General features: G+C 62.6%; 44 protein-coding genes (1 of these 44 running past the window's edge). 26 read left to right on the forward strand and 18 right to left on the reverse strand.

Translation table 11 applies throughout. The features are described from left to right. Positions 1-49 precede the first annotated feature (49 nt). From PQR67_RS13170 to PQR67_RS13180, 3 genes are all read right to left on the reverse strand, one after another. Positions 50-1,213 (reverse strand): MFS transporter, encoded by a 1,164-nt coding sequence (locus tag PQR67_RS13170; protein ID WP_408459357.1) that lies wholly within the window; start codon positions 1,211-1,213, stop codon positions 50-52. 205 nt (positions 1,214-1,418) lie between these two features. Continuing rightward, positions 1,419-2,585 carry an MFS transporter gene (locus PQR67_RS13175; protein WP_408459360.1) on the reverse strand — a complete coding sequence of 389 codons (1,167 nt, stop codon included), beginning with the start codon at positions 2,583-2,585 and terminating at the stop codon, positions 1,419-1,421. 242 nt (positions 2,586-2,827) lie between these two features. Beyond that, positions 2,828-3,652, reverse strand: coding sequence for a crotonase/enoyl-CoA hydratase family protein (locus tag PQR67_RS13180; RefSeq protein WP_408459363.1), 825 nt, complete (start codon positions 3,650-3,652; stop codon positions 2,828-2,830). Positions 3,653-3,728: 76 nt separating this feature from the next. Between PQR67_RS13180 and PQR67_RS13185 the strand changes: the two genes are divergently transcribed. Further along, the gene (locus PQR67_RS13185) at positions 3,729-4,343 is read left to right on the forward strand and encodes a plasmid fertility inhibition factor family protein (RefSeq protein WP_408459366.1); all 615 of its coding nucleotides are present in this window, start codon (positions 3,729-3,731) and stop codon (positions 4,341-4,343) included. Here the strand turns inward: PQR67_RS13185 and PQR67_RS13190 are convergent. Beyond that, positions 4,340-5,338 (reverse strand): 2-hydroxyacid dehydrogenase, encoded by a 999-nt coding sequence (locus tag PQR67_RS13190; RefSeq protein ID WP_408459369.1) that lies wholly within the window; start codon positions 5,336-5,338, stop codon positions 4,340-4,342. The genes PQR67_RS13185 and PQR67_RS13190 overlap by 4 nt on opposite strands. 77 nt (positions 5,339-5,415) lie before the next feature. Beyond that, a complete protein-coding gene (locus tag PQR67_RS13195; protein ID WP_408459372.1) occupies positions 5,416-5,754 on the reverse strand; it encodes a hypothetical protein in 339 nt (112 codons plus the stop codon). Positions 5,755-5,880: 126 nt separating this feature from the next. Between PQR67_RS13195 and aspT (PQR67_RS13200) the strand changes: the two genes are divergently transcribed. The 3 genes from aspT (PQR67_RS13200) (at position 5,881) to PQR67_RS13210 (ending at position 11,127) form a co-directional block, all read left to right on the forward strand. Next, positions 5,881-7,566 carry an aspartate-alanine antiporter gene (aspT, locus tag PQR67_RS13200; protein ID WP_408459375.1) on the forward strand — a complete coding sequence of 562 codons (1,686 nt, stop codon included), beginning with the start codon at positions 5,881-5,883 and terminating at the stop codon, positions 7,564-7,566. Positions 7,567-7,684: 118 nt separating this feature from the next. Beyond that, positions 7,685-9,367: an aspartate-alanine antiporter gene (aspT, locus tag PQR67_RS13205; RefSeq protein WP_408459378.1), complete on the forward strand. Its 1,683-nt coding sequence runs from the start codon at positions 7,685-7,687 to the stop codon at positions 9,365-9,367. A 95-nt stretch (positions 9,368-9,462) separates the two neighbouring features. Continuing rightward, entirely contained in the window at positions 9,463-11,127 is a 1,665-nt protein-coding gene (locus PQR67_RS13210) for a bifunctional aspartate transaminase/aspartate 4-decarboxylase (protein ID WP_408459381.1), read from the forward strand. Positions 11,128-11,253: 126 nt separating this feature from the next. Here PQR67_RS13210 and PQR67_RS13215 read toward each other — a convergent pair whose 3' ends face one another. Further along, positions 11,254-11,409, reverse strand: a complete 156-nt coding sequence (locus PQR67_RS13215; RefSeq protein WP_408459384.1) for a hypothetical protein — start codon at positions 11,407-11,409, stop codon at positions 11,254-11,256. Between PQR67_RS13215 and PQR67_RS13220 the strand changes: the two genes are divergently transcribed. After that, positions 11,408-12,619 (forward strand): pyridoxal-phosphate-dependent aminotransferase family protein, encoded by a 1,212-nt coding sequence (locus PQR67_RS13220; protein ID WP_408459387.1) that lies wholly within the window; start codon positions 11,408-11,410, stop codon positions 12,617-12,619. The two genes, PQR67_RS13215 and PQR67_RS13220, sit on opposite strands and share 2 nt — an antisense overlap. Before the next feature lie 764 nt (positions 12,620-13,383). Here the strand turns inward: PQR67_RS13220 and PQR67_RS13225 are convergent. Next, complete coding sequence (locus PQR67_RS13225) at positions 13,384-14,595, reverse strand: MFS transporter (protein ID WP_408459390.1); 1,212 nt, start codon at positions 14,593-14,595, stop codon at positions 13,384-13,386. Positions 14,596-14,984: 389 nt separating this feature from the next. Between PQR67_RS13225 and xdhA the strand changes: the two genes are divergently transcribed. The 3 genes from xdhA to xdhC all read left to right on the forward strand — a co-directional run bounded on the left by xdhA (position 14,985) and on the right by xdhC (position 19,651). Beyond that, the gene (gene xdhA, locus PQR67_RS13230; protein WP_408459393.1) at positions 14,985-16,514 is read left to right on the forward strand and encodes a xanthine dehydrogenase small subunit; all 1,530 of its coding nucleotides are present in this window, start codon (positions 14,985-14,987) and stop codon (positions 16,512-16,514) included. A gap of 27 nt (positions 16,515-16,541) precedes the next feature. After that, a complete protein-coding gene (gene xdhB / locus PQR67_RS13235) occupies positions 16,542-18,908 on the forward strand; it encodes a xanthine dehydrogenase molybdopterin binding subunit (protein WP_408459396.1) in 2,367 nt (788 codons plus the stop codon). Between the two features lie 176 nt (positions 18,909-19,084). Continuing rightward, the gene (gene xdhC, locus PQR67_RS13240; protein WP_408459399.1) at positions 19,085-19,651 is read left to right on the forward strand and encodes a xanthine dehydrogenase accessory protein XdhC; all 567 of its coding nucleotides are present in this window, start codon (positions 19,085-19,087) and stop codon (positions 19,649-19,651) included. Between the two features lie 34 nt (positions 19,652-19,685). On the opposite strand, the gene PQR67_RS13245 is transcribed toward xdhC, so the two are convergent. The 3 genes from PQR67_RS13245 to PQR67_RS13255 all read right to left on the reverse strand — a co-directional run bounded on the left by PQR67_RS13245 (position 19,686) and on the right by PQR67_RS13255 (position 23,111). Then, positions 19,686-20,669 (reverse strand): LysR substrate-binding domain-containing protein, encoded by a 984-nt coding sequence (locus PQR67_RS13245; protein ID WP_408459402.1) that lies wholly within the window; start codon positions 20,667-20,669, stop codon positions 19,686-19,688. Between the two features lie 239 nt (positions 20,670-20,908). Beyond that, entirely contained in the window at positions 20,909-21,553 is a 645-nt protein-coding gene (locus tag PQR67_RS13250) for a 2-hydroxychromene-2-carboxylate isomerase (RefSeq protein WP_408459405.1), read from the reverse strand. Between the two features lie 94 nt (positions 21,554-21,647). Beyond that, on the reverse strand, positions 21,648-23,111 hold the full coding sequence (locus PQR67_RS13255; RefSeq protein WP_408459408.1) for a TAXI family TRAP transporter solute-binding subunit: 1,464 nt from the start codon (positions 23,109-23,111) through the stop codon (positions 21,648-21,650). 704 nt (positions 23,112-23,815) lie between these two features. Between PQR67_RS13255 and PQR67_RS13260 the strand changes: the two genes are divergently transcribed. Next, on the forward strand, positions 23,816-24,169 hold the full coding sequence (locus PQR67_RS13260; RefSeq protein WP_408459411.1) for a BON domain-containing protein: 354 nt from the start codon (positions 23,816-23,818) through the stop codon (positions 24,167-24,169). 339 nt (positions 24,170-24,508) lie between these two features. After that, on the forward strand, positions 24,509-24,757 hold the full coding sequence (locus PQR67_RS13265) for a hypothetical protein (protein WP_408459414.1): 249 nt from the start codon (positions 24,509-24,511) through the stop codon (positions 24,755-24,757). Positions 24,758-24,834: 77 nt separating this feature from the next. Here the strand turns inward: PQR67_RS13265 and PQR67_RS13270 are convergent, their stop codons facing one another. Beyond that, a complete protein-coding gene (locus PQR67_RS13270) occupies positions 24,835-25,623 on the reverse strand; it encodes a sulfite exporter TauE/SafE family protein (RefSeq protein ID WP_408459417.1) in 789 nt (262 codons plus the stop codon). A gap of 166 nt (positions 25,624-25,789) precedes the next feature. Continuing rightward, a complete protein-coding gene (locus PQR67_RS13275; protein WP_408459419.1) occupies positions 25,790-26,449 on the reverse strand; it encodes a LysE family translocator in 660 nt (219 codons plus the stop codon). A gap of 196 nt (positions 26,450-26,645) precedes the next feature. On the opposite strand from PQR67_RS13275, the gene PQR67_RS13280 reads away from it, so the two are divergent. From PQR67_RS13280 to PQR67_RS13295, 4 genes are all read left to right on the forward strand, one after another. Beyond that, entirely contained in the window at positions 26,646-27,539 is an 894-nt protein-coding gene (locus PQR67_RS13280; RefSeq protein ID WP_408459422.1) for a LysR family transcriptional regulator, read from the forward strand. 212 nt (positions 27,540-27,751) lie between these two features. Then, on the forward strand, positions 27,752-28,702 hold the full coding sequence (locus PQR67_RS13285; RefSeq protein ID WP_408459425.1) for a hydroxymethylglutaryl-CoA lyase: 951 nt from the start codon (positions 27,752-27,754) through the stop codon (positions 28,700-28,702). A 27-nt stretch (positions 28,703-28,729) separates the two neighbouring features. After that, positions 28,730-29,986, forward strand: a complete 1,257-nt coding sequence (locus PQR67_RS13290; RefSeq protein WP_408459427.1) for a CaiB/BaiF CoA transferase family protein — start codon at positions 28,730-28,732, stop codon at positions 29,984-29,986. Positions 29,987-30,190: 204 nt separating this feature from the next. Then, a complete protein-coding gene (locus tag PQR67_RS13295; protein ID WP_408459430.1) occupies positions 30,191-31,675 on the forward strand; it encodes an MFS transporter in 1,485 nt (494 codons plus the stop codon). Positions 31,676-32,759: 1,084 nt separating this feature from the next. Here PQR67_RS13295 and PQR67_RS13300 read toward each other — a convergent pair. Further along, complete coding sequence (locus tag PQR67_RS13300) at positions 32,760-33,674, reverse strand: helix-turn-helix domain-containing protein (protein WP_408459433.1); 915 nt, start codon at positions 33,672-33,674, stop codon at positions 32,760-32,762. 390 nt (positions 33,675-34,064) lie between these two features. Between PQR67_RS13300 and PQR67_RS13305 the strand changes: the two genes are divergently transcribed. Further along, a complete protein-coding gene (locus PQR67_RS13305; RefSeq protein WP_408459436.1) occupies positions 34,065-34,841 on the forward strand; it encodes an SDR family NAD(P)-dependent oxidoreductase in 777 nt (258 codons plus the stop codon). 76 nt (positions 34,842-34,917) lie between these two features. Next, a complete protein-coding gene (locus tag PQR67_RS13310; protein ID WP_408459438.1) occupies positions 34,918-36,456 on the forward strand; it encodes an amino acid permease in 1,539 nt (512 codons plus the stop codon). Between the two features lie 122 nt (positions 36,457-36,578). On the opposite strand, the gene PQR67_RS13315 is transcribed toward PQR67_RS13310, so the two are convergent. Further along, positions 36,579-38,120: a hypothetical protein gene (locus tag PQR67_RS13315; protein WP_408459441.1), complete on the reverse strand. Its 1,542-nt coding sequence runs from the start codon at positions 38,118-38,120 to the stop codon at positions 36,579-36,581. Here PQR67_RS13315 and PQR67_RS13320 point away from each other — a divergent pair. After that, on the forward strand, positions 38,095-38,541 hold the full coding sequence (locus PQR67_RS13320; protein WP_408459444.1) for a hypothetical protein: 447 nt from the start codon (positions 38,095-38,097) through the stop codon (positions 38,539-38,541). The two genes, PQR67_RS13315 and PQR67_RS13320, sit on opposite strands and share 26 nt — an antisense overlap. A gap of 713 nt (positions 38,542-39,254) precedes the next feature. Continuing rightward, positions 39,255-40,340 (forward strand): glycosyltransferase family 4 protein, encoded by a 1,086-nt coding sequence (locus PQR67_RS13325; protein ID WP_408459447.1) that lies wholly within the window; start codon positions 39,255-39,257, stop codon positions 40,338-40,340. Positions 40,341-40,400: 60 nt separating this feature from the next. Here PQR67_RS13325 and PQR67_RS13330 read toward each other — a convergent pair whose 3' ends face one another. The 4 genes from PQR67_RS13330 to PQR67_RS13345 form a co-directional block, all read right to left on the reverse strand. Further along, complete coding sequence (locus tag PQR67_RS13330) at positions 40,401-42,782, reverse strand: PIG-L family deacetylase (protein WP_408459450.1); 2,382 nt, start codon at positions 42,780-42,782, stop codon at positions 40,401-40,403. Between the two features lie 146 nt (positions 42,783-42,928). After that, on the reverse strand, positions 42,929-43,381 hold the full coding sequence (locus PQR67_RS13335; RefSeq protein WP_408459453.1) for a GDP-mannose mannosyl hydrolase: 453 nt from the start codon (positions 43,379-43,381) through the stop codon (positions 42,929-42,931). Positions 43,382-43,475: 94 nt separating this feature from the next. Next, positions 43,476-43,625: a hypothetical protein gene (locus PQR67_RS13340; RefSeq protein ID WP_408459456.1), complete on the reverse strand. Its 150-nt coding sequence runs from the start codon at positions 43,623-43,625 to the stop codon at positions 43,476-43,478. 174 nt (positions 43,626-43,799) lie between these two features. Then, positions 43,800-46,100 (reverse strand): hypothetical protein, encoded by a 2,301-nt coding sequence (locus PQR67_RS13345; RefSeq protein ID WP_408459459.1) that lies wholly within the window; start codon positions 46,098-46,100, stop codon positions 43,800-43,802. 819 nt (positions 46,101-46,919) lie between these two features. Here PQR67_RS13345 and PQR67_RS13350 point away from each other — a divergent pair. The 8 genes from PQR67_RS13350 to PQR67_RS13385 all read left to right on the forward strand — a co-directional run. Further along, entirely contained in the window at positions 46,920-47,906 is a 987-nt protein-coding gene (locus PQR67_RS13350; RefSeq protein WP_408459814.1) for a GlxA family transcriptional regulator, read from the forward strand. Positions 47,907-48,018: 112 nt separating this feature from the next. Further along, entirely contained in the window at positions 48,019-49,581 is a 1,563-nt protein-coding gene (locus PQR67_RS13355; RefSeq protein ID WP_408459462.1) for a mannose-1-phosphate guanylyltransferase/mannose-6-phosphate isomerase, read from the forward strand. A gap of 57 nt (positions 49,582-49,638) precedes the next feature. Beyond that, complete coding sequence (locus PQR67_RS13360) at positions 49,639-51,024, forward strand: undecaprenyl-phosphate glucose phosphotransferase (protein WP_120346189.1); 1,386 nt, start codon at positions 49,639-49,641, stop codon at positions 51,022-51,024. Between the two features lie 67 nt (positions 51,025-51,091). Next, entirely contained in the window at positions 51,092-52,234 is a 1,143-nt protein-coding gene (locus PQR67_RS13365; protein ID WP_408459466.1) for a polysaccharide biosynthesis/export family protein, read from the forward strand. A gap of 50 nt (positions 52,235-52,284) precedes the next feature. Continuing rightward, positions 52,285-54,519 carry a polysaccharide biosynthesis tyrosine autokinase gene (locus PQR67_RS13370; protein WP_408459469.1) on the forward strand — a complete coding sequence of 745 codons (2,235 nt, stop codon included), beginning with the start codon at positions 52,285-52,287 and terminating at the stop codon, positions 54,517-54,519. A gap of 98 nt (positions 54,520-54,617) precedes the next feature. Further along, positions 54,618-55,736 (forward strand): GDP-mannose 4,6-dehydratase, encoded by a 1,119-nt coding sequence (gmd, locus tag PQR67_RS13375; protein WP_408459472.1) that lies wholly within the window; start codon positions 54,618-54,620, stop codon positions 55,734-55,736. 5 nt (positions 55,737-55,741) lie between these two features. Further along, entirely contained in the window at positions 55,742-56,701 is a 960-nt protein-coding gene (locus tag PQR67_RS13380; RefSeq protein ID WP_408459475.1) for a GDP-L-fucose synthase family protein, read from the forward strand. A 114-nt stretch (positions 56,702-56,815) separates the two neighbouring features. Continuing rightward, a protein-coding gene (locus tag PQR67_RS13385; protein ID WP_408459478.1) for a glycosyltransferase family 4 protein crosses the window boundary here: on the forward strand, positions 56,816-57,671 show its 5' portion. Its footprint extends 287 nt past the window's final position; only the first 856 of its 1,143 coding nucleotides appear in the window; it begins with the start codon at positions 56,816-56,818; its stop codon lies beyond the right edge, outside the window.

Genomic DNA, 57,671 nt, shown 5'->3' on the forward strand with positions numbered 1-57,671 from the left:
AAACAAATCAAGGAAAGGCCAAAAAAGTCAGAACAAGAAAAACAAAGACTCACGAGTCAACAACCCGCACCGGCGCACGCCGCCTTTCCCACCAAGCAGCAACAAGAAACGCAAGCGCGGCAACCAGCAGCACGCCGACCATCGCATCGTTGCCAACCCCTTTCATCAACGCGCCGGCCACCAGCGGTCCGCCGAAACTGGCAGCGCTCCACGACGCACCCACCAGCGAACTCGCCGATACCAGCGCGACACCGCGAAACCGCTGACCGCAGGCGACAAGCGACAACGTATAGATCGCCCCGGCAGTCGCGCCGAGCACATAAAGCAGCGGCCAGCACAACCACGGCGATGTCACCGCCCAAGGCAGAAACGGCAGCAGTACCACGACGATCACGCCGCAGCCGATATGCACGCGTTCGCGGCCGGGCCGGTCGGCGAGCCAGCCGATCGGAAATTGCATGGTCGTGTCGCCGAGCAGCAGAGCCGACGCGAACAGCACGGCCACCTCGCTCGTGATGCCGTGGGCCATCGCGAAGAGCGGCAGCAGCGACAGCGCGATCGTGTCGAACAGCGCAAAAAAGCCCGTGCCGATCACGAGTGCCGGCATTTGCGGCAACACGTGGCGCCAACTGCCGTGTGCCGCGTGTTCATCCTCCGACGCTTGCGGCGTCTTGCGGATGCTGGCGAGCGCCGGCAATGCCAGCAGGAAAATCGCGCCGCAAATCAGGAAGCGCCAGTGCGGATGGTCGGCGATCTGGCTCACCAGCACCGGACCCGACATCTGGAACAGCGTGAAGTTGGTCGCATAGATCGCGATTACGCGGCCGCGCGTGGCGTCGTCGGCGAGCTGGTTGACCCATGCTTCGCTGATGGTGAACAGCAGCATCAGCGCCGCGCCGCAGAGCACGCGCAACACCGCCCATAGCCACAGGTTCGAGGTGAGTTGCATCAGTGCGGTGGCGAGCGCAACCACCAGCACCGCGCCGACGATCACCTGGCGGCCGCCGAAACGCGCCGCGATCCAGGCTGCCACCGGCACGACCATCAGGCCACCGCCTGCTTGCGCGGCGGTCAGCAGGCCGACCACGTCGGTACCGTAGCCAGCTTGTGTGAGTGCAAGGGCCGTGAGCGGAAGCGTGGCGCCGCTGCCGAGTCCGACCACGGCAACACTCAGGATCAGAGCGAGGAAATCGCGAGTGAAGATGACTTTCATCGGCCGAGATGCTACTACGGCAGCGGGTCATTCGCAGCCGTATGCGGTTTGGATGAACGTTGTCGAGGACCGCGTTCGCTTGCTATCGAGGCGCTGCCCGCTGCCCGGTCCGTAACGGCACGGTGGCCAGCGCCGTTGGCCGGCGACGATGCGAAATCTGTCCCGGCTGAAGCCGCCCGCAGCAGGATGCGCGCTCGTGCCGCGCTTACCCGGCTACCGCCATCCGTTGCGTGCGCCGGTCGATCGATACCGACCACAGCGTCAGCGCGAGCGCGCCAATCGAGGTCGCCACGCCGACCCACGGCAGCGTGGTGAGCGGAGCGCCCGCGCCGATCGCCATGCCGCCGAGCCACGCGCCGGTTGCATTGCCGAGGTTGAACGCGCCTTGATTGAGCGTCGACGCCAGATTCGGCGCGTGGCTCGCGCGGTCGACGATCAGCATTTGCAGCGGCGGCACGATCGCGAAGGCCAGAATGCCCCACACGAAGATCGTGATCATGGCCGGTATCTGCGCGTGCATCGTGCCGGCAAAAATAGTCAGGATCACGACGATGGCCAGCAGAAACGCGACCAGCGAGGGCATCAGCCGCCAGTCCGCGAGCTTGCCGCCGAGCGTGCTGCCCACCGTCAAGCCGAGGCCGAACAGCAATAGAACGAAGGTGACCGCGTGCGGCGTGAAACCGCTCACGTCTTCGAGAATCGGCGTGATGTAGGTGAACGTGGAGAACAGGCTGGCCGACGCGAGTACGCTGATGCCGAGCACCATCAGTACTTGCGGGTTTTTCAGCACGCTGAATTCGTGCACGAGGCTTGCCTTGGACATCTCGATCCTGGCCGGCAGGCAAACCGCGAGCGCGAGCGCGGCGAGAATGCCGATGCCGGTGACCGCCCAGAAGGTCGCGCGCCAGCCCACCGCCTGACCGAGCGCGGTGCCAAGCGGCACGCCGAGCACGTTGGCGAGCGTCAAGCCGGTGAACATCAGCGCAATGGCTTGCGCGCGGCGATTCGGCGCGACGAGACCCGCCGCGACCACCGAACCGATGCCGAAGAACGCGCCGTGGCAAAACGCCGTGACGATGCGCGCGGCCATCAGCACCGCGTAGCCCGGCGCGATCGCGCACAGCAGATTGCCGACGATAAACACGCCAATCAGGCTCATCAACGCCTTCTTGCGCGGCATATTGGCCACCGCGATCGCGACGATCGGCGCGCCGATGGTGACGCCCAGCGCATACGCCGACACCAGCATGCCGGCTGCGGGAATCGACACGGACAGGTCGCGCGCGACATCGGGCAGCAGCCCCATGATCACAAATTCAGTGGTACCGATTCCAAAAGCGGCAACGGCAAGGGCGAGAAGGGGTAAAGGCATGGTGACGGAGCGTGAATCGGCGCGACGGGAAGCGTCGCGCGGCAGGCGCGCATTTTTCGGGGCGAGAACGCATGCGCCAAGCAAGGGGAAAACAGTAGGGGATTCTACCTAAGTCAAAACCGCCTTGCTCAGCGTCAAGCCGGCTGTTGTTTTTTTCTGAAAGGCGCCGTCGAGCGTGCGTTTGAAATGCGCCCAGTGTGCGTTCGAGTTGCCCCAGCGGCGCGACGTTGTTGATGGGTTGTTTATGACGTGCTTTCGTCTGACTTGAAGGTGTTGCCGTGACGGCCGGCGCCTTCGGCGAAACGTGCGGCGCCTGCAACACCCTCGTCGAAGATCGCCTGATAGCCGCCGGCGCCTTCGCGCCGCAGCGCGAGGGCGAGATCCTCGAGCGTGCTGTTTTCCATCGCGGAGCGGCGGTCCGCGAGCAGAGCGGCTTGCGGAAAAGCCGCCAGTTCAGCGGCTAGCTGCTCCGCCGCCGCGCGGGCCTCGCCCTTGCGCACGACGCGGTTGGCAAGCTCGAAGGCGAGCGCTTCCTGCGCCTCTACCGCGCGGCCCGTCAGAATCAGGTCGAGCGCTCGCGATAGCCCGATCAGACGCGGCAAGCGGATCGTGCCGCCATCGATCAGCGGAATCCCGACGCGCCGGCAGAACACGCCGAGCACAGCATCTTCTTCGACCACCCGCAGATCGCACATCGCAGCCAGTTCGAGGCCGCCCGCGACCGCGTAGCCGGCAATCGCAGCGATCACCGGTTTGCTGAATCTCATGCGCGTCGGCCCCATTGGGCCGGGTCCGCTGCCGTCGGCGTGCAGTTCATTGCGGCGGGTCTCGTCGGCGAGCGCGGTGAGATCCGCGCCGGCGCAGAACACGCCGCCCGCACCGAACAGCACGCCCGCGCGCCATGCCGGTTCCGCTTCGAAGCGCAGGAAGGCGGCGCTGAGCGCTTCTGCCGTCGGTCGATCGACGGCATTGCGCCGCGCGGGTCGTTGGAGCACGATGGTGGCGATGCCGGTGTCCTCGTTGGCTTCGATGCGCACGTGTTCATTCAAATGTTGCGTCGTTATCATCGTTGTCTCCGTAGAACTTCGCGTCCGGCCTCTCATGCAGTGTGCTCATGCGCGGCGACTAATACCGGCGGTTGTCATGCATCTTTCACAATCGGCTCGTAGCGTTAGCGCTCTTTTAACGCGCTGGCGGTTTTTAGCCAGCTTATCGAGCCCGCCTTTGCCCTTGTCCAATTCATCGCCCGCAACCTCGCCGCCCTGTGCCGAGACGATCTGGACCGTGCCCCTGCATGAGCATCCATGGTACGACCATGTGCGGCTGAAACGTGTCTTCGTGACTGACGGCACGCGCCATCAGGTAGTCATGGTCGATGCGCGCAAGCTGCTGGAATGCGCGGATCGCGACGACACCGATTACGTGCTGAAGCCGGTCGCCGAATGGCATGCGGGCAAGGTGCGTGGCATTCGCGAGTTTCTCGATCCGGACAATCCGCGCATTCCGCAGATGCCGTACGTGACGATCTCGACGCGTCGCGCGCCGGGTGTGCTGGGCTGGTTCGGTCTCGAGCGCGAAGGCGTGGTGGCGTTTCGTAACGGGCAGCATCGCGCGCGCTATCTGCTCGATGCGGGCGCGCGCTGGTTTCCGGTGGAAGTGCATGAGCGCGAAGCGGTCCTGCTGCGCGAGATCTGCGGCGCGGCGGACGACGCCCGCACGGCGATTCGCCCGACCACCGTGGATGGCGGCAGCGCCTAACCGCGCGCCTGCACGGCATTGCGCGGCGTGCCGGCCTGCCATGCCGCGACGTTGCCGAGCGTGGTCTGCGCGATCTCGTTCATCGCCTCGCGCGTGAAGAACGCCTGGTGCGAGGTGACGATCACGTTCGGGAACATCAGGAGACGTGCCAGCACGTCGTCCTGCAGCGGCAGGTTCGAATGGTCCTCGAAAAAGAGGCCGCCTTCTTCCTCGTACACGTCGAGCCCGAGATGGCCGAGCTGGCCATCTTTCAGCGCGCCGATCAGCGCATTGCTTTCGACAAGTCCACCGCGACCGGTATTGATCAGCATCGCGCCACGCTTCATTTTCGCGAGCGCCGGCCCGTCGATCAGATGGTACGTGTCAGGCACCAGCGGACAATGCAGGCTGACGACGTCGCTCTCGGCCAGCAGCGTGTCGAGCGGCACGTAGCGCGCGCCGAGTGCGAGCAGATCCTCGGCGGGCGTGCCGGGATCGTGGGCCAGCACTTGCATGCCGAAGCCCGCCATGATGCGGCCGAACACGCGGCCGATCATGCCGGTGCCGATCACGCCCGCAGTCTTGCCGTGCAGATCGAAGCCGAGCAGCCCATGCAGCGAGAAATCGCCTTCTCGGGTCCGCGCGACCGCGCGCGGCAAGCGCCGGTTCAACGCGAGAATCAGGCCAACCGCATGTTCGGCGACCGCGTGCGGCGAGTAGGCCGGCACCCGGGCAACCGTGATGCCGAGACGCTCGGCTGCGGCCAGATCGACGTGATTGAAGCCCGCCGAGCGTAGCGCGATCATGCGCGTGCCGCCGGCATGGAGATGTTCCAGGACGTTGGCGTCGACGTTGTCGTTGACGAATGGGCAGACCACTTCATAGCCCTGCGCGAGGATCGCGGTTTCGACATCGAGGTGCGATTCCTGGAAGTGCAGTTCATAGCGATGCGTGCCGTTGGCCTCGGCGAACGTGTCGCTGTCGTATTGGCGGCTGCTGAACAGGATCATGCGCATGAATGGCTCCGAAGGAAGCATACCGGCGTGGCAAATAGACTCATTGCGCGGCATGCGGGCAGGTCAGTATATCGGCCCTATAGCGTAATGGGCGCCGCTTGCGAAGTACGTTCTGAAATCATTTCATCTTTACCAAAGATCATCTTTTGCGAAGCGAAATCGACCGCAATTGGAAAATCATATTGACAGCGATGCCGAACTACAATATTTATTAAAAAAGCAATCCCAAAAAAGCATGAACATATCGTGCTGAAAATCGGCCACCAGTAGACTATGTTTCTTTCTGGGCATTGAGCAAACTTCGCGAGGAAAGCGTGACTGTCGAGTTCACCGTAAAGCGTTTCGCTATCGTCGCTGCATTGCGACATATCTTTTTTGACGCCAAGAGCGTCATGCCATTGCCATAAAATTTCCATTCAATGGAATCCGGTTATGCCGGATGCGTCATTTCCGGGTCATGGCAGACCGGATCGAATTCGCTTCAAATCCCAGAGAGAGATTCTTCAACTTTCTGCTAATAAACCGTAAATCGGCGAGCCAACATGATCGGTGAATTGCTGAGATCTCAACCGGAGATCGCGCTGTTCGCAAGTCTTGCAATCGGGTACTTCATCGGGTCGTTTCGCGTGGGGCCAATTCAGCTCGGGGGCGTCTGCGGCACCTTGATCGTGGCCTTGCTGTTGGGTCAGACGGGCGCGCGGCTGGCCCCCGATCTGAAGAACATCGCCTTCGCGCTGTTCATCTTCGCGCTGGGTTTCACCGGCGGGCCGCAGTTCTTTGCCAACATCGGCCGGGGTTGGCGCTATGGCTTGCTCTCGGTGGTCGAGATCGTGTCGGTGCTGGTGCTGATCATGATCGCGGTCTTCGCGATGCGGCTCGATGCCGGCACGGCGGCCGGCTTGCTGGCCGGCGCCGCGACCGAGTCGGCCGTGATCGGCACGGCTTCGGAGGCGATTGCCAAGCTCGGTTTCAGCGATGCGGAAACATTGCGCTTGCAGGCCAACATCGTGACCGCGTACAGCGTGAGTTACCTGTTCGGTCTGATCACCATCGTTCTGTTCACCAGCCAGTTCGCGCCGCTGCTGCTGCGCGTCAATCTGCGCGAAGAAGCCGAGCGCGTGTGGCACAAGCTCGGCGGCGACGGCGCTTTTGGCGAGGGGCAGCGGGCCGCGGCGCCGGCGCTGGTCGGCCGCGCGTTCCGGGTCGGCACGGCGGTAGCTGGCGGCACGGTCTATGCGTTCGAACAGACGTACGGCTTCAACCTCACCGTCGAGCGGGTTCGGCGCAATGGCGCCGAGGTGCCGGCCGAGCCGCAACGGGTGTTGGCAGCCGATGACGTGATTCTCGTGGCTGGGCGGCGCGAGGCGATCGTGGCCGCGGCCGCCAGCCTCGGCGAAGAAGTGGCGGACGCCGGGTTCGGCCAGCTCGTCGCGGAGAAACTCGACGTCGTGCTGACGCGCCGCGAAGCAGAGGGTCTGACGGTCGCGCAGATACGCGAACGGGCGAAGCCGGAAGAGGGCCGCGGCGTGTATATCGCCGCCGTCACGCGGCTCGAAACCACGGTGCCCGCGCTGCCTGGCACCGAGCTCAATCGCGGCGACGTGCTGACGCTGGTTGGCGCGAAGGCCGACGTCGAGCGCGGCGCACGGCATCTAGGCTACGCGCTCGCCGCGACCCAGAAAACCGACTTCATCTATCTGGGCCTGGGCGTGCTGGCCGGCATGGCGATCGGCCATCTTGGCGGACGTATCGGCGGGGTGTCGATCGCGCTCGGCACGGGCGGCGGCTGCCTGCTCTCCGGGCTGCTGTTCGGCTGGATCCGTTCGCGCTACCCGCTGGTCGGATCGTTGCCTTCGGCTGCCGCGCAAATTCTCAAGGACTTCGGCCTTGCCACCTTCATTGCCGCCGTCGGGCTGTCGGCCGGCCCCGACGCCATCAAGCTGGTGCGCGAATACGGTCTGGCGCTGCCGGTCGCGGGCATTCTGATGGTGCTCGTGCCCGGTTTGCTGTCGCTCTGGATCGGCCGCGTGTTTCTCAAGCTCGAAGCGCCCATGCTGCTCGGCGCCATTGCCGGTCAGCAATGCAGTACGCCGGCTATCAGCGCGCTGGTCGGCGTGACCGGCAATTCGACGCCTGTGATCGGCTACACGATCACCTATGCACTCTCGAACATTCTGTTGCCGTTAATGGGGCCGGTCGTTGTCGGCCTTGCCGGGAAGTTCGGCTAAGCGGGCAGATGGGCTGCGCGCGGCGTGGCGCGTAGTCGACCGCATGCGGATGCCGTGATGTCCGTCTGCACATGCAGGACCCAGTACTCAGTATCTCAAACTATCTAGCGAGGGCACGATGGACTGGCTACATCACATTTTTCAGAAATCACCCGAGATCGCGCTGTTTTTGTCGCTGGCAGCCGGTTACTTCATCGGGCAGATCAACTTCGGCAAGTTCCAGTTAGGCGGCGTGGGCGGTTCATTGCTGGCTGCGGTCGTGATCAGTCAGGCGGGCGTGACGATCGACAACGGGGTGAAATCGGTGATGTTCGCCGTATTCATCTACGCGGTCGGCTACGACTCCGGGCCGGGTTTCTTCAACTCCCTGAACCGCAAGACGCTGCGCGAAATCGCGATGGCGGTGTTTCTCGCCGTCTCCGCGCTGGTCACCGTGGTGGTGTGCGCGAAGCTGTTCCATCTGAACAAGGGCCTGGCTGCCGGGCTCGCGGGCGGCGCGCTGACGCAGTCGGCAATTATCGGCACGGCGGGCGACGCGATCGCCCGTCTCGGTCTGCCTGCCGACCAGGTCAAGTCGCTGCAATCGGACGTGGCCATCGCGTATGCCGTGACCTATGTGTTCGGCTCGCTCGGGGCGATCATCGTCTGCGTGAACATCTTGCCGAAGTTCATGGGGCAAGGCTTACGCGAGGCCTCGATCGAAGCGGAGCGTGACCTGTCTTCAGGTGCGCCGTCACTCGGCGCAGGGCAGATCAGTGCGTTGCCCGAACTGGTGGGGCGTGCGTACAGGATCGACGTCAGCGCGGGGAAAACGATCAAGGCAATCGAGACCCTGCATCAGGACTTGTTGACGGTCGAGCGGATCAAGCGTGACGGCAAGAACCTGGATCCGACGCCCGACCTGACCTTGCAACTCAACGACGAAGTGCTGGTGGTCGGCCGCCGCGAGGCGGTGGTCGCCTTCGGTGCGAACGGCAACGAGATCGCCAACGTCGACGACATTGGCGTCGTGATGCAGACGCGCCAAGGCGTGTTCACGCGCAAAGGCATGAATCACACGACGATCGCTGCCGCGCGCGAAGTGGTCGATCGCGATTTGCGCCACGGTGTCTTTATTCAGAGCGCCTCGCGTGCCGGCCAGCCGCTGCCGATTCTGCCTGAAACGAAGCTCGAACACGGCGACGTGATCACCTTCTACGGTTCGCCGAAAGACACCAGGCGCGCCGTCGATGCAGCCGGTTATGAGCTGCCGTACAGCAACAAGACCGACTTCATCTATATGGGCGTCGGCCTCGTGCTCGGTCTGCTGATCGGGCTGATCGTCGTCAACGTGGCCGGCATTCCCCTCACGCTGGGCTCCGGTGGCGGCTGTCTGCTGGCGGGTCTGCTATTCGGCTGGATGCGCGGCAAGCACCCGATGTACGGCGCGATGCCGACGGCGGCTTCGCAGTTGCTGAAGGACTTCGGTCTCGCGGCCTTCGTTGCGGTGGTGGGTTTGAACTCGGGCTTGCAGGCGGTCGTGACGGTCAAGCAGAGCGGCATGACGATCTTCCTGCTCGGCGTGTTCGTCACCTTGTTCCCGCTGCTCCTGACGATGCTGTTCGGCCGCTACGTGCTCGGCTACAAGAATGCGGCGATTCTGGCCGGCGCGCTGTCGGGTTCACGCAGTGCCAATCCCGCGTTCGGCGGCGTGCTCGACAAGGCGGAAAGCGCCGTGCCGACCGTGCCGTTCGCGATCACCTATGCAATTGCGAACGTCGCGCTGACGTTGCTCGGACCGCTCGTGGTCGGGCTGGTTTAGCGCACCCATTCATCGATCTCTCTGACGCCGGCAGTCAACTGAACGATCAGTCACGCGACACCGGCGTTATTCACTTGCACACTGGAGAACGCATCATGGCAAAAGAGAAAAACGGCAAGAAGCAAGGCGATACGGCTCAAGCAGGACTCGCGGCGCTCAGCCCGTTCGAACTCAAGGACGAACTGATCAAGGCCGCCGGTGGCGGCGCGGTGGAGCGTGCGGCCAACGCATCGATGCTCAATGCCGGCCGCGGCAATCCGAATTTCCTCGCGACGATTCCGCGCCACGGCTTCTGGCAACTGGGTCTCTTCGCGATGCGCGAGTCGGAGCGTTCGTTTGCGTACATGCCCGAAGGCGTGGGCGGTTTCCCGCGCCGCGAAGGGCTCACTGAGCGCTTCGATCTGTTCCTGCGCGAGAACAAGGGTGTGCCCGGCATCGACTTTCTGCGCGGCGCGGTGTCGTATGTGCGCGATCAGTTGGGACTCTCCGCAGGCGACTTTCTCTATGAAATGTGCGAGGGCATTCTCGCGTCGAACTATCCGGTACCGGACCGGATGCTCAAGTTGTCCGAATTGATCGTCGGGCAGTATCTGCGCCGCGAGATGATCGGCCACCATCCGTTTGTGGGCGAATTCGACGTGTTCGCGGTGGAAGGCGGCACGGCGGCGATGACGTACATCTTCAACACGATGCGCGAGAATCACCTGATCAAACCGGGTGACACGATTGCACTTGGATTGCCGATTTTCACGCCGTACATCGAAATTCCGCGACTGAACGACTATCAGCTGAACGTCGTGAATCTCGAGGCCGACGTTGCCAATGGCTGGCAGTACTCGAAGAAGGAACTCGACAAGCTGCGCGATCCGAAGGTGAAGGCGTTCTTCCTCGTGAACCCGAGCAACCCGCCTTCGGTGAAGATGGACGACGCGAGCCTTCAATATATCGCCGACATCGTCAAGGAACGCCCCGATCTGATTCTGTTGACCGACGACGTGTACGGCACCTTCGCCGACGATTTCGTCTCGCTGTTCGCGCTCGCGCCGAAGAACACCATCCTGGTGTACTCGTACTCGAAGTATTTCGGTGCGACCGGCTGGCGTCTGGGCGTTATCGCGACACATCGCGACAACGTGCTCGACAAGCTGATCGGCGAGTTGCCGAAAGACGCGAAGAAGCAGTTGCACGAGCGCTATGAATCGATCACGACCGAACCGGAAAATCTCAAGTTCATCGACCGCCTCGTGGCTGACAGCCGCACTGTCGCGCTGAATCACACGGCGGGCTTGTCGACGCCGCAGCAGGTGCAGATGGTGTTGTTCTCGCTGTTCTCGCTGATGGACACGCCCGACGCGTACAAGAACGCGTTGAAGCGCCTGATCCGCAAGCGCAAGCAGGCGCTGTACGAGGAGGTCGGCATCTCGTTCGAGGACGACGATCCGAACCAGGTCGATTACTACACGATTCTCGACATTGAGTTTCTCGGCGAGCGGATGTTCGGGCGTGAGTTCGTTGAGTGGCTGCTGAAGAACACCGAGCCGACCGAATTGCTGTTCCGCCTCGCACGTGAAGCGCGCGTCGTGCTGTTGCCTGGGCGCGGCTTCGGGACGCAGCATCCGTCCGGACGGGTGTCGCTCGCGAATCTGAACGAGTCGGACTATCGGCAGATTGGACGCGCGATGCGCAAGCTGATCGAGGAATATGTCGAGCGGTATAACGCGGCAACCGGCAAGAAGCTCGATAAGTCCAAGGTGAAGTAACGGGCGACAGGTGACGGGCGGGCTGTGAAGCTCGCCCCGCTTTTTTCATTAGCGTTGGCAGTTCGTTGGGCATGGAGTGCCGATCTGACAACGCGATCTCACATCGGATAAAGCGTTATCCCGCTGTCATTTCTGCGGATGAACACGCCGCACGAAACGACTCGCGGCGCGTGCTGTTAAAAAACTTGCGTAATTCCGCTGATCGGTGAATGATCCAAAACCCGGCTTCGCCAGCGTCATTGTTGGCGAGGCCGTTGCACCTTGAATTCCTCTATCGATCATGGCGACCATTACTCCTCTCGCAGTGCCTTGTCCGGTTGTCGAATCACTCGACGCCATCCTTCCCGAAGAACCGTTGCTGATGATGGGTGCCGGCCCCGTGCCGATTCCCGCCGCCGTCGCGAAGGCCAACACCGTGGTGATCAATCACCTGGGCGCCACGATGGTGAAGGTGATCGGCCAGGTGAAGACCATGGCACGTTACGTATTCCAGACGAATTCGAAGTGGGTGCTCGGCGTAGCGGGGCCGGGATCTGCCGCGATGGAAATGGCGATCTCGAATCTCGCGTGGGAAGGCACACGCGTGCTGAGCATCAAGAACGGTTTTTTCAGCGGGCGGATGGCGGAGATGGGGCGGCGCGTCGGCGCACGCGTTGCCACGTTGGACGTCGAGGATGGCACGGTGGCGAGCCTCGACACGGTCGCGGAGGCGATCCGCCGAGAGCGGCCGGAGATTGTCACGGTGGTGCAGGGCGAGACGTCCAATACCGTGTGGAACCATCAGTTGAAGGACATTGCGGCGCTCGCGAAAGCAGCCGGCGCCCTGGTCATTGTCGATGCGGTGTGTACGCTGAGCACGATGCCGCTGGAGATGGACGCGTGGGGTATCGACGCGGTGATTACGGGCGGGCAGAAGGGTTTGTCTTCGATCCCGGGTGTCTCGCTGATCGCGTTTTCGGATGAAGCGTGGGCACGGGTGAAAGGCCGCACGGCGCCGAATGCGCATTGGTGTCTTGATGCGTCGCTGGCGGAGAACTTCTGGCATAACGCGGGCTATCACTATACGGCGCCGGTTTCGGGTGTGCTGGCGTTGCACGAGGCGCTGCGTCTCGTGTGCGCTGAGACGCTTGAGAAGCGCTTTGCTCGTCACTTGAAGTGTTCGGTGGCGCTTCAGGCGGGGATCACCGCGTTGGGTTTGCAACTGTATGCGCCGGCGCCTTGCCGTTTGAATTCGGTGGTCGGCATCGTTGTGCCGGAGGGTTTGAGTCCTGCCGATATCTGTGGGCATATTTCGCGGCATCATCAGGTGGAAATCGCGGGGTCGTTTGGTTTGCCGATTGTTCGGATTGGACAGATGGGGGAGCAGTGCCGGGAGCACAACCTGTTCAGAACCGTGCATGCGCTTGGGCGGACGATGGTGGATCTGGGCGTTAAGGTTGAGTTGCCGGCTGGGGTGGCGGCGCTTGAGCGTGGGTTGTCGGAAGGGAAGTGATGGGGTTTTTGCCTGCTCGGCGCTTTTGGTCTGTGTGCTTTTGGTTTTGGCCTTTTCTTTCTTGAGGTGTTGGCCTTCGCGGCGCTTAGTTGTATGCCTACGGTGTTGGCCTTTCCTTGATTTGTTAGTGGTTTATTAGCGTTGCCCCTGTGCGGGGCGGCACCTACTTTTCTTTGCCTGCCGCAAAGCAAAGTAGGCAAAAGAAAGCGGCTCAAACCGCTAATTCTTAAGCGGGTCCCCTGGCTTGCAGGGGGCAGTGGTGCATCTGGAATCGGTGCTCCCGCACATTCCCCGTTAGCGACAAAGGGCTCATTCGCTCCCACTCCGCACTGCGTGCGTCGCGGACGGGTCTGCCAGGGAAATCGGGCGCTACTCTTTGCAGAGCTGATGGTTTTTGGAAACGGGTTTCGGCGCGCGTAGCGCCGCCGGAAGAATGACTGCTGTGTCACTGACGCGGAGTGTGCGAGAGCACAGATTCCAGATGCACCACTACCGTGGCTGTGCGGGGGACCCGCTTAAGAATTAGCGGTTTGAGCCGCTTTCTTTTGCCTACTTTGCTTTGCGGCAGGCAAAGAAAAGTAGGTGCCGCCCCGCACAGGGGCAACGCTAATAGACCACTAACAAAGCAAGGAAAGGCCAAAGAAGTCAGAGCAAGGAAAGGCCAACGCCACAGGCACACAACCAAGCGCCGCGAAGGCAAACACCTGAAGAAAACCCCAACACCACAGCCGCAAAAACAACACCCCACCAAGCAGCCCAAACCCTCATCCCGCCGCAGGCGCATTCGGCACCCTCGAATTCCGCAAATACATCATGGTAGACAACACAACCGCCATAGCAGACGCCACCGCTGCAAACAAAAACACCTGCGCATAGCCAAACTCCCCAGCGATATACCCGGCCAACGGCCCAGTAATCCCCAGCGAGAGATCGAGAAACACGGAATACGCCGACAAAGCCGCCCCGCGGCTAGCAGGCGGCACAAGCCCAACCGCTTCAACGCCGAGAGCCGGGAACACCAAAGCAAACCCAAACCCGGTCAACGCGGCCCCCGCGAGAGCAATATGCGGCTCGGGCGCCAGCCACAACATCAACAGCCCGGCGCATTCAAACGAGAACGAAGCAATCGCGACGCGGAACCCGCCGTAGACCTTGATCGTATTGGCGAACAACAGACGCGCACCGATAAACAGCGTGCCGAAAACAGTCAACGACAAAGCCGCATTGGGCCAATGCCGCGCGGCATAAAACAGCGTGATGAACGTCGCAATCGACCCAAAACCGGCCGAGCCCAGCGCCAACCCAATCCCATGCGGCAGCACCCGCGTCATCACGCTCCGATACGACATCCGCTCGCCATGCACGATCGGCACCGGCGCGATGAGCCGCGCGAGGTAAAAGCCGAGCGCCGCCAGCAGAATCACCAGAACGCCCAATGCAGCGAACCCGATCGAGTGTGCAATCGCGACGCCAAGCGGCGCGCCGATTGCGAGCGCACCGTAAGTCGCGATGCCGTTCCACGAAATCACCCGGGCATTGTTGCTTGTGCCCACCCGGCCGATTCCCCACAGAATCGCGCCCGTCCCGCACAAGCTTTCGCCGAATCCGAGCACGAGGCGGCTGCACACCAGCAGCGCGAGGCTCAACACCGGCCAGCGCCCGCACAACACGGCCAGCAGCAACAAAACCCCGCTCGCGCCACAGCCCAGCAAACCGATCGACACCGTCCGCTTCGGCCCCAATGTGTCGGCCGAACGGCCGGCGAGCGGCCGCGATGCCAGCGTTGCCAGGTACTGCACGCTGATCGCCGCGCCAGCCAGGATCGCGCTGTAACCCAGGTCGTCGTGGACGTAGCCAGGCAGCACCGCCAGCGGAATACCGATCGTCAGGTAGCAAAGAAACGTGAAAAAGACGACCGGAATGATCTGCATGGTCGTCGAAAATTCGCTGCGAGGTTTCGCTGAGTCGGTAGACATGGGGAAAACGAGACTTGAAAACGGCGGAAAGGCGTGATTTTCCCATGGAACCGATTCTCTTGCAGGGTTCGCTTAATAATCCCAACCCCTAAAAAACAGTGCCGGAACCATATAGAGGGTCGTTTTCACCTCGCGCGAGCGATCTTTCCATGCCCATCGGATCAACAGGCCTCAATCGGTAATGGCAATAAAACTACAATTCAGAAGAAAATACGGTAAAACGGTCACATCAACATAAGCCAATCGACCCTCAAAGCCATCTCTATATCGTTTCGCGGATATGTCCCGCATGCGATCCCCGCTATGGGTTGTATTTATTGACGGTGATAGTTTTCGAACCATTATCGCAGCACGTCCCAACGGACACAGAACATTGAGAGTAACGAGACATGACTGAGCCGATTCGCTTCTACCACCGCAACGCGATCCGTGAGATCAAGGACGCGCCCGTCACCCGCACTGTCCTGCAGTATTTGCGCGAGGACGCGCATTGCACCGGTACCAAGGAAGGGTGTGCCGAGGGCGACTGCGGCGCATGCACGGTCGTGATCGGCGAGCGTAATGAGGCGGGCGGCGTCGATTTCAAGGCGGTGAACGCGTGCATCCAGTTCGTGCCGACCCTGGACGGCAAAGCGCTTTTCACCGTCGAAGACCTGCGTCAGCCTGACGGCTCGCTGCATCCCGTGCAGGAAGCGATGGTGGAGTGCCACGGTTCGCAGTGCGGCTTCTGCACGCCGGGCTTCGTGATGTCGATGTGGTCGCTGTACGAAAAGCACGGCCACGAACACAGCTGCGCGAACAAAACTGTGCCGTCGCGCGACGCGATCAGCAACGCGCTGACCGGCAACCTGTGCCGCTGCACCGGCTATCGTCCGATCGTCGACGCGGCCGTGCGCATGTTCGAAGCGCCCGCGCCGAAAGCACCCGTCAATGTCGACGCGCTGTCGAAAACTCTCGCCACGCTCGAGCGCACGGACACGTTCCATTATCAGCACGGCGGCCAGCAGTTCGACGCGCCGCGCACGGTCGACGCGCTCGCGAAAATCAAGGAAGCCGCACCCGCCACGCGTATTCTCGCTGGCAGCACGGACATCGGTTTGTGGGTCACCAAGATGATGCGCGAGTTGGGCAACATCGTGTATGTCGGGCAGATCGCCGAATTGCAGAAGCTCGAAACCAACGACGACTGGATCGAGATCGGCGCGGGTGTGAGCGTCGAAAAGGCCTATACGGAAATCATCAAGCAGTACCCGGAACTGTTCGAAATGCAGCAGCGCTTTGCGTCGCTGCCGATTCGCAATGCCGGCACGCTCGGCGGCAATATCGCCAACGGCTCGCCGATCGGCGATTCGATGCCGGGCCTGATTGCGATCGGCGCGCATGTGATCGTGCGCGGCGGCGAGATCGAACGCGAAATGCCGCTCGAAGATCTGTACCTGGCCTACCAGAAGAAGGACATGGCCGAGCATGAGTTCGTTGTCGGACTCAAGGTGCCGACCCGCACCGGCGCGCGCAAGAACCTGCAGTTCCGCACCTACAAGCTGTCGAAGCGTTTCGACTCGGACATCTCGGCTGTGTGCGCCGCGTTTTCCTTCATCGCTGACGGCAACGTGGTCCGCGAGCCGCGCATTGCGTTCGGCGGTATGGCCGCCACGTCGAAGCGCGCGACGCATGCCGAAGCCGTGCTGCGCGACGCCGAATGGCACGAAGCCACCGCGCAGGCCGCGATGATCGCACTCGGCAACGACTACGCGCCGCTGTCCGACATGCGCGCGACCAGCAACTACCGCCTCGAAGCGGCGAAGAACACGTTGTACCGCTTCTGGCTCGAAACGCGTCCGAACAATCCGCTGCCCAAGAGCGCGCTGGATGTTCGTGCAGTTGCCGCTGCCTGCGCCCCGGCCGGCGCGAGCGCCTGACGCCAGAAAGATACGGAGAACATCAGAATGAATCAGCACGCCGAACCGTTCCTGAAAGACCTGAAGGAGCTCGACGACTTTACCCAGGTCCACGTCTCGCGTCCGCACGAGTCCGCACATTTGCACGTGAGCGGCCGCGCCACTTACACCGACGACATCCCGACGCTCGCCGGCACGCTGCACGCCGCACTCGGCCTGTCGCCGAAAGCGCATGCGAAGATTGTCTCGATGTCGCTCGACAAAGTGCGCGCCACGCCCGGCGTGGTCGCGATCTTCACCGCAGAGGATTTTCCCGGCGTCAACGACGTCGGCCCGATCATCCACGGCGACGATCCGATCCTCGCCGACGGTCTCGTGCAATACGTCGGCCAGCCGATGTTCATCGTGGTCGCGATCTCGCATGAAACCGCGCGTCTGGCTGCGCGTCGCGCCGAAGTCGTCTACGAAGAATTGCCCGCGATTCTCACCGCGCAGCAGGCCCGTGCCGCCAATCAACACGTCTTGCCGCCGATGAAACTCGCGCGCGGCGAATCCGCTGCGAAGATCGCTCGCGCTGCTCACCGCGAAGCCGGCGAGATGCTGCTCGGCGGCCAGGAGCAGTTCTACCTGGAAGGCCAGATTTCGTACGCGGTGCCGAAGGACGACGACGGCATGCACGTCTACTGTTCGACCCAGCACCCGACCGAAATGCAGCACATGGTCGCGCACGCGTTGGGCGTGGCGTCGCACAATGTGCTGATCGAATGCCGCCGCATGGGCGGCGGTTTCGGCGGCAAGGAATCGCAATCGGGTCTGTTCGCGTGCTGCGCGGCGCTGGCCGCATGGAAGCTGCTGTGCCCGGTGAAACTGCGTCCGGACCGCGACGACGACATGATGGTGACCGGCAAGCGCCACGATTTCCACTACACGTATGAAGTGGGCTACGACGACAAGGGCGTGATCGACGGCGTGAGCGTCGACATGACCTCGCGTTGCGGTTTTTCCGCCGACCTGTCCGGTCCGGTGATGACGCGTGCGCTGTGTCACTTCGACAACGCGTACTGGTTGTCCGACGTAACGATCGACGGCTTCTGCGGCAAGACCAACACGCAATCGAACACCGCGTTCCGCGGCTTCGGCGGCCCGCAAGGCGCGTTTGCGATCGAGTACATCATGGACAACGTCGCGCGTTCGGTGGGTGAAGATTCGCTCGACGTGCGCCGTCGCAATCTGTACGGCAAGACCGAGCGCAACCAGACGCCTTATGGTCAGGTGGTGGAAGACAACGTCATTCACGAACTGATCGACGAACTCGAAGCAACCAGCGAATACCGCGCGCGCCGTGCGGCGATCAACGAGTTCAACGCGAACAACGAAGTCCTGAAGAAGGGCATGGCGCTCACGCCGGTCAAGTTCGGCATTGCGTTCAACGTGACCCACTTCAACCAGGCCGGCGCGCTGGTGCACATTTACACCGACGGTTCGGTGCTGGTGAACCACGGCGGCACCGAAATGGGCCAGGGTTTGAACACCAAGGTCGCGCAGGTCGTCGCGCATGAACTGGGCATTGGCTTTAACCGCATCCGCGTCACGGCAACCGATACGAGCAAGATCGCCAATACGTCGGCAACCGCTGCATCGACCGGTTCGGACCTGAACGGCAAGGCGGCGCAAGACGCCGCGCGCCAGTTGCGCGAACGCCTGTCGGCCTTTGCCGCCGAGCGTTTCGGCGCGGGGCAGGTGTCCGCCGCGCAAGTGCGTTTCGTGCACGACCGCGTGGTGGTGGGCGAGGTGATCGTGCCGTTCGAAGAGGTGATCGCGAAGGCCTATGTCGCGCGTGTCCAACTCTGGTCGGACGGTTTCTACGCGACGCCCAAGCTCTACTGGGATCAATCGAAGCTGCAAGGCCGGCCGTTCTACTACTACTCGTACGGCGCGGCTGTGTCGGAAGTGGTGATCGATACGCTGACCGGCGAAATGCGCGTGCTGCGCGCGGACGCATTGCATGACGTGGGCGCGTCGCTGAACCCGGCGCTCGACGTCGGCCAGGTGGAAGGCGCGTTCATCCAGGGCATGGGTTGGCTCACGACCGAAGAACTATGGTGGAACACCGGCGGCAAGCTGATGACGCACGCGCCGTCCACTTACAAGATTCCGACCGTCAACGATACGCCGCCCGATTTCCGTGTGCGTCTGTTCAAGAACCGCAACGCGGAGGACAGCATCCATCGTTCGAAGGCGACCGGCGAACCGCCGCTGCTGCTGCCGTTCTCGGTGTTCTTCGCGGTGCGCGACGCCGTCTCGGCCGTGGGAGACCACAAGGTCAATCCGCCGCTGAACGCGCCCGCGACCAGCGAGGAAATCCTCAAGGCAGTCGGCGCCGTGCGGGCAGCGACTGCGGCGGCGCGGCAGTAAGTCTTGCGATGAGCGCGTGACGCGGGCGTGAGCACCGCGCCACGCCGGAGCTTGCAAGGAGCTGGCGGTCTCCGGCAAGGCCCGCGTGCAGCCGGCGGCCAACTGCCGCGAGCATGCGTTAAAAACCGTCGGGCAGAGTAATCGTGCAATTATCGAAACCAACTGGATTGATCGCCATGAACGACTTTTCTTCCGTTCAGATCGGCCGGCGCAGCGCCGTAGAAGCGCCGCGTCCGGCGCCGATGCACATCGTGCTGTTCGGCGCGGGGCACGTCGGCCATGCGCTCGTCACGCTGCTTGGCAGCTTGCCATGCGTCGTCCAGTGGGTCGACGAGCGCGACGAACTGTTCCCCGACGAGACGCCCGCCAACGTGCAGGTCGAGGCGACCGACACGCCTGATGCGATTGTCGATACGGCGCCGCCCGGCGCGTATTTCCTCGTCATGACGCATAACCATGCGCTCGATTTTTCGCTTGCCGCACGCATCATGCGACGCCGCGATTTCACCTACTTCGGCATGATCGGGTCCAAAACGAAACGCGTGAAATTCGAGCGTCGTTTGCTGGATCGCGGCGTGGATCTGGATCGGCTGGTGGAGATGACCTGTCCGATCGGCGTGGGTGGCATTGTCGATAAAGCACCGGCGGCGATCGCGGTCGCGGTGTGTGCCGAGTTGCTGCAGATTCGTACGCGCCAGGCAGCGGCGCTGATGACGACACAGAAGCTCTGCGCGAGCCTGTGAGCGGCTGAGCTCCGCCGGCCTTCAAACCCGAACGTCAGTCCGCCGCGGCTGACGTTTCTTTTTTCGCCGGCCGTTTCGCGCGCCGCACCTTCTGCGCGACCAGCTCATCCGACACTTGCGACATCAACGTACGCAGCCAGCCGACATCGCTTGGCCGGTCCGGCTGCGGATGCCATAACTGATAACACTTGATGCGCGGAAACGGAATCGGCACGTCGACCACCGCAAGCGGCAGCATGTTCGCATAGTGCATCGCGAAGCGGCGTGTTGTCGTGAAGATCAGATCCGATTGCAGCAGTGTTTGCGGCACGAGGCCGAAGTAGGGCAGCGTGGCGACGATGCGCCGTTCAGCGCGGGCCCGTGCGAAACCGATGTCGACGGCGCCGCCGCTCGCGCCGCTATAAGGCGTCGGTGCGAGATGCGGCGCGGCGAGATAGGCTTCGCGAGTCATCGGCGTGCGCGTGAGCGGATGGTCGGCGCGCATCAGGCATACCACGGTGTCGGAGAACAGATCGCTGCGTTCGAAGCGGGGATCCGGCTTCGGCCAGTTGCCGATCACCAGATCGAGTTCGCCTGCATCGAGCGCGGCCGAATGATCGAGCATCGGGCTCAGCGAGTCGATCTCCAGACGCGCATGCGGCGCCGCCTCGCGAAACTGCGCGATGACGGTGGGCATGAAGAAGTCGTTCAGATAATCCGGCGCGGCCACCCGGAAGGTGCGGCGCGAGCGGCCGGGATCGAAATCGCCGTGCGGTGTCGCCACGAAATCGACTTCGCGCAGCACACGTTGCGCCGAAGCCAGCAACGATTCGCCGTATTCGGTGGGCACCATGCCCGACTTGCCGCGCACGAGAATCGGGTCGTTCAGCGTTTCGCGCAGTTTGCGCAGCGCGGTGCTGATGGCCGGCTGGGTCTGGTTCAGGCGCAGTGCGGTTTGTGTGACGCTGCGCTCGACGATCAGCGTGCGCAACACGCGCACGAGCCAGATGTCGAGGGAGGCGGCGGAGTCGTCGTCCATGGTTCAGGGGAGGCGATGCAAGCAGGTCGGGCCCGAATGAAGCGTCGTACGGAGCCGCCCGCGAGCCAGATCGCGAGAGCAGGGCGCAAAGGTTATAACCTTAGGCCCGTTTGTGGTGTGGCGGCATAGCGGGCACGGTATGGCCGGCATCAGGACAGCCTTTTTGATGCAATCGCGTCTCAAACGGTGCGCCTGTTTGCACCAATCTTACGTTTAGCCTTCGATGAGTGATCCGCGACTCAGTTATCCGCCAGACCCGAAGGCAGCAAAGTGATCCGCTTCACTTCTTTCGAGTCGAGCCAGTTCGGCGTGCGTGCGCAATACAGCACCATGGGCAATGCGTCTTCGCCCCAGAACAATTGATCGTTCAGGAAGAAGGTCGGCACGCCGTAGACACCCAGACCGATTGCATCGGCGGTGTTGCGCTGAAGTTGCGCTTTCACTGCTTCATTCTTGATGAGTTCCGGGCCGTCCGGCACACCGACGCGCTCGCACAGTTCGGCGAATGCCGCATCGCTCGACGGATCGCGGCCCTCGCGCCAGATGAAACGGAAAATCTCGCGCACGAAGCCGATATCGCCCTTCGCCGCGGTGGCGAGCAGGAGCGGTTTCATCGAATCGAACGGATGAGCCGGCGGCATCTTGAACGGAATGCCGAGTTGCTCCGCGCGAAACAGCGCGTGGCGATACATGAAGATGCGCTTGGTGGGCACGCTGTAAGCGGGCCGCTGGCCCCAGTGGCGATACAACTCGTTCAGGACGACCGGCGTGAACGCGAAGTCGAAGCCCGGCCATTTGTCGTGTTGCTCGAGCAACAGGTACGTGAACGGTGAGACAAAGTCGTAAAACCACAGCGGTTGCCTGGCGTCGATGCCAATGGACATAAATGTCTCCCGGATTGCCTGTTCCGACCGATGCTGTCTGCTGGATCGTCGGATTTGTAATGATCTTACGCGGTGCAGCCGCGGCTTGCACCGGTCAATATGGCTTCGGACCCGCGACGGCCGGCTCGGCAGGCGTCGAGCCGGGTTCGTCGCCGGACTCGCCCGACTCACCTGGCTTGCCTGGTTCGTCCGGATCGCCCGCTGCGTCGCGCTGGGCCTCGCGGCTATGGGTGAGGCGCTCGCGCACGAAGCCGATATGCTCGCGCAGCACATAGAACTGATCCGCATAGGCGAGCGGCATTTTCAGACCGTTCACCGATTCTTCAATCGCATCGAGCCGTTCGATCAGCGAGGCGCGTTCGGCGGCCGAGTGCTCGCTGAGCGCGCTTCGCTCGATCGCGATCAGCGCGCCGTACCAGCGGTAGATGCGCGATTTCACGCGCCACGTGTACAGCGACGGCACCACGCGCAGCGCCGGAATCAACAGCACGATCAGCGGCACCACGACCACCAGCAGCCGGTCCGCGAGACTTGCCAGCCAGAACGGCAGGACCCGGTAGAGGAAGCTTTTGCCGGACTTGTAGTAACGGGCGGCGTCGTCGCTGATCGGGAAATCGTGGGCGAGCGGTGCCGGGAATTCGCCGGCGCGCTGCAGGATGTTCGCCTTGCCGTGGACCTCGCGCGCCGCCTCGATCAGCAGATCGGAGAGCGCCGGATGCAGCGAGTCGCGCGCCACCAGTTCCGCGGTCGGCGCCACCATGTGCATTGGCGCTGCGGGCAGGTTCTTGCCGAGGTCGAACGCGCCCATGGGTATCTGGAGCTGCGTCAGATAGGGGAATCGGCGGGTATAGGCATCGGCTTGAGTGAAGTCGTAGAACTGCACGTTCGGCGTGCGATTGAGCTTGCCCATCACCGCCGGTTGTGCCGAGTCGCCAGCCAGAAATGCCGCGTCGACTTTGCCGGCGACGAGCGCTTGCGCGGCGTCGTCGCCCGAGAGCGGCAGCAGTTTGGTCGGACCGTCCGGCACGATGCCGTTGGCTTTGAGCAACGCGAGCGCCAGTTCGCGCGTGCCGCTGCCCTCGGCGCCGACCGCGAGGCGCAAGCCCTTGAATTCGGAGAGCCGCGCGACCGTCGGACCGTGATAGAAGATCGCCAGCGGCACATAGGCGACGCTGCCGAGCGACATCAGGTCCGTGCTTACCGGGCCGGGCGAGATCCCGTCCTGCACGAAGGCGACGTCGACGTTCGACCTGGGATCCGAAAGCCGCTTCAGATTTTGCACCGAGCCTTCCGAGGGCAGCACGTTCAGGGTGATACGGTTGCGCGCCAGAATCGCCTTGTACTTCTGCGCCGCGTTCCAGAAGGTGCTGCCTTCGGGGCCGGCGCTGATCGTCAGCGTATTGGGCGGGGCGGGCTGGATCAGACGCACGGCGACCCAGATCGCCGCGACGGCGATCAGCACGAGCGGTCCGAATGAGACCGCCAGATCGCGCCAGGAGATCGCGACGAAACGGGCGACGAGACGGGGAGGGCGTTTGCGGCCGGTGGCTGGCTTCATCGGGTGACGTGACGGCTACGGTCGAAAGTGAATGGGGCGGCGGCGCGTTGTGGCGTGTCGTGGCGCGCGAACCGGGGCGCGGCACTCACGCCACGCCACACCGGTTGCCGCGAAAGGCATACACGCGGCGCGGCAGCGCGCGTCGCGCCGATGGTACCTGAGAATGGCGCGACGGCGCAGCGCCCGGCCGGGATGGGCGTCGTCAAACCCGTAACAATTCGTGAACAGCGCGTGAACAGCGCGTGTACGACACATGAACGGTCCATGACCGCGCCATGAACGGCCGATGAACCTCATCGGACCAAAAATATGAACGGCGCATGAATAAAACACGATCCACGGCCTGATGACAACCCGCAGGCACCCCGAGGGATGACTAAACCCTTTGCGCTTCTGGCGCGGCTAGATTAAATTGTGCATCGCTGCCGCGAACAAATGTTTGCGCGGCGTGACCCGGCACGACAGACAAGAACCGGGCGCGTCGGCGGACTTCGCGGCTTGCCGGCTCTCGTACCGCTTTGCATGCGTGGCACGCGCATGTAACCAACGGCGGCCGGCCTCTCTCGCCTCTCGCACACCGTGTTGCAGCCATAGTCGGCCGTCGCTGAGCCGCGCCTTGCCGCGTCCTGCATGGCCGCCCGTAGTCGTAACGAAGCCGCTGTTTGCCTATGCGGTCCAATGTGTAGCTAAGGAGAATAGAAACTATGAAATCGGTCGGTTTTCTGAAAACGCTGGGTTCGGTCGTGGCGATGGTGGTGGCGTGCAATGTGTACGCTCAGGCAAGCGATACAACGGCGCCGGGCACGACCGCTGCGCCGGCTGCCAGCGCCAAGGCAACCAAGAAGGCCAATGGCCAGCTGGGCCGCAAGGTGCGCAGCGCGCTCGCCAAGGCGCAAGGCATCGACGTTTCGAACATCGCCGTGCGTGCTCGTGGCGGCGCGGTGACCTTGACTGGCTCGGTGCCGGACCAAGGCCAGATCGATTCCGCCGGCACGGTGGCCAAGGGCGTCGCCGGCGTCACGTCGGTGTCGAACAAGCTGACCGTTGTTCAGCAGTAAGACCGTTGCAATCGCCAGGCCGTACCAGGCGGCCTGGCACCAGCGGCTTGCAAGGAGCGCACGAGGCGCCGACAGGCGCGCAAAGCTGTATTGGAGGGCGCAGGCGATTCGATATCGTCATGCGCCATCGTGATGCATGCCAGTGCGAGGGCTTCGGCGAATACCCGGAGCCCTTTTTTTCGCTTTATTTTTCGTGGTGGTTATTTTTGAAGCGGTGATGATGGCTCAAACCCGTTCCGGGCTGAACGCCGGCACCGCAACGGCCCTTCCGTGCGCTGCGACACACAATTGACGCGTCATGAAGCGTACTGTGATGTGAGGGAAACGGGAGCCACCGCCATGGACGTCACGCTTTTGCGCTATACCGATCTGCCTATCGGGGATCGGGCGGCTTTCGAACTGGTGTGCGCGCGGCACGGATTTGCGCCGGCGCATTTCGACATCAGCGCCCGCCTGGATCCGGGCGACGCCACGCAGGAGCGCCTCGTCACGGTTCGTCGCGGTGGCTGGGCACAGTCCTATCGCGACCATCGTGGTCAATGGGTCAGGCAGTTCGAATCCGACCTGACCTGCCGGTTTTTCAAATAGAAGCAGAAGCGGCCCACCAGGGCCGCCGCTTTGTGTCAGCTTATGCCCGCCGCTTTATGCCCGGCTTCATGCCCGCTTCATGCCAGCACGAGGCGCACGCCGACCAGCGTGAGCGTCGCGGCGAGCAGGTTGCGCAGCAGCGCGTCCGGGGCCTTCGACGACAGAAAACTGCCGATCGCGATGCCCGGCAATGAACCCACCAGCAGCGACAGCAGCATCGACCAGTCGATCGAACCCAGCAGCCAATGGCCCGCGCCCGCCAGCAGCGTGAGCGGTACCGCATGCGCGATATCGGAGCCGACGATGCGCGTGGTCGGCAGCAACGGATACAGCAGCAACAACACCGTCACGCCGATGGCGCCCGCCCCTACCGACGTCAGCGACACCAGTACGCCCAGCACCGCGCCGGTCAGTATCGTGAGCGCGAGCGTACGGCCCTGCCTGGGGGGGCGCTGACGGCGCGCGCCGAGCGCCGCGAGTTGCGGGCGGAAGACCAGCGCCACGGCGGTCACCAGCAGCGCGGCGCCGAGTACGATCTGGATCAGCCGGCTCGCGCCGGGCGTGTCCATGCCGTAACGGTGCAGCAGGATCAAGGTGAGGGTTGCGGCCGGTACGCTGCCGGCCGCGAGGCGCAGCGTGATCTGCCAGTCGACCGAGCCTTTCAGGCCGTGCACCAGCGTGCCGGTCGCCTTGGTGGCGGCTGCGTACAGCAGATCGGTGCCGACCGCGGTGGCCGGGTGCACGTTGAACAGCAGAACCAGGATCGGCGTCATCAGCGAGCCGCCGCCGACGCCCGTCAGTCCGACCAGAAAGCCGACAAACAGGCCGGAGACGGAGTACAGCAGATCGATGTGGGGAAGAGCCATTGAGCGGACCGGTGACGGTCGGGTGGGGTGGACAGGTTAGGCGGCAAGGCCGGCGCGCACCGGCCCTGGAGCGTCGGCGAAGCTCGCCGGCAGGCTCGCGGCGGTACGCCGAAAGCCGCTATTGTCGCAAAACTGCCGCGCTCGCGTATGAAGCGCCAAACCCCACTCAAAGCGCGCGGCGAATTTCGACGATACCGAACGCGGCCAGCGTGAATCCGACAATCCGGTCGATCGCGACGCGCAACGTGTTGCCAATCGCATGACGCGCGAGCGACACCACGGTCACGAGAAAACACCACCATGCGATCGAACCGCAAAACACGCCGCCTACGGTGGTCAACGCGATGCTCGACGAAAACGCCCCACGCGGCGCGAGCGTCGTGAACAGCGCGGCGAACATGATGACGGTTTGCGGATTGGTCAGCGTGAGCAGCAAGGAACTCGCGTACGCGCGCAGCGCGCCGGCGCGGCCCACCTGCGCGAGCTTGCCGGTGCTGTCGCTGCCGCCATTGCCATTGCCGTTGGCCGTCTCGGCGGGTGCTTTCTGCAGCAAGGTGCGCACGCCGAGATAAAGCAGGAACAGACCGGCGACCAGGTGCAGGGGCCGGTCGTAGGCCAGCATGAACTGCGAAATGCCGACAAGGCCGAGCGCCGCGATCAGACCATAAACGGCGTCGCCGGTCGCAATGCCGAAGCCGATCGCGAGGCCCGCGCGCGGACCGCCCGTCAGCGTGCGGCGAATGCACAGCATGCCCATCGGGCCGACCGGTGCGGCAATCGCGAGGCCGACACCGGCGGAGGTGACGAAGAGACTGGCGGTGGACATGGGAAAGCCCTTATGCGTTGTTCTGGTCGGTGGTGCGGGTGGTGCGGGTGGTGGGTCGCGCGCTGCACCTGGTGTGCGGGCAGGTGTCAGGCCGGCGCGCCCCCAAGCATAGCCAGACTGAAAATCCCAGGCAAGCGGCCCACCGCTTTCCTCGGGCATAATTTTCTCACTTCAAACACCCAGGGCACGCCCATTCATGTGGCAAATCGATCAGGTGACGTTGCGCTTGTTCATCGCCGTCTGCGAGGAAGGCACGATCGCGCGTGCGGCTGAACGCGAGTTCATTGCGCCGTCCGCGGTCAGCAAGCGGCTCGCCGATCTCGAAGCGCTGGTCGACGTCGCGCTGCTCTCGCGCAGCCAGCGCGGCGTGCGCGCCACCGCCGCGGGCGAGGCGCTGCTCAGGCACGCGCGGCTCATCATGCGCGGCCACGAACGGTTGCAGGCGGAGCTCAGCGAATACGCGGCCGGCGCCCGCGGTCACGTGCGGATACTGGCCAATGTGTCGTCGATGGTCGAGTTTCTGCCCGAGGCGCTGTCGGTGTTTCTGAAGGCCAACCCGCAGATTCGTGTCGATGTCGAAGAGCGCGTCAGCACCGAGATCGTGCGCGGTCTGGAAGAGGGTGTGGCCGATCTCGGCATCTGCCGCGACGCGGCGCCGATGGGCAATCTCGATGTGCTGCAGTATCGCTCCGACCATCTCGCGCTGATCGTGCCGCGCGATCATCCGCTGGCCGGTGAGGCCGTAATCGGCTTTGAGCAGACTCTGGCGTTCGACCATCTCGGGCTCGCATCGAACGCGTCGGTGAACGCGCTGATGCAACGCATTGCGGTGGAAAAAGGCAGGGAGCTCAACTATCGAACCTATGTATCGACCTTCGACGCCGCCTATCGTTTTATCCAGGCGGGCCTTGCCGTCGCGATCCTGCCGGGCGAGGCGCTGCCCCGGCATGCCGCCGATGAATACGGCATCGTCGCCGTGCCGTTGCGCGAAGCATGGGCGGAGCGGCGCTTCGTGATCTGCGTGCGCGACCGTAGTGCGCTGACATTGGCGGCGTCGCATTTACTCGACCATCTGCTGCGCGCGGGTTGAGCGCGGCCCTTGCCGCATCTTCTGACAAGCCCTTAAGGGTTTCCCCTTTGCGACGGCGCACGCCCGTCCCGCATGCCTCTGCCGCCATCGCGAGCGGCGATGGAGAGCGTCGTCAACGCAGACTTTGCCGCGCGGCCGCGCGCGGGCAGGCTGTCGCTCAGTTGCTTCGTTTCCAGCCCTCCACGCAAGAATCAAGATCGGGATTCAAGACCATGAATGACACTCAGGCGCGCGTCGTCGTGACCGAAGTCGGCATGCGCGACGGCCTGCAAAGCATCGCGCGCACAATGCCGACCGGGTTCAAACGGCGCTGGATCGACGCGGCCTATGCCGCTGGTGTGCGGCATATGGAAGTCGCCTCGTTCGTACCGGCTAAGCTGCTGCCGCAAATGGCCGACGCCGAGGAAGTGATTGCCCACGCGCTCACCTACGACGATCTGATCGTGACGGCCCTGGTGCCGAACCTGAAGGGCGCGCAACGCGCGCTCGAGTCCGGCGTGCATCGGATCGTCGCGCCGATTTCGGTGAGCACGGCACATAGTCTTGCCAATGTCCGCAAGACGCCGGCTGAGATGATCGAGTCGTTTGCCGCGATGCGCGAGCTGATCGATAGCGCGGCTAACGCAAACGAGCGGCGCGTGGAGTTGATTGCCGGATTGTCGACGGTGTTCGGCTGCACGTTGCAAGGCGCGGTGCCTTCCGCCGATATCGTCGAGATTGCACGCGCCGCGTTGCAGGCGGGCGCCGATGCCATCGCGCTTGGCGACACCACGGGTGAAGCGACGCCGCGCCAGGTCGGCGAAATCATCGAGCTGGTGCGAGCGGTTGCGGGAAACAAACTGCGCTCGCTGCATTTCCACGACACGCGCGGCCTCGGTCTCGCGAATACGCTGATCGCGCTGCAGCACGGTATCCGTGAATTCGACGCGTCGCTGGCCGGTCTCGGCGGCTGTCCGCATGCGCCGGGCGCGACCGGCAACGTGAACACCGAAGACCTGGTGTTCATGCTCGACAGCATGGGCTACGACACCGGCATCGACCTCGTCGGACTCATCGCCTCGCGCGACATACTTGCCGACGCGCTGCCCGGCGAACCGCTGTACGGCTATCTGGCGCGGGCCGGTTTGCCGAAGCAGTTGAGCGCCGCGGCTCACCGTATTTGAACCTCCCGACTACTCACAGGTGTTGCAATGACTTCAGTTTCTTCCACGCCGGTTTCTTCAGCCGCTTCCGCGCCCGCTTCGTCGCCGGATCAGCACAGCGCGTTACCGCTTGCGGGCATTCGCGTGGTGGAGTTGTCGCATATGGTGATGGGGCCGACCTGCGGGATGATTCTTGGCGACCTCGGCGCCGAAGTCATCAAGGTCGAACCGCCGCGCGGCGATGGTACGCGGCGGTTGCTCGGCACCGGTGCGGGTTTTTTTCGCACCTTCAATCGCAACAAGAAGAGTGTCGCGCTCGACCTCGATAGCGAAGCGGGACTGGCCGCGCTGCATAAACTGGTCGATACGGCGGATGTCTTCGTCGAGAACTTCAAACCGGGTCGCATGGCGAGCCTGGGTCTCGATTACGCGTCGCTGCGCGTGCGTAATCCCAGGCTGATCTACGTCTCGCACAAAGGCTTTCTGAACGGTCCGTACGAACACCGTCTCGCGCTCGACGAAGTTGTGCAGATGATGGCCGGCCTCGCCTACATGACTGGACCGGTGGGTCGTCCGTTGCGTGCGGGCAGTTCAGTCAACGACATCATGGGTGGCATGTTCGGCGCGATCGGCGTGCTTGCCGCATTGCATGAACGGCATACGAGCGGACGCGGCAAGGAGGTGCAGAGCGCGCTGTTCGAAAACTGCGTGCTGTTGTCCGCACAACACATGCAGCAGTTCGCGGCGACCGGCGTGCCCGCCGCGCCGATGCCCGAGCGCATCAGCGCGTGGGCTGTCTACGACGTGTTCCGGCTTGCCAACGACGAGCAGATGTTTATCGCCGCCACCGGTGATGGCCAGTGGCGCGCGCTGTGCGCGATTCTCGAGCGTGCCGATCTGCTGGCCGACCCGCGCCTTGTGACCAACAACGATCGCGTGCTCGCGCGCGAGTGGTTGCTGCAGACGCTCGGCGAAACCTTGAGCCACTTCGAGGGCGCCGCGCTTGTGCCGCTGTTCGAGCGCGACCATATCCCCTTCGCGTCGATCACGAAACCCGAAGAGCTGTTCGACGATCCGCATCTGAATCAGAGCGGCGGCCTTGCGCGCTTGACACTCGATGACGGCAGCGAAACCGCGATGCCCTTGCTGCCGATTTCGATGGACGGCGCGCGTCTGCAACCGCGCCAGCCGATCGCGAAGATCGGCGAGCACACCTCCGACGTGCTGCGTGGTTTGGGTTACGACGAAGCGCAGATCGCCGCATTGGGCGGCGGCGTGGCGCAGACGCCGCGAGAAGCGGCGTGAGCGTAGCGACTCATGAGGCGGTGCCCAACGCTGCAACCATGTAGCGACCGGCAAGGCGACAAGCGAGGTCGCGGGAGCACGGCTACCTACGAGGTGCCCCACGTCCGTTCTTGAGCAGAGCGGTCCTATCTGCTTGCGCTCGATGCGTCGAGCGTAGTCAATCAATCTCATCCGGCGTCAGACCGGAACTCATGGAGACAGACGATGAAATCGTCGAATCAGACGGTATATGCGACAGCGGTTGGCGACGCTGGCGCGCTGGGCAGCTTGCCCTCGGGCGCGGGTGCATCGGCGGGTGGCCGCACGGAAGAAATCGCGCTGGACGGTGCGCGTATTTCCGCGCGGCTCGACCGCTTGCCCGCCACGCGTTCCATCTGGCAACTGGTGATGCTGCTGAGCCTCGGCCTCTTCTTCGAAGTGTACGACCTGATGTTCTCCGGCTACATCGCACCGGGCCTCGTGCGCAGCGGCATTCTCACCGCGACGACGCATGGTTTGTTCGGCACCAGCGGCGTGGCGAGTTTTATCGCCGCGCTATTCGCGGGCCTGTTCATCGGCACGGCGACATGTGGTTTTCTCGCCGACCGCTTCGGGCGGCGTGCGATTTTCACGTGGTCGTTGCTGTGGTACACCGCGGCCAACATCGTCATGGCGTTCCAGGACACGGCGCTCGGGCTCAACCTTTGGCGTTTTATCGCGGGGATCGGTATTGGCGTGGAGATCGTGACGATCGGCACATACATCTCCGAACTCGTGCCGAAGCATATACGCGGCCGCGCGTCCGCCTTTTCGCAGGCAGTCGGTTTCTGCGCGGTGCCGATTGTCGCGTTTCTGTCGTATTTGCTGGTGCCGCACCGCTACTTCGGTCTCGACGGCTGGCGTCTGGTTGTGTTGACGGGCGTAACGGGCGCGATCGTGGTGTGGTGGATTCGTCTGCGTTTGCCGGAGAGCCCGCGCTGGCTCGCACAGAAAGGCCGCATCGAGGAAGCCGACGCGGTGATGAAGCGGCTCGAGGCACGCGTCGAACGAGAATATGGACGGCCTTTGCCGGAGCCGGCGTTGCCTGAACCGGTGCGCGCGCGGGCCGCGTTTCGCGATCTGCTGGTGCCGCCGTATCGCAAACGCACGCTGATGCTGATCGTGTTCCACGTATTCCAGACCATGGGTTACTACGGCTTCGCGAACTGGATTCCGACTTTGCTGATCAGGCAGGGCATTACGGTCACGACGAGTTTGATGTATGCGAGCATCATTGCGATTGCTGCGCCGCTTGGACCGTTGCTGGGGATGTTGATTGCCGACCGCTTCGAGCGAAAGACGGTGATTATCTGCATGGCGGCGGTGAATGTGGTGTGCGGGCTGCTGTTCAGCCAGACGCGGGAGACGGTGTTGCTGGTGAGTCTCGGGGTGTGCCTTGTGCTGGCGGGAAATATTATTTCGTACAGCTATCACGCATATCAGGCGGAGCTTTTCCCGACCAGTATTCGGGCGAGGGCGGTGGGATTTGTTTATTCGTGGAGCCGGATATCGGCGATGTTTTCCGCATTTGTGATTGCGGGATGTTTGAGCCGTTTTGGCGTGAATGGGGTGTTTGTGTTTATTTCGGGCGCGATGGTGGTGGTGATGGTGGCCATCGGGACGCTTGGGCCGAAGACGCGGGGTGTCGCGTTGGAGGATATTTCGAAGTAGTGCTTTGTGGAGGGTTGATGCCCGCCTGGCGGGGGCGGGCTTGCTGCTCGTTTGGTGTTTGCTTGGTGCTTGCTCAGTGCTTCTTTGGGGGCGCCGATGCGGTTGGTGCTACGCGGATCGGCGGCGCGCCCGACGGCGTTGTGGCCGGTGTAGGTTTCTTGGCCTGCTTCGGTTTCTTTACTTCGCGGTTACTGCGCATTTGACCTTTTGCCATGATGGGCTCCCCAATAGGCTTTTGTCCCTCCGCGAGGGAGCAGTGGAGTAGTGTGCGCTGATTTTTGTTTTTATAGGGTGGTTTTTTGTTTTTTTTTGCCTTCGCGGCGCTTGGGTGTGTGCCTGTGGTGTTGGCCTTTCCTTGTTCTGACTTCTTTGGCCTTTCCTTGCTTTGTTAGTGGTCTATTAGCGTTCCCCCTGTGCGGGGGGGCACCTACTTTTCTTTGCCTGCCGCAAAGCAAAGTAGGCAAAAGAAAGCGGCTCACACCGCTAACTCTTAAGCGGGTCCCCCGCGCAGCCACGGTAGTGGTGCATCTGGAATCCGTGCCCTCGCGCATTCGGCGCGAGTGACAAAGGACTCATACTTCCCGCCTCGCACTACGTGCTTGCCAGAAGGGTTCATCGTGCAAACCCACGGCTTTTCTCTGCACTTCAGGGAGCATCGACTTTCCTACTGAAGCGCGGAACGCACGAACACCATGGAAGTTTTGGAACATACCGCCACGCCGAATAAGGCCGGATCGCGAAACGTAACGGCAGGTTCTATGAACTGCGCATCGGCGCGCGCAGCGCCGCCGGAAGAATGACTGCTGTGTCACTGACGCGGAGTGTGCGAGAGCACGGATTCCAGATGCACCACTACCGTGGCTGTGCGGGGGACCCGCTTAAGAATTAGCGGTTTGAGCCGCTTTCTCTTGCTTACTTCTCTTTGCGGCAGGCAAAGAGAAGTGAGTGCCGCCCCGCACAGGGGCAACGCTAATAGACCACTAAGAAAACAAGAAGAGGCCAAAGAATCCAGAACAAGGAAAACCCAAAATAAGGAAAACCACAAAACCACACACAAACAAACCGCCGGCCAGGCAAAAAAACCTCATCCCCCCCGACTCCTACTGCGCCGCCAGGTCTCACTGGGCAATTCCCCAAACTGCCCCCGATACTCATTGGAGAAATTCCCAAAATGCCAAAACCCCCACCGCGTAGCGACCTCGGTAACCGATCCCGAACCCCGCAATTCCCGCCGCACGTGATCGAGCCGAACAGCCCGTATATACGCTGAAGGATTCACCCCAACCGTATCCTCAAATGCATACTGCAAAGTCCGCCGGCTCGCGCGAAACCGCGCGCATAGCTCAGCGACGGACAGCGGACAATCCGGCGACTCCTCCACCAGTTCGCGCACGCCCCGCACAAGCTGCCAGTTCCGCGCGGTCCGTGCCTCGAGATGCCCATGCGGATCGGCATCCCGCTTGGCCTGCAATGTCTCGGCAAGACCGAAGATCACCGACTTCTCGAACGATGCCGCCACGCCCGCGTTATCGAGCAAGGTCGGCGTTGCAGCCACCGCGTCGAGCAATCGCTTGAGTACTTCACGAAAGCCCTGCAATCTCGCCGGATCGACATTCAATACACCCGGCCTCGCGCCCAGCAGCGGCGCTATGTCATCGAGCTGCGAGTGCACCCGTTCGTCACCAATCGCGTCAGGCTCAATCTCCAGATTCACCACCACGTGCTTGTCGGGCGATAAAAACTCAAACCCGCCATCGCCGGAAAATACATGCAGGCCGTCACGATGGCTCGTCTGCCCGCACAGCAGCGCATGCCCTTCGAGTTGAAATGGAACGCCCACGGCAAGCCTGGATGGCGCCACCTGGCCGCGTTGATAGACCGTGCGGTTCAGGCGCTCCACCAATACCCGCACACCGCCCGCGGCGAACGAACTCACCGAGCCGTCGAAGGCGCCGCGCGAAATCTGGCAATAGCTCTGGTTCCACGCGTCGAGCAACATCGCCTGCTCGTCGATGTTCCGGCAACAGTGAATCTCGACGGCGCTGCTTGTCTGACTGACCGGCTGCATAGCTTCTCCCGATTCGGTTGGCACTCTCCGGAAAGCGTGGTGCCGATCAGTGTATGCGAAAAAAAACTTGTGTCGCAGTGTTGGAACGCCCCATCCAGAGCACACCTGCGGCTTCCCGCCCCGTGTCCGCACTGATCGCGAACACCGCTGCTGCCAGTTACGGCGAGCATTCAGGTCTGGATGTAATGCACTTGTCAGCAATCCGGATTTTTACGGGATCTTTACTTTTTTGCCAATTTTGGATAGCCGCCGCTTTTTGCCGCCCCTACTTTGTGCATAACACGTCACGCAATGCAGCAGGCACTGGAACGGGAGTCACGCATGAGCAGATCGGCAGGCAGGCTGGAAGGCAAGATCGCAATCGTGTCGGGCGGCGCAACCGGCGCGGGCGGCGCGGCGTCGCTGCTGTTCGCGCAGGAAGGCGCGCAGGTCGCGGTGGTGGATATCAATACCGACGCGGGCGAGGAAGTCGTGACGCGTATTCGCGCGGCAGGCGGCACGGCCGAACTGGTTGCCGCCGACGTATCGAAGCGCGAAGCCGTGGACGCCGCCGTGGCGAAGGTCATGGCGCGCTTCGGACGCATCGACGTGTTGTTCAACCACGCCGGCAGCATCGTCGTGAAGCCGTTTGTCGATACCACCGACGAAGACTACGACTGGCTCATGAACGTCAATGTGAAGAGCATGTTCATGATGACGCGCGCCGTGCTGCCGCACATGCTCGCCGCGGGCGGCGGCTCGATCGTGTGCACGGCGTCGATTTCGTCGGTGGCGGCCACGCCGCTCGAAGTGCTGTATTGCACGACCAAAGGCGCGTGCGCGATGTTCGCGCGGTCGATTGCCGTCGAGTATCGCGACCGCGGCATTCGCTGCAATGCGGTGTGCCCCGGCTTCATCGACACGCCGCACGGGCGTCGCGAAATCAGCGCGCTTGCGAAGTATGGCTTCGATGCGAGCGAGGCGGCGCTGTCAGTGCAGCAGGGCCGTCTGTGCGCGCCCGAAGAAGTCGCGCGCGCCGCGCTCTTTCTCGCCAGCGACGACGCCAGTTTCGTCAACGGCGCCCACCTGTACGTGGATAACTGCTTTACGGCTGCGTGAGCCGGTCCTGCGTCGCGCGCTCACGCTTCTCGGTCGCTTAGCCGCTTCGCCATAACCCTGTTCAAAGGATCGCGTCATGGACATCAACACGGCCGTGCCGTCGGCGGAGTCCGCCGACAACGACGTCAAGCTGTTGCACAAGATGGGCTACGCGCAGGAACTGTCCCGGCGCATGGGGGCGTTCTCGAACTTCGCCGTGTCGTTTTCGCTGATCTGCATTCTGTCGGGGGGCATCACGTCGTTCCAGATGGGTTTGTCGGCGGCGGGCGGGGCGTCGATCGGGCTCGGCTGGCCGCTCGGCTCGCTGTTCGCGTTGGTCGTGGCGGCGGCGATGGCGCAGATCGCGTCGTCGTATCCGACGGCCGGCGGCCTCTATCACTGGAGTTCGATTCTGGGCGGCAAGATGTGGGGCTGGCTCACGGCCTGGCTGAATCTGCTCGGTCTCGTGTTCGTGGTCGCCGCGATCAATTACGGCACGTATGATCCGTTCTTTCGCACACTGATTGCACCCATGTTCGGTGTGAGCCCCGATTCGCTCGGCTGGTGGCAGCAGACGCTCTTTCTGACGGCGATCACCGCTTCGCAAGCATTCCTGAATCACCGCGGCATTCGCGTTACCAGTAAGATCACGGACCTGTCGGGCTACCTGATCTTCGTGGTGACAATCATGCTGGTGGTTTCCCTGCTGGTGTATTCGCCGGTCAAGATCGATCTGTCGCGACTCTATACCTTCACCAACTTCACGGGTGTCGACGGCGGCGCGTGGCCCAAGCAGACCATCGCCATGGCGTTTCTGTCCGGTCTTCTGTTGACCGCTTATACGATCACGGGCTTCGACGCTTCCGCGCATACCTCGGAGGAAACGCATCAGGCGGCGCGTAATGTGCCGCGCGGCATTATCGGTTCCGTGTTCTGGTCGACGACCTTCGGCTACGTGATGGTATGCGCGTTCGTGCTGGTGATGCCGGATATCGGCGCGGGGGTGAAGCAGGGCACCGGGTTCTTCGAAGCGATTCTCGCGCCGATTCCGGGACCGCTGCGCATTCTGATCGAACTGCTGATGTTCTTCATCAATTACGTCTGCGGTCTCGCAGCCGTAACGTCGACCTCGCGCATGATGTTCGCGTTTGCCCGCGACGGTGGCCTGCCGGGGTCGAAGTGGCTGCGCAAAGTGAATGCGGCACACCGCACGCCGGGCGCCGCGATCTGGACCTCGGCGGTACTGGCGATCGTGGTGACCTTGTATGGCGATGCATTCACGGTATTGAGCGCGGGCAGCGCGGTGTTCCTGTTCATCTCATACGCCATGCCGGTTGCGTCCGGTATTTTTGCCGAAGGCCGCACGTGGAAGGAAAAGGGTCCGTTCCAGTTAGGCATGCTGTCGAAACCGTTCGCGGTGGCCGCGGTGTTCGGTGCACTCGTGCTCGCCTATGTCGGCATGCAGCCGCCGAATCAGAAAGTGGTGTACGTGCTTGTCGGATTGCTCGCGGTGTTGCTGGCGATCTGGTACGGCGCCGGTGTGCGCAAGAGTTTTGCCGGGCCGCCGATCGGCAAGGTGTCGAAGGAGCGCGAACAGGAGTTGAACGGGCTGGAGGGGCGGTTGGGGGAAAGCTGAAGGAAGCCTGAAACGCGACGAATGCGCGGCCCGTTGCTGTCGTTCACGTCTAAAAAAAACGTCAGCCCGCCCTAAGGCCGGCTGACGTTTTTACATCTGGCGCATGACGTGGCGCTCGTGGGTCAGATCCCGGTGTATCCCACCGGAACTGTCGTGTTGGCCTTGGCGACCGACGCGTTGTTCGACACGACATACACCGGCGATTCGGTCAGGTTGAGCGTCAGCGTACCGTTGCTGTAGTTCGCGCTGGACGCATTGCCCATCATGTCGATGACCTTGACCGTGCCGCTCGTGCCGGGCGCATCCACCGTGAGGCTATACGGCACGCTATAGGACGAACTGAAGCCGACGCTTGCGCCCCACACGCTGTTGTTATGCGTCCACAGCGCGGTGATCACCGCGCCGTTGCCCACCTGCTGGAACGCGTAGGCGTAGACGCCGGTCGGCGTGCCGTTCACCGCGCCGAGCGTGTGGGTGCCGTCGAGCGTGTGCGTCATCGCGCTGATCGCCATCGCGACGGGTTTCGGGCTGATGTTCGACGCGCCAAATGCGCCTTGCGCATCGTTCAGGTCGAAGAACGTGCCGTAGCCGACTTCGCCCGGATAGTCCGCGCCGTAGAACACGTAGGTCTGATCCGCGCCTTCGCCGAGCGTAATGATGTGCATGCGCGCCGCGACCGCCGCTTGCGCATACAACACGTTCGCAGTCGGATAGTTCGGACCGTACGAGGTGCCGAGGTCGTAGCTGATGCCGGCTTCCGTCGAGAACAGCTTCATGCCCGGACGGTAGTCAGTGGCCATTTCCGCGCGCAAATCACGCATCTGGCCGCGCAGCGAACCTTCGGCGGTCGACGGGTCGGCATCGTAGCGCTCCGGCGGATGCGACGGCGAGGTGCCGGCATCGTAGTACCCGTGCGTGGCGACCGCGTCGATGTATTGACCGAAGCCGAGCGGCGCGAGGCGCTTCAGGCGAGTCGTGGTCAGGCTCGGGAAGGCATCGGCGGGACCCATGACCACCGCGTTCGGATCGGTCGAGTGGAGGCCTTGATAGACGGACTGATAGAGCGCGATAAAGTTGGCGTCGGTGTCGGTCCAGAACTGGTTGGGTTCCCACGTGACCTGATAGTAGTTCGCCGACTGGGTCGGGAAATACGCCGCGCGAATCGCATTCGATTCGGTGCCGACGCGGCTCATGTAGTTCTGGTAGTACGAAAGATTGGTCGGCACGCTCGTGTCGTCCTGGAACGCGCCGGTGCTGCTCGCCCACGCAGGAATGCCGTCAAGGCGGATCAGGCGCATCACGTTGCCGCTCGTATAGAACGGATCGAGATTGTTGGCCGAAGGATTGAACGTGTTCGGGCCGCCCGGTTCCATGGTCGAGAGCTGGCGGTCGTCGATCGTCGACGAAATGCCGAGGTCGGCGAGCAGGGGGCCATTGTCGTTCGCGCCCTGCATGCCGAAGCGATGCTGTTCCTGATGCGCGTAGGTGACGGCAGGCACGACACCGGACAGGTTCGGCAGCACGCCGAAGGTCGCGATGCCGACCGGACGCGTACCGGCTTGCGGCAACTGGCCGCCGTTCTGCGCGAGCGTGCCCGTTGCCGCGAAATAGCCGGCGAGCGTCGAGGTGCAGTTGAGCGTGATGGTCTTCGAACCGCTCGGCACGGCGGTGCTGCCGCTCGCCGCCACGCGGCCGAGCGTGTCCGTGACGGCCCAGTTCAGCGTGTCTGCGTTCGGCACGTTGGTGGTGAAGGCGAGCTGGAACGTGCTGCCGGAGGCGAAGATGCGCGTGCCGTCGGTGCTGGGCGTGTCGGCGGAAATGGTGGCGCTGCCCGAGCCTGCCGAGACGGCCGGCGATGTACAGGCGAGTGCCGCGACCGTGGCGCCCGCGCCATTCACCGTGGCGGTGCCGCCGGTGCTGCTGTTTCCTGCTGCGCTCAGGTTTGGAGCGCTGGATGGGCTGGCGCTGCCGTTGGCCTGGCTTGCTGCGGTGGTGCCGGTGCTACCACCGCCGCCGCCGCCGCAAGCTGCTAGTGCCAGGGAAAGTGTCGAGAGTAGGAGGAGTTGCGATTTCATCAAGCTCTAACCAATGCGTGAGATGAACATTCGCGCCTCTTCGCGCAACGCGCGGCGGGAGACGGAGTGATCAGAAATTAACGTCGTGCGAATCCGCGCCGCTTGCAATGGCGGATCTGGCGGAATCGGACGGCCCGGGAAGGTGTGACGAAAACAATCAATGTCTTGAGAGACAGCGCAATTCATATCGCGGGGCCTGAGTCGATGGCGCCGCTCGATGAATTTTTTACTGTCCTGTAAGAAGGAAAGGCCGCAGATGGGGCGAATCGACCGCAACGATACGCATGACCATGTTTAAAAGAAGTAACGAGTCGTTACGTCTGAGCAATAGTGCAGTACTAATTGCATTGATCGCATCAAAAAAACGGTATGGAGAGACTAGTCTTTATCCGCCACGCGTAAGTGGGGTCGAAAAGATTTGCAATGGATGCCTAACTAGTTGAATCGGTGTCAACCGCGAGGAAGTGGGCGGTAGCGCTCATTCCATAGCCGATTGAGCCTTGGGGATGGCGTAAAAGTGCTGGGCCTTCGGTGTAACGTTTCCTCGCGACGGTGGCTTCGCGGCGGAACTGTCGCTGTTTTTTAGAAGGACCCGGCGACATTCCGCAAAAGGGGTGCGCCAGATAAACAACGATGGGATGCCAAAGTTTTTTAGGGCCGGTACTTGCTGGTAGGCATCTCCATCCGCCGCGTAAAACGGGCGGTTATCCAGAGAGATAAATCGTGAGAATTCTTCAGTTGGTTCACGCACCGCGGCTTTCCGGGGCAGAGGTGCTGGTAAAGGGGCTCGCGATACATCATCAGCGCGGCGGCCATGAGGTGTGCATCGCATCGCTGCTTCCGCAGCAGGACGATTTCGTCGACATTCGCGCGGAGCTCGAGGCCGCCGGCGTCACCTGCCTGTTTCCGAGTGTCCACTACGGCAGAGTGGGCAAACTGCTGCACCTGTATCGCATGGTGCGTCAGTTCCGCCCCGATTTCATCGTGGCGCATGCCACGCTCGCCGCACTCTACGTGCGTCTTCTACCCGTGCACACGCCGATCGTCTGGGTCATGCACTCCGGCGTCAACGACTTCGAGAACGGCGCGCTCAAGCAGGCTGAGCGTCTGCTGTCACGGCGGGCGCGCGCGATCATCGGCGTGTCGCAGAAAAATATCGACGAATACCTGAGAGAAATCGGCAAACATCCGGCGATGGTCGTGATCCCGAACGGTGTGGATGCGTCGCTGTTCGCGCAGGACAACGGTGCGACGGCGCCGGATGTCGCCGTGCCCGCGAAGCAGATCGTTCAGCTAGGGCGCTATATAGAAGGCAAGAGTCAGTTGCACACGGTTCGAGCGTTCGAGCGTGTGGTAGAAAGCGAGCCCGAGGCGCGCCTGCTGTTGTGCGGTGTGGTCGAAGATGTCGCTTATCACGAGGCGGTGCTGTCGCTCGTTCATCAACTCGGCCTGGACAGCCGCGTGACGGTATGCGGGCCGCGCTCGGATGTTGCCGCGATCCTGCGCTCCTCGCGTGTCTTCGCCATGCCTTCGCAATTCGAGGCACAGAGTATCGGCTTTCTGGAAGCGCTTGCCTCGGGTATTCCTGTCGTGGCGAGCCGGATTCCGTCATTCGTCTTTGCCAGTGGATTTGCCGGCGTCAATCTCGTCGACACGGCCGATCCTGAAGCCTACGGCCGTGCTTTGCTCAAGGCGCTCGACATGCCGCGTGCGAACCGCCAACTGACGGGATACACGTTGCATGACACGGCGGACCGCTACATGAAGGTCGCGCGGCAGTTCGTCCGACCGTTGCAGGTATCGGCCTGAAGGGCGCGGGATCGACCGGGGCGTGCTTCTATGCCCCTTACTGCGCTCTCTATGCGCCCCTTACTGCGCCAACCGGTCGATCCGCACCGTCTCCGAAAACAGTCCCGGCAACTCGCCGAGATCCTGAGCCGCGCCCAGGGCGAAACCGTCGCCTACCGGATAGCGCGTCAGCGCAGGTGCGCCGCCGGTGAAATAGAAGTCGCCGAGTATCGCGTCGGTTCTCCGGTAAAGCACGAGCGCCGCATTGCGTTTGTCACGCACGAATACCGGAAAGACGTCCGACCACGACATGCCACGCAAGGTCGCTGCCTGGACAGGCACGCTCTTCGCATCCGCCGTATCGAGCGTGGCGATGTCGATGGCCGCGTCGTCGTTGGTTCTGTCGACATGCGGTGTCGAAAGAATCAGCGTGTTGCTCGCTTTGCCGTGCACGGCCCCGACCGTCACCTTGACGAAATCGGGCTGGAAATTCACCGGCAATAGTCGGCGTTCGCCGACGGTCATACGGGTGCGATCGTTGGCGATCTGAGTGAGGGCGAGCCGGCCGCCCGCATCCCCCACCGCGACCAGTGACGCAGGTGATCCCGGCACCTGGACCGGTAGAAGATCGATGTTCTGCGGCAGGTTTTTCGCCTGCGCCATGAGCACTGGTGTCGCGCCCCCAGAGGCCGTGGAAGACGCCAGCCAGAGGTCGAGTCCGCTATCGGTTCGCTTCTGCGCGATCAGCACGCCGGCACGTCCGGTTCCATTGAAATCCGCCGCCACATATTGCTGCGTCAACTCAGGCCTGAACGCACTGTTGGTCTGGAGCCAGAGACGCGGAGCCTCGAAGCGCGCGCCTGTACTGCGCAGCAACCAGAACGCGGTGCCGCCCTGGCGCGCGGTGATGACCATCAGGTCGGCCTTGCCGTTGCCGTCGAAATCACCGAGCAGAAAGCGTGCGCTGTCGAAGCACAGCGTGTCGTTCGTGCAACTCGGCGCGGTGGCGCGAGGATCGAACGGGACCGTGCTGGCATACCAAAGCACGGGGGGCGACGCTTTCACGAGCGACGCCGCATAAACGTTGAATCCGGGCCCGTCGTGTTGTCGCTGCACATAGACCACGGAGGTCTCACCGGTGCCGGCGATATCGCCGGCCATGGCGGTGGCGAGCCGCAAGTCGGTGGCCTGGGTATGTTGCGTGGTTGCCCAGCGATAGCGTGTGGTGAGGGCAGTGCAGCCGCGCATGGTGAGCTTGCCGTCGTTTTCGCCGAGACAGTGCCGCAGCGGTGTATAGACGAGCCCGAAGTCCCAGGGCGTCCAGCGCTGCGCCATGTCCCATTGATCGCAGGCTTCGGAGATCAGATAGCCGTCGCGTTCAGCGATGCATTGCGATGTCGCGACGCTGACGAGCGCGGCGTTCTGCGCATTGCCCGGATAGACGGTCAGCGGATCCCAGCGCCATTGTTGCGTGGCCGACCCCGTGCAGGCGGCGAGTGTCGGCGCCTGGCCATCGCCCGCGGAAGTCAAACAGCGGTTCGTTGCCGCATTGAAGAGTTGCAGGGGACGCGGCTGGAAATCCGCTATGCGGTGGTCGCTGCGATCGGCAAAAGCATAGCGGCGCGCGACCCAGTTGCCATCCCACTGGAACTCGCCGAATACGTGTGAAGACTCGTTGCCGTCGACAGAAAAATAGCTGGCGACGATATCGCGCTTGCGTTGCACTTCAGTTGCTGGAACGTTGCCGGGCCAGTCGCCGGTCGGATAGGTGACGTGGTACACGATCGGCACGCTTTTGTTCAGCGTCTGAGCGACGTGGCGCGTAATACGCGCGGCGTAGATGTGATCGGGGTGCTCCAGAAACGGTACGGTGTCCGGATTGAGCGTGTAGATCTGCGACGCCTCGGCGAGGATCGCTTTCAGCGTGGCGGACAACGAGGCCCGATCGTATTGCACACGCACGGAACCGTCGGCGTTCATCGGGTAGGTGGAGAGGGTGGCGTGTTGTTCCCACAGGAGGCCGAGCGGTACGCGGCCACCCCGCACGGCTCCACCGGGCATCCGGAGTTCGAGCAGACGAACCTGCGGCTTCGCCTTGAGCACCATCTGATGCACGAGCTTGCCGGCAATCGGAATATTCGTTTCGATCCATTCGTCCGGGACTCCCGCCATCCGCGCGTAAGCGAGCCGGGAAGCCCGCTCGCGGGTTAGCACGTAAGCGAAATTCGCGCCGTTGGCGCCGCCGATCAGATGCACCGTGGTGATACACCAGCCGGCGTCGAGCCGCTCGCTGATAGCGGGGTCCACGAAGAGCAGATCGTCATCGAGGTGGGCGACGACGGTGACCAGCGTGCCGGCGCCGCAATCGGCCGCGCGCGCCGAACCGGAAAAGAGAGCGAAGAAGAGTAGCGCTACACAAGCAATGGATGAATCGCGAACGAACCTGGCTGCCGATGATCGCATGTTGATTCGAGCTCTGACGGTGGGCTCGATCATACTGTATCGGCATGAGGCGCCACGTTGGCGAACTCACAGTTGGCATTGCTTTTGCCTGCCGGCAACGAGACACACCGGTGGCAGGGCCGTTGGCGCGAACGGTAAGCTTGCCGTTAGCGGAAATAAGCCTTGGTGTTCTCGTGAACGTCGGCGTGCGCGAGCAGCGCCGCCGGCAACAGCCAGAGATATTCGCTGTGCTGGTCGAGCCTGCCGACTGAGACGATGCTGGTGAGCTGCAGCGCATAGGCGAGCACGATGTAGTGCGTCGACACGTCGGGCTCGGCGGCAAAGTTGTCCTGGTAGTGGTGCTCGAAAACGCCTTCGAAGCGTGCAGTCGAGCGCGCCATCCGGGCGATGCCCAATTCGGCCTCGGCAATGCGCGCGAATGCTGCGTCGAGCGTTTCGTCTTTATGAATACGCCCGCCGGGCACGAACCAGGTGTGGCGTGCAGGGCGATTGCGCCGATGGCCGATCAACACGCGGCCCTCGGCGTCGCTCACGATCAGATCGATCGCGACCAGCGGCGTCAGACGTACCACGTCGAGGAAGTCGATCTCGGTCAGCATGTCCTCTCCTGAAGGGGGTGCCGCTTGGGCGTTGCTTGGGCGTTGTTTAGGCGCCGTTTGAGCGCGGGGTGATCGTGAGGCGATCCTGAAGGCGTCAGTAGTCGCGGCGATGCTCATCGTCCTCGGTGAGACGGCTTGAGACACCCGCCAGCAGCAATGCGAACAGAAACGCGCCGAGCGTGGCGAAGAGAAACGCCCCAGCCATTGCGGCCAGCACCAGCATTGTCCATGCGAGCCCGCTCATCTCCTGGCTCCAGCGCGTTGATAGGCATGCGAACCAACATCCGCTTGGATTCTACGTGCGTAGCAAACCGGCTGCACTGTCACATCACGCCGAAGTATCGGTGCGTTGCGACAGCGAGCCATCTTGATCGAAGCGGGTGCGGCGGCCGTGCCATGCAGGCAGCGTATGACAACGCTAGCGGGCAACATAAGCTTCCGGTGTGATCACCGCGTCCTTGAACACACTGGCGTTGGTGGAGACCACATAGATCGGCGTCGGCGACAACTTGAGACCCGCGACGCCGTCGCGATACGGCAAGCTCGATGCGTTGCCCATCATGTCGAACACCGTTACTTCGCCCGAGGTGCCGGGCGCATCGACCCGCAAGCGATAATCCACACGCTGGCCCGCGCTGAAACCGGTTTTAGCGTTCCATGTGTCGTTGTCGTGCGTCCAGAGCGCGGTCACGATCCTGCCGCCGCCGAGCCGGCGGAATGCGTACGCGTATACCCCTTTCGGCAATCCCCTGAGCGGCCCGAGCGTATCCGTGCCGTCAATGATTCGCGTCAGCGCCGCCACCGCGAGCGCGGCAGGTTTGGGGCTGATACGAACCGGGCCGTAAGCCCCATTCGGATGATCCAGTTCGAAGAAGATCCCGTAGCCAGGGGCGGCGTCCGGCATGTCCGCGAGGTAGAACACATAGGTCATGTCCGCGCCTTCGCCCAGCAGGATGAGATGCGTGCGCGCCACGACGGCGGCTTGCGCGGCCAGCACGTTCGCGTCCGGATAGTTCTTGCCGTACGCCGCTCCGATGTCGTAGCTGATACCGGTTTCGGTGACGAACAGGGGCGCGCCGGGTTTCAGGTACTGGCGCATCTCTTGACGCAGCGCCCGCATCGCGGCGGGCAGCGCGCCCTGCACGGTGCCCAGATTGCCCGGGTCGGCAACGCGCTCGGGCGGGTGTGACGGCGTCGTGCCGATGTCGTAGTAACCGTGAATGGTCATGCCGTCCATATAGCGGCCGATTCCGAGCGGACCAAGACGCCGCATCCACTCGACATTGGCCTGCACCGAGGCATAGGTCAGACCCATCACCACGGCATGCGGGTCTGTCTGATGAATGCCCTCCCACACGGCTTTATACATCGCGACGAAATTCGCGTCAGTGTCGCGCCAGGGCAATCCGCCGTCGGCGTCCGGCTCCCATGTAACCTGATAGTAGTTGTCGCGTTGCTGAGGGAAGTAGGTGATCCGCGTGCGGTTGGATTCGGCACCGACTTTTGCCATGTAGTCCTTCATTTGTGCGAGCGATGTCGGCGCGTAGCTGTGTGTCTCCTTGCCGGTTGGACTGGCCCACTGAGGAATGCCGTCAAGCTGGATCAGGCGCATGATGTCGCCGCGCCGGAAATAGGGGAGCAACTGCTTGCTCGCCGGATCGAACGTGCCTGCGTTTTTGGGCTCTTCGGTGTACCAGTTGCGGTTGTCGTTGGCCCACGAAAGGCCGAGCGCCGTATAGACCGGCCGGTAGCCGTCGCCGTCGCAGCAGTGCTGCCCGGGCGCAAGGTAGGCGGTGCCCTGTCCGCCGAAGCGATGCAGGTCCTCATAGGGAAAGCGCACTGCGGGCAACGCAATGGCGGTGTCTGGCAGTACGCCAAAGGTGGCGATGCCCGCAGGACGCGTGCCGCGCGATTCGAGCTGGCCATGTGCGCGCTCCAGCGAAGCCGAGACGGCGAAGTAGCCGGCAAGGCTCGACGCGCAACTGAGGGTCGACAGCGTGGCACCTGCCGTAACGGGGAAGCGGCCGCTGGCGCGCACGGTATTCCAGCCATCGCGGATTTGCCAGTTGAGCGTGTCGTTTTGCGTCGGACGTGTTGTGAAGACGAGTGCGAACGGCTTGTCCACTGCGAAGAGGCGCGTGCCGTCGCCTGGTGTGTCCGCTTCCAGTAGATCGCCGTTTGCCGCCGCGCGTACTTGTGAGGCGGGCGCAGCGCAGCGCAGGCCTTGTCCTGGCGGTGCCTTCAATGCAGTGGGCGCGGCAGCCGCCGAGTCCGGCGCGGTGCTCTCGTTTGCCGTGCTAGTTGCAGTGGCCTTCGCCGCCGCGCTCGAATTAGCACTAGCTGCCGTGAGCGCAACCGCGCAGCGTTTCTCCACCCCGGGTGCCGGATCGCCGAACACACCGTTATTGCAATCGGCGCTGTTGGAGAACGTCTTGATGACATGCTGTTCGACGGTGCCGTACAGCACCTCACGCGTGCCGCTGAACCGGCAAGTGCCGTATTCCGCCGCACAGGGTGCCCACTTTCTGCCGTCGACGCTAAGTTCGGCGTTGCTCGCGCTGTCAGGACCGGCTGAAGCCCCCGCCGCATGACATGCTGAGGCGACGCTGCCCAGCAGGATAAACGCCGCCGCAGAGGCCGCGATGCGCAACGCCAGGCCATGGGCAACACCGGCTCTCGCGAGTGCTCGCAGCGTTCGATATTCGCGTACATTCGACATGTGTTCCCCGTGTGATTCGACGCATCTGCTCCGGCAAGTTCCTATGATGGAACGTCGCCGGATTGCTAGTTCACCAGGCCAGACCCGCCTAAGGCTACCTCGTAGCGCGATCTGTTGCGGAAACCGCATAGACTATTTCCGCAATTCGATGGCGGAAATCTACCGCCTCTCATCCGACAGAATCCGCCATTGGCCCGTCTATTGCCGGGCGGTCTAAAGTTGTCTTATTGCTGTGTTTCACGTTTGAAACATTAATCGTTCCGTTTATATTCTCCTGATCCGATAACAACCAATTAAATAATTTTGTCTCCTGAAAATTGCTTATATTGGACACTGCTTTACATGTCTCTGCCGACCGAAAATATCGTCAGAAGAAAGCCCCTCGGGCATCTGGTAAGAGCAATGAATGATGCATGCAAGGCGGCTACGCTCATTCTGGCGAGGTGATGGAAAGAAGTCACTTCAAATCTGCAGAATAGCGGGCGGATCAAATTACAACTCGACCATTTCGAGTAGCGACTGTATGTGTGACAACGCACAAAAAATCGCGCCAATCAGCATTATGATTCGCAGGTCGTAAATACATTCATATGCAGAATCGGTATTTAATTCATTGAAAAACAGCCAGTGGCGGGATTGTTCCGAAAATCACTGGTCCGCCACCATATCCAAACGCCAACATGTCTGCAGTTTCGGTCATGGCGGCTAAATGCTTGATTGCGGATGACTATGATGCACTGCACAGAGCATGCCTCTGTGTAATGCGTTCAGGGTTGAAAAGTAAATCCAGTTGATCCGTTTTCTGGTGAGAGGATGACTATGACCTGCGCGAGTCTCGAGTCAGCAATGCTGCGCTGGGTGCACGCACCGAACAAGGGTATGCGTCGCATCGCAATACTGATGTTCAACGACTGCTCGCTGCTGGGCGCGGGCGTGGTTGCCGAGGTGTTCCAGGCGGCGAACGAACTGGCATCGTCCGGTTCGGGCGGCGGCTTGTATGACGTTTCGTTCCTGTCGGCAGACGGCGGCATGGTGACCTCGTCGTCGGCACTGCGGGTCTGGACCGACGGACTCGATGCAAGGCATTACGGCGGCTTCGACGCGCTGTATGTCGCCGGCGGCAAAGGGGCCTTCGCCGCAGCCGGCGACGAGCGCCTGATCGCGTGGTTGCGGCGCGTTCGCCGCAACACCGGCATGATCCGGCCGATCGCCGAAGGGCGCGTGCTGCTGGAAGCGGCCTACGTGCCGGACAGCAGGGAAAGCGCAGATTTCCACCAGCCGCAGTCGATGCCGCCGCGCCAGTGCGAACAGAACGGCGATGCGGGCGACCGCCTTGAATCGATGAGAAGCGCGCTCGCCATGATCAAGCGCGATCTCGGCGGCGCGACTGCCCGCACCGTGGCCGAGCGCCTGCTCGCGGATTCCTGCTCGAACCTCGCGCCGCTGCTTGGCGAAGACGGTGGCCTGAGTCCTGGCGACAAAGTGCGCGCGGCGGCCCGTTGGCTGCAAGAAAATTGCCAGCAGTCGATTTCGATTGCCGACGCGGCCCAGTTCGCCGCGATGAGCGAGCGTAACTTCCTGCGCCGCTTCAAGATGGAAATGGGTATCACGCCCTCGAGTTTTCTGCTGCATGAGCGCCTCGCGGTGACCTGCAGTCTGCTCACCGAGTCGGAGTTGCCGGTAGACAAAATCGCCCGGCGCACCGGTATGGGGAATGGTGACCGTCTCGCGAAGGTGTTTCGCAAGCGGATGAGAATTTCTCCCACAGAGTTCCGGATTCAAAGTCGTCGTATGGTCGGCGGATAGCGCGCACGACGCAAACGGGTTGGGCGCGTGTGACCGTCTGGCCAGCCGCGTCTATTACGCAGTGCCTCAGTAAATGTTTCGTTTGCTTTACAGAATTATAAGGAATGCGAATATGTTGACTAAGGGAGCTGAAAGCGCTGTGCCGGCGAAACCGGACGGCGCCCATGCCGGGGCCGCCGGAGCGCGTTGCGCGCGTATCGTCCCGGTCATTCTTGCCGGGGGCTCGGGCACGCGGCTGTGGCCGGTGTCGCGCGAGAATTATCCGAAGCAACTGATCGACGTGGTCGGCTCCGACTCGCTGCTGCAGGCGACCGCGCGCCGTATGGACGGGTTTCCCGCCGGTTGGAACGTCGATGTGTCGCCGATTGTCGTGTGCGGGGAAGAACACCGTTTTGTGATCGCCGAGCAGCTTCTTGAGAACGGCATGGCCGCGCGTCTGATCGTCGAGCCCGCACGGCGCGACACGGCGCCGGCGTTGACCCTCGCGGCCTCGCTCGCGTGCGCGGACGGCGACGACGCGATTCTTATCGTGATGCCGGCCGACCATTCGATTGCGGATGTGCCCGCGCTGCAAGGCGCGCTGGAATGCGCCGCCCGGTACGCCGAACGGGGCGCGATTGCCACGCTGGGTGTGCCGCCCACACGTCCCGATACGGGGTTTGGCTATATCCGCATCGGCGCGCAATTGTCTGATGGTGGCCACGCGATCGACGGCTTCGTCGAAAAACCGGCTGAAGAAATCGCCACCCAGTATGTTGCCGCCGGCACGTATTGGTGGAACGCCGGGATCTTTGTCGTGCGGGCGCGTGTGTGGCTCGACACGCTGGGACGTCTGCAGCCCGATATGCACGCGGCCTGCGAACGCGCATTTGTGAACGGTCGCACAGAGGGCGCGCATTTCCGTCCCCTGACGGACGCGTTCCTGAGTTCGCCCGCCGACTCGATCGACTACGCGGTGATGGAACGTCTCACTGACGTGAGCGCCTCGGACGCGATCCAGCATACGGACTTTCAGGTGTCCGACGCGACGCCCGCCGGCGTGGTGGTACGTCTCGATGCCGGCTGGTCGGACCTCGGTTCGTGGGACGCCGTCTGGGCCGCGATGGAGAAGGACGCCAACGGCAATGCCGGGCGCGGCCGCGTGACCTTCGAAGGCGCGGTGTCGAGCTATGCGCATTCCGAGGGCCGGCTGGTTGCCTGTGTCGGCACCACCAACGTGGTGGTTGTCGAGACGGCCGACGCCGTGCTGGTGGTCGACCGTTCGCATGTGCAGGACGTCAAAGGTCTGGTGTCGCGCATCAAGGCGCAGCACGCCCCCGAGGCGGATGTGCACCGCAAGGTGCGACGCCCCTGGGGTTTCTACGATTCCATCGACCACGGCGAACGCTTCCAGGTGAAGCGCATCGTCGTGACGCCGGGCGCGAAGCTTTCACTGCAACTGCATCACCACCGGGCCGAGCACTGGGTCGTGGTGCGCGGTACGGCGCTCGTCACGCGCGGCGAAGAGCAGTTCCTGCTGAGCGAAAACGAGTCGACCTACATTCCGATCGGCACACGTCACCGGCTAGAGAACCCCGGGAAAGTACCGCTCGAAATCATTGAAATCCAGTCAGGCACCTATCTCGGCGAAGACGACATTGTGAGGTTCAACGACAACTACGGCCGCTGCTCCTAACAGCGGGCCAGAAATCATCTGCGGAAAAGAACGAACGGCCAGAACGAGGTAAGCAAAATGCGCAAGTTTCAGGATCTGCTCGCGCGAGTTTTCGATGTCGCGTTAGTGCTCGCGGGGGCGTCGGTGGCGTCGCAAATCCGCTTTGAGTACCTTGCTCAATCCGGGTTCTATTGGGCGCTGGTGATGTTTTCCGCCGCCTTTGCGCTGGCCATCTTTCCGGCGTTCGGCGTGTATGAATCATGGCGCGGCCGTTCCAAGCTGTCACTTGCCGGGCAGGTGTCGCTGGCGTGGCTGATGGTGCAGGGCAGCGCACTCGTACTGATGTATTCGCTGCACCGTACCGACTTCGTCTCGCGTTTGTGGTTCTCGTACTGGACGGCGGTGACGGGCGGTCTGCTGATCTCTTATCGGCTGATCGCGCACGCCGTGCTGGCGCGCGCACGCAGTGCCGGGCTGAATCTGCATCAGGTCGCGATTGTCGGCAGCGGCTCGCAGTGCGACGCGATCATCCGCCGGATCGAGTCGGCGCCGACTACGGGGTTTCGCGCCGCGGCCGTCTACAACACGCATCCGGACGTGTCGTCCGTGACCAGTTCGCGTGTGCCGGTTTTCGACACCGTGGATGCGCTCGCCGGTTACATCCGCACCAACGACGTGCACGAGCTCTGGCTGATGCTCTCGCTCGCCGAGGAGCCGCTGATCTGTTCGCTGATCGGCGAGTTTCGCGACGACCTCGTGAATATCCGCTTCATGCCCGACGTGCGCAGTCTTGCGCTTTTCGAAGGCAGCGGCGTGATCGATCTGCTCGGCGTGCCGGCGATCAACCTCGTGGCCTCGCCGCTGTCCGCGAGTTCGATGCTGAAGAAGGAAATCTTCGACCGCCTGTTCGCCGCGACGGCGTTGATCGGACTGGCGCCGATCCTGCTCGGCATAGCGATCGCGGTGAAGCTCTCGTCGCGTGGGCCGGTTTTCTTCAGGCAGAAGCGTAAAGGCGCGGACGGCCGCGTTTTCACGATCTACAAATTCCGCTCGATGCGACTGCACATCGAGGAAAAAGGCACGCTCAGGCAGGCCACGCGCAACGATGCGCGCGTCACGAAAGTCGGCGCATTTCTGCGCCGCACGAGCCTCGACGAACTGCCGCAATTTTTCAACGTGTTGCGTGGCGACATGTCGGTCGTTGGACCGCGTCCCCATGCACTCGAGCACGACGACCTCTATCAGAAAGTGGTCGCGGGCTACATCAATCGCTATCGGATCAAGCCGGGCATTACAGGTTGGGCGCAGATCAACGGCTTTCGTGGCGAAACCGACCGCATCGAGAAGATGGAGCGTCGCGTCGAACATGACCTGTATTACCTGGGGCATTGGTCGTTCGCGCTCGATATGCGGATTATCGGCGCGACGATTGTCGCCGGACTGGTGCATCGAAACGCTTACTAAGTAGTTAACAAGCACGCTGGGCGCTCCCTCCCCCGAGGACGGTTCCCTGGCGCAAGGAGGAAACACCATGAGCTCGCTTGGTATACGCACGGGAAGTCTCGTGATTTTCACAGCTACTGCAGCACTGTTTTCCGGATGCGGGGCCGTACCGGGGCAACGCATGATCACGCCAGCCGCGATTCAGGACACGGGTGGCGATTACAGCACGGAACCCTCGGCACAACAGCAGATTCAGATTACCGATATCAATCTCGCGCTGCTGCGCAAGATGAAGTCGGAGCAGACGTCCGCCGCATTGCCGCCGCAGACGGTCGCGCTATTCGGCAAACCGACGGCGTACAAGGTCGGTCCTGGCGACGTACTGCAGATTGTCGTGTGGGATCACCCGGAACTCGCTGCCGCGCTTGGCCAGCCGGCGCAGAACACCAAGCCGACCGACGCCGCGCCTGGTTTTCTGATCGACGAGAACGGCGATGTTCAGTTCCCGTATGCGGGCACCTTGCACGTGGCGGGCAAGGACGTCGCATCGATCCAGAGGGAACTGCATAAGCGCCTGAGCAACGTGTATCAAAAGCCGGAAGTGACGGTGCGGGTCGCCTCGTTCCGTAATGCGCAGGTGTATGTGGACGGCGAAGTGCGCACACCGGGCGCGCAATCGCTCAACGACATTCCGATGTCGCTCACGAGCGTGATCAACCAGGGCGGTGGCTTCAGTGCGAACGCGGACCGCAGCCGGGTCGAACTGATCCGCAACGGCGTGACGTATCCGCTCAACGTGGACGACATGATCAAGCGTGGCCGCAACCCGTCGGACATCTACCTTCAGGCCGGCGACATCGTGCGCGTGGCTTCGCGCGAAGACAGCGGCGTCTACGTGATGGGCGAGGTCAACAAGCCGGCGACCATCCAGCCGATGCGCAACGGTTCGCTGACGCTTTCGCAAGCTATTTCCGATAGCGGCAGCTTCGACTCGAACACGTCGGCTCCGCGGCAGTTGTTCGTGATCCGCAATTCGACCAGCGAAACGCCGGAGGTCTACCACCTCGATGCGACCTCGCCGGTGTCCATGCTGCTCGCCAATCAGTTCGAGCTTCAACCGAAGGACGTCGTGTATGTCGGCCAAGGCGGACTGGTTCGCTTCAACCGCGTGTTGAACCTGCTGCTGCCGGCGATCAACGCGGCTGTGACGGGGGCAGTTCTCGCGAAATAAAAACCGTGCAACGTGACCTTGAACCGCCGCGCTTTGTTGGGTGACAAAAAATGGCAATCAATTTCGAAAATCGCTACACCGACGTGTCCGGACCGGACGAGCTGCATCTGTCGGACTATCTGCGTACGATCGTGAGGGGCTGGCGCACGATCCTCGTAGTGACGTTGATCGCGCTCGCGCTGGGGTGCGCGTACGCGTTTCTCGCTCCGCCGACGTATCGCGCGGACGTGCTGTTCCACGTCGAGGACAAGACGGCCAATGCCAATGGGAACGGCAAGGATTCCTTGCCGCCGCTCACGGGTATGTTCGACACCAAGCCCTCCACGGCGGCGGAAATCGAGCTGCTGAAGTCGCGGCTCGTTACCGAGGAAACGGTCAAGAAACTGCACCTCGATATTTCGGCTGGGCCGCGCACATTGCCGCTCGTCGGCGGAATGATCGCGGGGCTGGTGAATGGGCAATGGGGCTTCAAATTGCCGTCGTTCGTCAATCTGTCGGGTTACGCATGGGGTAACGAGAGCATTGCCGTGTCGCAATTCGACACGACGAAGGAGCTCTACGACACGACCTTCACGCTGGTTGCCGGCGAGGGCGGTTCGTACGTGCTGCGCGACAAGAACGGGATTGCGATTCTCTCCGGCCATGTCGGCGAGACCGTGCAAACCGATACCGCCGACGGTCCGATCACGTTGCACGTCGACAAGCTGGTCGGCGATCCCGGCTCGCGTTTCGAACTGCAGCGCGCCTCCACGCTGGGGACGGTGGATCGCCTGCAAAAGGCGCTCGTGATTGCCGAGACCACATTGCAATCCGGCGTGATCCGCACGAGCCTCGAAGGCGGCGACCCGGCGCTGACCGCGGCGATCGTCAACAGCATGGCACGCGAATTCGTGCGTCAGGATGTGGAGAGCCGTTCGAGCGAAGCGGAGCACATGCTCGCCTTCCTCGATCAGCAACTGCCCGGCTTGCGTAAGGAACTCGACGACGCCGAACAGCGCTACAACAAGTTCCGCAATCAGCACGGCACGGTCGATCTCGGTGAAGAAAGCCGCCTGCTGCTGCAGCAGGTGGTCGACAACAAGACCAAGCTGCTCGATCTGCAGCAGCAACGCGCGGAGATGTCGCAGCGCTTCACGGCGAATCACCCGGCGGTGGCCGCGCTCGACGCCCAGATCGCCGAGTTGCAGAACGCGGCGGCCAGCATGAACCGCAGCGTGGCGGTGATGCCGGATACCGAACAGACCGCGTTGCGCCTGTTGCGCGACGTGCACGTCGATACGGAGCTCTATACCAATCTGTTGAATAGCGCGCAGCAACTGCGGGTGGCGAAAGCCGGCCAGGTGGGCAACGTGCGCGTGGTGGACTTTGCCGAAACGCCTGATGAGCCCGTGCGTCCGAAGCGCGTGCTGGCGATCCTGATCTCGCTGGGCGGTGGCTTGCTGCTCGGCATTCTGCTGACCTTCTTCAAGCGCGCGATGTACGGCGGCGTGGAACGTCCGGACGAACTCGAAGCGGTACTCGGCGTGCCGGTGTTCGCGATCGTGCCGCGCAGTCAGACCCAGTTGCGTCTGCAGGAAAACGTCATGCTGCGCCGTCGCGGCCTTCATGTGCTCGCACAGCAGGCGCCGGAAGACATCGCGGTCGAAGGCGTGCGCAATCTGCGGACCTCGTTGCAGTTGTCGCTCGATCACGCCGAGAACAATGTCGTGATGATTACGGGTTCGCGTCCTGATGCCGGCAAGTCGTTCCTGTCGGTGAATCTGGCGGCGCTGGTGGCGTCGGCGAACAAGCGGGTGCTGATTATCGACGGCGATATGCGGCGCGGCGACGTCCATTCGCATTTCGGCATCGGTCATCAGCCGGGGCTCTCGGACGTGCTGAGCGGCGGCGATCTCGGCGCGATGATCCAGCGCGATGTGCTGCCCGGACTCGACGTGCTCGCCAAGGGCACGCTGCCCTCGCATCCGTCCGAACTGCTGATGAGCAAACGCTTCGAAACGATGCTCGAGGAACTGAAATCGCACTACGACATCGTGATCGTCGACACGCCGCCGGTGCTGGCCGTCACCGACTCGACGGTGATCGGCAAGTACGCCGGCACGACGCTGCTGGTGGTGCGCCACGGCCGCCATCCGCTGAACGAAATCGCCGAAACCGCCAAACGGCTGTTCAACGGCGGGGTATCGCTCAAGGGTGTCCTGCTCACCGACGTGCCTCAGGAAGGGGCGTTCCTCGGTGCGGGCTATCAAGGTGGCTATTACGGCTACGACAGCATCGCCGGCTGAGGGCCGGAGGCTGATGCGGCAGCGGCTCCGCCACGGAGCCGCTGACTCGATCGCGCCGTGAAACCGGCGCCGCAAAGTTCAACGAGGGAGAGAGCTCCATGAATCGCAAGGTCGCGCTGATCACTGGCATTACTGGACAGGACGGGTCGTATCTTGCCGAGCTGCTGCTCAGCAAGAACTACGACGTGCATGGCATCAAACGCAGGTCATCTCTGTTCAATACAGACCGGATCGATCACCTCTATCGCGACCCGCACGACCCGGATCAGCGACTCTTTCTGCATCACGCCGATCTGACCGACTCGACCAGCATCCTGCGCGTGATCCAGCGCGTGGAGCCCGACGAGATCTACAACCTCGCGGCGCAGAGCCACGTGGCGGTCTCGTTCGAGGAGCCGGAATACACGGCCAACGCTGACGGCCTCGGTGCGCTGCGGATTCTGGAGGCGATCCGGATTCTCGATCTTCAGCACAAGACGCGTTTTTATCAGGCGTCCACCTCGGAGCTGTACGGCCTTGTGCAACAGGTGCCGCAGTCCGAGACCACGCCGTTCTATCCGCGCAGCCCGTATGCGGTCGCCAAGCTGTTTGCCTACTGGACCACGGTCAACTATCGCGAAGCGTATGGGCTCTATGCCTGCAACGGGATTCTGTTCAATCACGAATCGCCGGTGCGCGGCGAGACCTTCGTGACGCGCAAGATCACGCGCGCCGTGGCGCGCATCGCGGTCGGCATGCAAAAGGTCCTGTATCTCGGCAATCTGTCGGCGCTGCGCGACTGGGGTCATGCGCGCGACTACGTGGAGATGCAATGGCGCATGCTGCAGCAGGAGCAGCCGGAGGACTACGTCATCGCCACCGGTGTGCAGTACAGCGTGCGGGAATTCGTTCAGCATGCTGCCGCCGAGTTGGGTGTGACGGTGCGTTTCGAAGGCACCGGCGTGGATGAAATCGGTATCGTCGAGAAGGTGGAAGGGCGCGAGATCAAGATGTCGCCGGGCGACGTGATCGTGCGTGTCGATCCGCGCTACTTCCGGCCCGCCGAAGTCGAGACGCTATTGGGCGATCCGTCGAAAGCGCATGCGAAGCTCGGCTGGCAACCGACCACGCCGTTCAGTGCGCTGGTCAAGGAGATGGTGCGGTCCGACTATCAGATTGCCAGACGTGACGCGCTGGTCACGCTGGCCGGTTTTACGGCGCTGGAACACCACGAGTAACGGCGATGAACAAACAAGCACGCATCTTCGTTGCGGGCCACCGCGGCATGGTCGGTTCGGCGCTGGTCCGGCGGTTGAATGCCGAGGGTTACCACCATGTCGTCACGCGTTCGAGAGCGGAACTCGATCTCACGGATCAGGCCGCCGTGAACGCGTTCTTCGAACACGAAAAGATCGACGTGGTACTGCTCGCGGCCGCGCGGGTGGGCGGCATTCTTGCCAATGCGTCGCGGCCGGGCGAGTTCATCTACGACAACCTGGTGATTGAAACCAACGTGATCCATGCCGCGTATCGCGCGCAGGTGGAGCGGCTGGTGTTTTTCGGTTCCTCGTGCATTTACCCGAAGCAATGTCCGCAGCCGATCCGCGAGGAGTATCTGCTGAGCTCGCCGCTCGAACCGACCAACGACGCTTACGCGATTGCGAAGATCGCCGGTCTCAAGCTGTGCGAGGCATACAACCGCGAATACGGCACGCAGTATGTCTCGTTGATGCCGACCAATCTGTACGGCCCGAACGACAACTACGACCTGAACAGCAGCCATGTTTTGCCGGCGCTGCTGAGGAAGGCGCATGAAGCGAAAGTGAACGGCTCCGCGACGCTGACGGTGTGGGGCTCCGGCACGCCGCGCCGCGAGTTCCTGCACGTCGACGATCTCGCCGCGGCAACCCTCTTTGTACTTGAGCACAACGTGACAGACGGCCTGTTCAACGTCGGGGTGGGTGAAGACCTGTCGATTCGCGAGCTGGCCGAATGCATCTGCAAGGTGGCGGGCTTCGAGGGTGAACTGGTGTTCGACGCGTCCAAACCCGACGGCACGCCGCGCAAGCTGCTCGACGTATCGCGGCTCGCGGCCATGGGCTGGCACGCGACCATTGGCCTCGACGAGGGCATCGCGTCCACCTATCGGGAATTCGTGGCGACACATGCCGGCTCGACACCTGCCGCCGCCCTGCAGGCCTAAGCGCGCACGGATTGGCCGGCGGACGCGGTTCCGGGATTGGGGGAACGCATGGGGTGCTTCGCGCGCATTGCGCGCAACGCACACTGGGACGATTTTTCGAGGAGTGGCATAAAAATGACAGCGTCAGTCACGATCTTCCACAACGTCGTGTGGTCGCGTCACAAGGGTGTCGTGTTCTCTGCTTTGCATAACATTTCGGCATCCGGCGCGATTCGCTACTCGATGGTGCAGATTGCGGATACCGAGCACGACCGTGTCGGTTTTTCGGATGTCGATTATTCGTACCATCGCTATCCGATGCAGAAACTGTTCGACGGTTGCTACGAAGATGTGCCGACGATGAAGATGATCGCGCGGCTCACCTGGGAAGTGTTGCGAACCAAGTCGGACCTGATTGTTCTGCCGGGTTACCACCGTCCCGAGTACTGGGCGATGCTGGCGGCGTGCATCGTGACCGGCAAGCGGCGCGCGGTGTTCTGCGATTCGACCGCGCGCGACCGCCCCAAGAAGTTACTGACGTCGATTCCGAAGCGCGTGTTCTTTTCATTGTGCGACGGCTATTTCGGTTTCGGCGAGCGTAGTCGCGAGTATCTGCTCTCGCTCGGCGCGAAGCGCGACAAGATTTTCGTGCCCTGTCAGGCGGCGGCGATGCCCGGGTCGTTTTCACCGGAGCGCGCGCTGGTCGAGCGGGTGGCGGCGCGCGCCGGCAATGCTCCAATTTTTCTGTACGTCGGCCGTCTTTCCGAAGAGAAGGGTATCGGCACGCTGATCGAAGCGTTCGCCGGCTTGCGGCGCCGTACGCCGGCGGCGAAGTTGCGCATTGTCGGTACGGGGCCGATGGCGGACGTGCTGCACGCGAAAGTGGCCGACCTTGAACTGGGCGATGCGGTGACCTTCGCCGGCAGTTTGCAGGACGAACCGCTGACCCAGGAATACTACGGTGCGACCTGCATGGTGTTGCCGAGCTATA

Origin of the sequence: Paraburkholderia fungorum (assembly GCF_046026025.1) — a bacterium.
GTDB lineage: Bacteria > Pseudomonadota > Gammaproteobacteria > Burkholderiales > Burkholderiaceae > Paraburkholderia > Paraburkholderia fungorum_E.

Coding starts and splice junctions, on each gene's coding strand:
- PQR67_RS13170 (WP_408459357.1), bottom strand. CDS start 1,213: ATGAAAGTCATCTTCACTCGCGATTTCCTCGCTCTGATCCTGAGTGTT.
- PQR67_RS13175 (WP_408459360.1), bottom strand. CDS start 2,585: ATGCCTTTACCCCTTCTCGCCCTTGCCGTTGCCGCTTTTGGAATCGGT.
- PQR67_RS13180 (WP_408459363.1), bottom strand. CDS start 3,652: ATGATAACGACGCAACATTTGAATGAACACGTGCGCATCGAAGCCAAC.
- PQR67_RS13185 (WP_408459366.1), top strand. CDS start 3,729: ATGCATCTTTCACAATCGGCTCGTAGCGTTAGCGCTCTTTTAACGCGC.
- PQR67_RS13190 (WP_408459369.1), bottom strand. CDS start 5,338: ATGCGCATGATCCTGTTCAGCAGCCGCCAATACGACAGCGACACGTTC.
- PQR67_RS13195 (WP_408459372.1), bottom strand. CDS start 5,754: ATGGAAATTTTATGGCAATGGCATGACGCTCTTGGCGTCAAAAAAGAT.
- aspT (WP_408459375.1), top strand. CDS start 5,881: ATGATCGGTGAATTGCTGAGATCTCAACCGGAGATCGCGCTGTTCGCA.
- aspT (WP_408459378.1), top strand. CDS start 7,685: ATGGACTGGCTACATCACATTTTTCAGAAATCACCCGAGATCGCGCTG.
- PQR67_RS13210 (WP_408459381.1), top strand. CDS start 9,463: ATGGCAAAAGAGAAAAACGGCAAGAAGCAAGGCGATACGGCTCAAGCA.
- PQR67_RS13220 (WP_408459387.1), top strand. CDS start 11,408: ATGGCGACCATTACTCCTCTCGCAGTGCCTTGTCCGGTTGTCGAATCA.
- PQR67_RS13215 (WP_408459384.1), bottom strand. CDS start 11,409: ATGATCGATAGAGGAATTCAAGGTGCAACGGCCTCGCCAACAATGACG.
- PQR67_RS13225 (WP_408459390.1), bottom strand. CDS start 14,595: ATGTCTACCGACTCAGCGAAACCTCGCAGCGAATTTTCGACGACCATG.
- xdhA (WP_408459393.1), top strand. CDS start 14,985: ATGACTGAGCCGATTCGCTTCTACCACCGCAACGCGATCCGTGAGATC.
- xdhB (WP_408459396.1), top strand. CDS start 16,542: ATGAATCAGCACGCCGAACCGTTCCTGAAAGACCTGAAGGAGCTCGAC.
- xdhC (WP_408459399.1), top strand. CDS start 19,085: ATGAACGACTTTTCTTCCGTTCAGATCGGCCGGCGCAGCGCCGTAGAA.
- PQR67_RS13245 (WP_408459402.1), bottom strand. CDS start 20,669: ATGGACGACGACTCCGCCGCCTCCCTCGACATCTGGCTCGTGCGCGTG.
- PQR67_RS13250 (WP_408459405.1), bottom strand. CDS start 21,553: ATGTCCATTGGCATCGACGCCAGGCAACCGCTGTGGTTTTACGACTTT.
- PQR67_RS13255 (WP_408459408.1), bottom strand. CDS start 23,111: ATGAAGCCAGCCACCGGCCGCAAACGCCCTCCCCGTCTCGTCGCCCGT.
- PQR67_RS13260 (WP_408459411.1), top strand. CDS start 23,816: ATGAAATCGGTCGGTTTTCTGAAAACGCTGGGTTCGGTCGTGGCGATG.
- PQR67_RS13265 (WP_408459414.1), top strand. CDS start 24,509: ATGGACGTCACGCTTTTGCGCTATACCGATCTGCCTATCGGGGATCGG.
- PQR67_RS13270 (WP_408459417.1), bottom strand. CDS start 25,623: ATGGCTCTTCCCCACATCGATCTGCTGTACTCCGTCTCCGGCCTGTTT.
- PQR67_RS13275 (WP_408459419.1), bottom strand. CDS start 26,449: ATGTCCACCGCCAGTCTCTTCGTCACCTCCGCCGGTGTCGGCCTCGCG.
- PQR67_RS13280 (WP_408459422.1), top strand. CDS start 26,646: ATGTGGCAAATCGATCAGGTGACGTTGCGCTTGTTCATCGCCGTCTGC.
- PQR67_RS13285 (WP_408459425.1), top strand. CDS start 27,752: ATGAATGACACTCAGGCGCGCGTCGTCGTGACCGAAGTCGGCATGCGC.
- PQR67_RS13290 (WP_408459427.1), top strand. CDS start 28,730: ATGACTTCAGTTTCTTCCACGCCGGTTTCTTCAGCCGCTTCCGCGCCC.
- PQR67_RS13295 (WP_408459430.1), top strand. CDS start 30,191: ATGAAATCGTCGAATCAGACGGTATATGCGACAGCGGTTGGCGACGCT.
- PQR67_RS13300 (WP_408459433.1), bottom strand. CDS start 33,674: ATGTTGCTCGACGCGTGGAACCAGAGCTATTGCCAGATTTCGCGCGGC.
- PQR67_RS13305 (WP_408459436.1), top strand. CDS start 34,065: ATGAGCAGATCGGCAGGCAGGCTGGAAGGCAAGATCGCAATCGTGTCG.
- PQR67_RS13310 (WP_408459438.1), top strand. CDS start 34,918: ATGGACATCAACACGGCCGTGCCGTCGGCGGAGTCCGCCGACAACGAC.
- PQR67_RS13330 (WP_408459450.1), bottom strand. CDS start 42,782: ATGCGATCATCGGCAGCCAGGTTCGTTCGCGATTCATCCATTGCTTGT.
- PQR67_RS13335 (WP_408459453.1), bottom strand. CDS start 43,381: ATGCTGACCGAGATCGACTTCCTCGACGTGGTACGTCTGACGCCGCTG.
- PQR67_RS13340 (WP_408459456.1), bottom strand. CDS start 43,625: ATGAGCGGGCTCGCATGGACAATGCTGGTGCTGGCCGCAATGGCTGGG.
- PQR67_RS13345 (WP_408459459.1), bottom strand. CDS start 46,100: ATGTCGAATGTACGCGAATATCGAACGCTGCGAGCACTCGCGAGAGCC.
- PQR67_RS13350 (WP_408459814.1), top strand. CDS start 46,920: ATGACCTGCGCGAGTCTCGAGTCAGCAATGCTGCGCTGGGTGCACGCA.
- PQR67_RS13355 (WP_408459462.1), top strand. CDS start 48,019: ATGTTGACTAAGGGAGCTGAAAGCGCTGTGCCGGCGAAACCGGACGGC.
- PQR67_RS13360 (WP_120346189.1), top strand. CDS start 49,639: ATGCGCAAGTTTCAGGATCTGCTCGCGCGAGTTTTCGATGTCGCGTTA.
- PQR67_RS13365 (WP_408459466.1), top strand. CDS start 51,092: ATGAGCTCGCTTGGTATACGCACGGGAAGTCTCGTGATTTTCACAGCT.
- PQR67_RS13370 (WP_408459469.1), top strand. CDS start 52,285: ATGGCAATCAATTTCGAAAATCGCTACACCGACGTGTCCGGACCGGAC.
- gmd (WP_408459472.1), top strand. CDS start 54,618: ATGAATCGCAAGGTCGCGCTGATCACTGGCATTACTGGACAGGACGGG.
- PQR67_RS13380 (WP_408459475.1), top strand. CDS start 55,742: ATGAACAAACAAGCACGCATCTTCGTTGCGGGCCACCGCGGCATGGTC.